The organism is Verticiella sediminum, from assembly GCF_007558815.1.
GTDB classification, from domain to species: Bacteria; Pseudomonadota; Gammaproteobacteria; order Burkholderiales; family Burkholderiaceae_B; genus Verticiella; species Verticiella sediminum.
Genome location: NZ_VLTJ01000042.1, coordinates 389,457 through 446,320, shown reverse-complemented (window position 1 = coordinate 446,320; position 56,864 = coordinate 389,457). Strand labels below are relative to the sequence as shown.

Below are 56,864 nucleotides of genomic sequence, written 5' to 3'. Positions count from 1 at the left end.
CTTGGGAGTGGGGGTGTCTTTCGCCATGCCCGGGATTTTAAGATGCGTGAAAAAGGGGGTAGCCGGCGGGGTAGGGCATTTTGTAACCAAAACCCGGCGTGTGGCTTTTTGGGCACAGGCGCGCGCGAGTGGGATAATGCGACAACCTACAGTCGACTTTCATCATGGTGAACACGCTTTCGGAGGCGGCCGCCAGTGCCGATCCACCCGAGGAAGAGGGCCGCGACGCGCCGCTTTCCATCTTTCTGGTCGGCATGCCGGGCGCCGGCAAGACGACCATCGGCCGCCATCTGGCAAGGTTGCTGTCGAACGAGTTCGTGGACCTGGATCACGAACTGGAGCGCCGTTGCGGCGTGCGTGTGCCCGTGATCTTCGACCTGGAGGGAGAGGCGGGGTTCCGCCAGCGCGAATCTTCCGTGCTGGAAGAGTGTACTCGCCGCCGCGGCATCGTGCTCGCCACCGGCGGCGGCGCGGTGTTGTCGCCGGACAACCGCCGGCTGCTGCACGAGCGCGGGCTGGTGGTCTATCTGCGCGCCCGCGTCGCCGATCTGTATGCGCGCACGCGGCACGACCGCAACCGTCCCCTGCTGCAGACGGCCGACCCGATGGCCGCCCTGCAGGGGCTGCACGCCGTGCGCGACCCGCTGTATCGCGAGGTGGCCCATCTCACGGTCGATACCGGCCGGGTGTCGGTGCCGCACCTCGTCAACCGTATCGTCCCGATGCTGCGCACCTATGCGCGCGAACCGGAGTTGCTATGCAGGAAGTAGCCGTACAGACCCCGGGCGGGTCCTATCCCATCCATATCGGCCCCGGCCGGCTCGACGCGCTCACCGCCTCGGTGCCCGCCGACGTCACTGCCATCGCCCTGGTCACCAACCCGGTGGTCGGCGGCTTGTACGGCGAGCGCGTGGCGCGGGCGCTGGCCGCCAGCGGCAAGCGCGTGCTGCGCATCGAACTGCCCGACGGCGAGGCGCACAAGGACTGGTCCACGCTGAACCTCATCTTCGATGCCCTGCTCGAGAACCGCCTCGACCGGCGTTGCCTCTTGGTGGCGCTCGGCGGCGGGGTGATCGGCGACATGGTGGGCTTTGCCGCGGCCGTCTACATGCGAGGGGTGCGCTTTCTGCAGGTGCCGACCACGCTGCTCGCGCAGGTGGATTCCTCGGTGGGCGGCAAGACCGCGGTCAACCATCCGCTCGGCAAGAACATGGTCGGCGCCTTCTACCAGCCGGTGGGCGTGGAAATCGATACCGACGTGCTGCGCACGCTGCCCAGGCGCGAGGTGGCTGCCGGGCTGGCCGAAGTGATCAAGTACGGCATGATCCTGGACGCCGACTTCTTCGCCTGGTGCGAGGCCCATGCCGACGCGCTGGGCGCGCTGGAGCCGGCCGCCATCGCCCACGCCATCGCGCGCTCGTGCCAGCTCAAGGCGGAAGTCGTGGGCCGCGATGAGCGCGAGTCGGGCGAGCGGGCGCTGCTCAACTTCGGCCACACGTTCGGCCACGCCATCGAGGCCGGGCTGGGCTATGGCGCCTGGCTGCATGGCGAGGCGGTCGGCTGCGGCATGATCCAGGCGGCCGAGCTGTCGGCCCGGGTCGCGGGGCTGCCGCGCGCGGACGTCGAGCGCGTGCGCGCCCTGGTGCGCGCGATCGGCTGCCCGGAGCTGGCGCCCGACCTGGGCGCCGAGCGCTGGCTTTCGCTGATGCAGGTGGACAAGAAAACCGAAGGGGGCCAGATCCGCTTCGTATTGCTCTCGGCCATCGGCAAGTCGCATACGGGGCCCGCGCCCGAGGCCGCGGTGCGCGAGGTGCTGGCCGCCACCTGCGGCAAGGTCGATCTGGCCGAGGCGGTCGCCGCGCATGGCTAGAGTGAAGGCTCCTCCCTACGCGCTGGCGCGCGTCCCCCAGGGGGCGGCACTGGCGGGCCGGCAAAGCCGGACCCGCTGTGCCCCGGATGGGGTTGCGTGCTTTCAAGCGTCGTGGATGGCGGCAACGCCATGGGAGAACTGAGATGCTGGCGCCGTATGCCGCACGCGAGAGCCGGCCGGCGACGCGGTGCTACGCCGAACCGCCGCCGGCGGGGCGTTCGGAGTTCCAGCGCGACCGCGACCGCATCGTCCACGCCAACGCGTTCCGGCGGCTCGAATACAAGACCCAGGTCTTCGTCAACCACGAGGGCGATCTCTTTCGCACGCGCCTGACGCACAGCCTGGAGGTCGCGCAGATCTCCCGTTCGATCGCACGCAGTCTGCGCCTGAACGAGGACCTGATCGAGGCGATCTCGCTCGCGCACGACCTGGGTCACACGCCGTTCGGGCACGCCGGCCAGGACGCGCTCAACGCCTGCCTGCGCGAACACGCGCCGCAAAGCGGCGGCTTCGAGCACAACCTGCAGAGCCTGCGCGTGGTCGACGAGCTCGAAGAGCGCTACGCCGAGTTCGATGGCCTGAACCTGTGCTTCGAGACGCGCGAAGGCATCCTCAAGCATTGCTCGCGCGAGCGCGCGGCCGGCCTGGGCGAGATCGGCCGCCGCTTCCTGCAGGGCACCCAGCCGACGCTGGAGGCGCAGGTGACGAACCTCGCCGACGAGATCGCCTACAACAACCACGACATCGACGATGGCCTGCGCTCCGGCCTCATCACCCTGGCCCAGCTCGAGGAGGTCGCGATCTTCGCCCGGCACCGCGCCGCCGTGGCGCAGGCGTATCCCGCGCTGGCCGAGCGGCGCGTCGTCACGGAGACTGTGCGGCGCATGATCAACACGCTGATCGTCGACTTGACCACGACCACCGCCGCCAACATCGCGGCCGCGCAGCCGGATTCGCCCGACGCCGTGCGCCGCGCGCCCCGGCTGGCGGCCTTCAGCGACCCGATGCGGCGCGAGGCCGATCAACTCAAGGCCTTCCTGCGCGACAACCTCTACCGCCACTACCAGGTGATGCGCATGAGCGCCAAGGCGCGCCGCATCATCTCCGAGCTGTTCACGGCCTTTCTGGACGAGCCGCGGCTGCTGCCGCCGCAGTTCCAGCGCCGTGCCGCCCAGGCCGGCCGCACGGCCCAGGCGCGCGCGATCGCCGACTACATCGCCGGCATGACCGACCGCTACGCGATCCGCGAACATGCCCGGCTCTTCGACATGCGCACGCAGCATACGGACTGAATCCCGTGGGCATCGGAATTGCAGGGTGACTGGCACGGGCCCCACAAGGCCGTGCGGTATGCTGCTTCATTTACCTCTTTGAATGGACCCAGGAGTCATGGCGATACAGGTACTTTCCCGGCAAGAGCACAAGAATCTGCGGCTCAAGGCGCCCGACCAGCCGTATGCCTTCGCGGCCAAGCGCATGCTGGCCGGCCTGGTCGTACCCGAGCTTGCCGAAGTTGCGAAATACATGCCGATCGCCTTCACCCACAACAAGGAACAGGACCAGACCCATATGGTCTGCCTGCTCGGCCTGGGCGAGGACAACCTGTTCGTCGATCCCGACGGCAAGTGGATCGGCGGCTATGTGCCGGCGGTGCTGCGCGCCTGGCCGTTCTCGCTGATCCGGCAGGGCGACAAGCGCGTGATCGGTGTCGAGCGCGAGAGCCCGGCGCTGCTCGAGGGCGATGTCGGCACCCCGTTGTTCCTCGAGAGCGGCGAGCCCAGCCCGCGCCTGGAGAAGACCATCCAGTTCCTGCAGGCCTTCAGCGACCAGGAGCAGGTCGTGGCGCGTGCCCTGGCCGCGCTGCAGAAGGCCGAGGTGCTGGTGCCCTGGGATCTGACCGTCAAGCGTCCGGAGGGCAGCCTGCAGATCAACGGTCTGCTGCAGATCGACAAGGCGGCGTACGCTGCCTTGTCGGACGCGGCCTTCCTGGAGCTGCGCCGGGCCGGCGCCTTGCCCCTCGTCTACGCGCACGATTTCTCGCTGCGCAATGTCGCCACCCTGGAGACGCTGGCCCAGCGGCGCGCGCAGATCGAACAGCGCGAGGCGCCCGTCAATCTCGACGCGCTGCCCGAGAATCTGTTCGAGAGCGACGATTACCTGAAGTTTTGAGTGCGGGGTCGAGGCCGCCTGATGCTTGGCGGCCTCGGCCTCGGCCTTGCAGCGGTGGGCCAGAGGCTGCCCGCGGCTAAGACGCGTCGAGCGCCTGGCGCGAGCCCTGGGCATGCGTCGCGGAGTCCTCGTATTCCGCGCCGCCCTTGCCCGGCTCCTCCTGCGGCTTGGCCGAGCGCCGCGGATTGCGCTGGACGCGCAGTTGCATCTCGCCGCGTGCGAGGCGCGCCAAGGCCACCGGGTTGCGCACGATCAGCCGCCGGTTGTCCTTCTCGACGATCTTGTTGGCAAAAAGGGCCTGCATGGCGCGCGACACCGTCTCCCGGCTGACGTTGGCGGTGATCGCGATGGCCTGCTGGCTGGGCAGGTTCTCGATGGTGACCAGGCCCTGCTCGTTCCAGGTGCGCGCCGCGCTGTGCAGCACCGCATAGATGCGCGAGAAGGCGCGGGCCATGCCGAGCACGGAGCGGATGTGCGAGGATTGGCGGATCGTGTTGCACAAGCGCAACAGGATACGCTCGGCGACGACGGGCTGGCGGGTGAACAGCCGCCGCGCGACGTGGCCGGGCAACTGGGCGACGAGCGAGGCGGTGGTGGCCACGACCGAGGCCGAGCGCGGGCCGCCGTCGATCACGGCGATCTCGCCGAGATAGTCGCCGGGCTCGACGAAATGCAGGCCGACCTCGCGGCCGTCCTCGGCCGGGGCGATCACCTGCAGGCGGCCGGATATCAGCATGACGAGCGTGTCGCCCTGCGAACCTTTGTGGATGACGTACGACCGCTTGTCGAACTGCTCGAAATGCGTAAGCCCGACCAGTTCCTGCAGTGTTGCAGAATCCAGGCCTGCAAACAGCTTCTGTTGCCGCAGTGCTTCAAGAGGTGAAAAATCCACGATGGCGCCGCCCGTCCTTTGCTTGCTGTGTCCGGCGATGAACTCGCAATGAGCGCTCCCGGTGGGTCATTCTATCGAAGATCCTTTGCAATTCGTGACCGCCGTCACGAGTTGCATCAACAACCTGTGACTTTGGTCACATGTTCAATGATAATATCTCGCGGACCCGGGGCTGGCCCGGGACGCAGTCCAGGGTGATTCGATGGCTGGAAAGTTGAAGGCGCCACGCGACGAGATCGTGCAGGCGCTGCTGGGTTTCAAACAGGCGTTTCGCAGCGTGGGTGTGTTCAGCGCCATCATCAATCTGCTGATGCTGTCGCCGGCCATGTACATGCTGCAGCTCTACGACCGGGTGATCAGCAGCCGAAATGTTTACACCCTGCTGATGCTCACGCTCATCCTGCTGGGGGCGTACCTGGTGCTGGCGGCACTGGAGTACATCCGCAGCCAGGTGGTCATCCGCGTCGGCGCCAAACTGGATTTGCATCTCAACCGTCGGGTCTACACCGCGGCCTTCGAGCAGAACCTGAAGGCGGGCGACGGCAACGCCAGCCAGGCGCTGAACGACCTCACTAACATCCGGCAGTTCTTCACCGGCAACACGCTGTTCGCGTTTTTCGACGCGCCGTGGGCGCCGATCTATATCATCGTCATTTTCCTGTTCAACGTCTGGCTTGGCGTGTTCGCGCTGGTGGGTACACTGTTGCTCGTGGTGCTCGCGGTGATCAACCAGTCGATCACCAAGAAGCCGCTGGCCGAGGCCAACTCGATGGCGGTGGCGGCATCGGCCTACGCCGGCAACACCCTGCGCAACGCCGAAGTGATCGAGGCCATGGGCATGCTGCCCAACCTGCAGCAGCGCTGGTACCGCATGCACGAGAAGTTCCTCGCGCTGCAGGGCGAAGCGAGCGAGAAGGCGGCCAAGATCAACGCCGTCACACGTTTTCTGCGTCTGTCGCTGCAGTCGGGCGCGCTTGGCTTCGGTGCGTTCCTTGTCATCGAGGGCCAGATGACGCCCGGCATGATGATCGCGGGATCGATCCTGATGGGGCGTGCTCTGGCGCCGGTGGAAGGCCTCATCAACGGTCGGAAGACTTGGAGCGGCGTACGCAGCTCCCACGCCCGTCTGGTCAAGCTGCTGGAGAACAACGCGCCGCGCGGTAGCAGCATGTCACTGCCGCCGCCCACCGGCGCCCTCAGCATCGAAGGCGTCACCGCGGGCCCTCCGGGCGTGCGCGTGCCGGTGCTGCGCAATGTCAACTTCAATCTGGAACCCGGCGACGTGCTGGGCCTGATCGGGCCCAGCGGCTCGGGCAAGTCCACCCTGGCGCGCCTGCTGGTCGGCATCTGGCCATCGTTCGGCGGCAAGGTGCGCTTGGACGGCGCCGACGTCTACCAGTGGAACAAGGACGAGCTCGGGCCGCACCTGGGCTACCTGCCGCAGGACATCGAGCTCTTCGCCGGCTCCATCAGCGAGAACATCTCGCGTTTTGGCAACCTGGACCCGGAACGCGTGGTCGAGGCTGCGCGCATGGCCGGCGTGCATGACATGATCCTTCAATTCGCCAAGGGCTACGACACGCAGATCGGCGAGGGCGGGGCCAACCTCTCGGGCGGCCAGCGCCAGCGCATCGCCCTCGCGCGGGCCTTGTACGGCCGGCCGGCCCTGGTGGTGCTCGACGAGCCCAACTCCAACCTCGACGAAACGGGCGAGGAGGCGCTGCGCAACGCCGTCGGGCGCATGAAGGAATCAGGCCAGACGGTGATCCTCATCACCCACCGCACCAGCATCATCGCCACCACCACCAAGCTGCTGCTGCTGCGCGACGGCACGGTCAACATGTTCGGCCCGACCCCCCAGGTGCTTGCCGCGATTGCCCAGGGCAACCAGCAGCGCAAGGGCGGCGGCCCCGCCGCGATCGGCGGGCCGAAACCGGCCTGATCCCTCCGGCCTTTCCCCAAGTCACTCTTCTTCAGCGATATGGCAAACGACAAGGCCCCGGCCAAGCACAAAGGCGGCGAGATCGAGGTGGTCGGCAGGGACGTGCTGGATCCGCCCGTCTCGACCGCGAACATCGACGACCGCAAGTACCGCAGGGCAGGCTGGTTCATCATCCTCTTCGGCGTGTGCGGCTTTCTTCTGTGGGCGGCGTTCGCGCCGCTCGATCGCGGCGTGCCCGCGCCGGGCATGGTCATGGTCTCGGGCAACCGCCAGGCCGTGCAGAACCTGGTGGGCGGCGTGGTCGACGAGATCCTGGTGCGCGACGGCAGCCGGGTCAAGGCCGGCGACGTGCTGATCCGCATGAACGTCACGCAGTCGCGCTCGGAGGCCGAGACGCTGCGCAGCCAGTACTACTCGCAGATGGCCGTCGAGGGCCGCCTGGTCGCCGAGCGCGACGGCGCCGAGACCATCACCTTCCCCGAATCGCTGCTCAAGGACCAGGCCGATGCGCGCGTGCAGCAGGCCATCGCCCTGCAGCAGCAGCTCTTCGATTCGCGTCGGCTGGCCCTGGAAAGCGAGCTGAGCGCCGCCGATGAAGCCATCGCCGCGCTCAAGGCGCAGATCACCGGCCTGCAGTCGGTGGTGTCCTCGCGCAAGGAGCAGTCCGGCTTCCTCAGGGAGCAACTGGGCGGGATGCGCGATCTGGCCAAGGAAGGCTACGTGCCGCGCAACCGCCTGCTCGAGCTCGAGCGTAACTGGAGCCAGCTCAGCGGCGACATCGCCGAGGCCAGCTCCAGCATCGTGCAGGCGCAGCGCCAGATCGCCGAACTGCAGCAGCGCAAGCTGCTGCGCCGCCAGGAATACCAGCGCGAAGTGCGCACCGAGCTCACCGACACCCAGCGCGAGGTGCTCTCGCTGCGCAGCCGCATCGAGTATGCCGATTTCGCCGTGCGCCACACCGAGGTGCGCGCACCGGCCAGCGGCGTGGTGGTCGGCTTGTCGATCTTCACCAACGGCGGCGTGGTGTCGGCCGGCACCCACATGATGGACATCGTGCCGGCCGACGAGCCGCTGATGGTCGAAGTGAAGGTGCCCGTGCACCTGATCGACAAGGTCTATCCCGGCCTGCCGGTGGAGATGATGTTCACGGCCTTCAACCAGCGCACCACGCCGCACATCCCGGGCGAGGTCACGGTGGTCTCGGCCGACCGGCTCACCGAAGAGAAGACGGGCGACGCCTACTACCGGATCGAGGCGCAGGTCACGCCCGAGGGCGAGGACATGCTCACCACGCACGATGTGCGCCCCGGCATGCCGGTCGAAGTCCTGATCAAGACGGGTGAGCGCTCCTTCCTGAACTACCTCTTGCGTCCCATCATCGACCGCGCGGGCACCGCACTGGTCCAGGAGTAGGCATGGCATTTCGCGTTCGAGTTCTTGGCCTGGCCATCGCTCTGCCGTTCGCTTTCGCGGCCGGCCCGGCGCAGGCCTTCGGGTTGATGGACGCGTTCATGGCCGCGCGCGAATACGATCCCGAATATCGCGCGGCCTGGCAGGCGCGCGAGGCCGGGCTGCAGGAGGAGCGCATCGCGCGCTCGCAACTGCTGCCGCAGGCCAGCGCCACCTACGGCTACAACCGCAACTGGCTGGACCAGACGGTGGACAACCCGAACACCGGCGAGAGCCAGCATGCGTCCAACTCGAACTACCCCAGCTACGTGGGCCGCCTCGAGGTGCGCCAGCCCGTCGTCAACTTCCAGGGCTGGGCCGGGCTGCGGCAGGGTCAGGCCGTGTCGCAGCAGGCCGAGGCCGAGTTCGACGGCAAGCACCAGGAGTTGATGCTGCGCCTGTACGAGACCTACGCGAACACGCTGCTGGCGCGCGACCAGGTGCGCATCGCCCAGGCCCAGTACACCGCGCTCGAAGAGCAGATGAAGTCCAACGACCGGATGTTCAATTCGGGCGAGGGCACGCGCACCGACATGATCGAGACGCGCTCGCGCTACGACATCGCGGCCGCCCAGGTGATTGAGGCCGAGGATGCGCTGGGTTCGGCTCTGCGCGAACTGATGGCCATGATCGGCCCCGGGCGCCTGAACGGCGTCGACGAGCTGGATCAACTGGTGCCCAAGTTCTCGCCGTCGCCGGCGCAGTTGGACGGGGTGGAGCAGTGGGCGCAACTCGCGCGCACCAGCAACGCGCAGATCATCGCCGGCCGCTACGGCGTGCAGGCCGCCGATGCGGCTGTCTCGCGCAATCGCGCTGGCCACTACCCGACGCTCGACCTGATCGCCGCGCACGAGCGTTCCGAAGCCGATTCGGTGTCGACGATCAACCAGCGCAACCGGACAAGCATGGTGGGGGTGCAGGTGCGCATCCCGCTGTACGCGGGCGGCGGGATCAACGCGCGCACGACGCAGGCCGTGGCCAACTACCAGCGCGCCCAGGCCGAGCTCGACGCCACGCGCAATGGCGTCGAGGTCGAGCTGCGCCGCCAGTATGCGCTGGTGGAGAGCGGTGCGACCAAGATCCGCGCGTTGGAGAGCGCGGTCGAGTCGGCCACGCTGCTGGTCGAGGCCACCCGCAAGAGCGTGGCCGGCGGCATGCGGGTGAACCTGGACGTGCTGAACGCCGAAGAGCGCTTGTTCCAGGCGCGCGGCGATCTCGCCCAGGCGCGCTACGACTACCTGAACGCCTACATGCGGCTGCGCTACTACGCCGGCGTGCTCACTGTGTACGACCTCGAGACCGTGGCCAAGTATTTCGCGCCGCCGGGCTCGGTGCGGCCGGATTCGGCCTACACGGCGCAGGCCGCCGCGGGCGGTACGAAGGGTACGAGCGGTAAGGGCAACACCCGGCGCTGAGCCGCCGGCGCTTGCCCTCTCGGCGAACAACGCCCCCAGCGCTCCGCGCAAATGTATGAATCTGCGGCGATGCCATCCAGGGCACAGCGGATCCGGCCTTGCCGGTCCGCCAGTGCCGCCCCCTTGAGGGGGCGCGCGTCAGCGCGCAGGGGGTGGGCTTCATTCAAGCGGCGCGGTTGATCGGGATCACTCGCATGTCGAAGGCGCCGAGCAGTTCCGCCCGGCGCTGCTGGGCACGTTCCAGGTTGGCCTCCTTGATGTGCCCATAGCCGCGGATGTCCTCGGGCAGGCGGGCCAGGGCGAGCGCGGTATCGTGGTTGGCCGGCTCCAGGCGTTCGAGCACGTGCTCCATGGTGCCCCGGTACTCCTCGATCAGCGCGCGTTCGGCCTTGCGCTCCGCGGTGTGCCCGAACGGATCGAACATCGTCCCGCGCAGAAAGCGCAGCGGCGCGAGCAGGCCGAAGGCCTTCAGCATCCAGGGGCCGTAGGCCCGCTTGACGAGATGGCCCTGGGCGTCGCGCCTGGCGAAGGCCGGCGGTGCCAGGTGCAGGTGGATCCGGTAGTCGCCTTCGAATTGCCGCTCGACCCGGCGCAGGAACTCGCCGTCGGTGTAGAGCCGCGCCACCTCGTACTCGTCCTTGTACGCCATGAGCTTGAAGAGGTTGCGCGCGATGGCGAGCGCGAGCTCGCTGCCGCCTGTGCGCTCGTGTTCGCGGGCGGCGGCGGCTTCGACGAAGGCGCGGTAGCGTTCGGCATACGACGCATTCTGGTACTGCGCGAGATACGCCGTGCGCCGTTCGACGACGTGCGCGAGGTTGCCGTCGTCGCGCGTGCCCGCGGTGCCGACGGCCTGTTCGTCCGCCCGCTTGAGCTCGACCACGTTGGCCGGCGCCAGTAGCTGGCCGGCCAGCGCCGGGTCGTGGGCCAGGGCTCGGCCCCATTCGAATGCGGCCAGGTTGTTGGCAACCGCCGTTGCGTTCAGTTCGATCGCACGGCGCAGGGCGGTGATGCCCAGAGGCAGCCAGCCGCGCTGCACGGCGTAGCCGAGCATCAGCGGATTGGCGTAGATGGCGTCGCCCAGCAGGGCCGCCGCCAGACGGGATGCGTCCAGGTGCGCGACGCGCTGCGAGCCGCCCACCGCGTTCGCCAGGTCTTGCTCCAGGTTGCTGCCGGGCAGCGTCCAGTCGGGGTCGTGGATGAACGCCGAGGTGGGCGCCACGTCGCTGTTGACCAGGGCGTGGGTGCGGCCGGCCTGCGCGCGCGCCAGCGTCTCCTGGCCGGTGCCGACGATGAGGTCGCCGGCCAGGATGAGGTCGGCTGCGCCCATGGCCACGCGGGTGCTGTGGATGCGCTCGGGCGCGGCGGCCAGCACGACGTGCGAATGCACCGCGCCGCCCTTTTGCGCCAGGCCGGCCATGTCGAGCACCGAACAGCCCTTGCCTTCGAGGTGGGCGGCCATGCCGATCAACTGCCCGATCGTGACCACGCCGGTGCCGCCCACGCCGGCGACCACGATGCCATAGGGCTGCGCCAGCGACGGCAGCGCAGGCTCGGGCAGCCCGCTCGGCGCCTCGCTCTGCTGCGTGCCGGTGGCGGCCTTGCGCATCTTGCCGCCCTCCACGGTGACGAAGCTCGGGCAGAAGCCGTTCAGACAGGAGTAGTCCTTGTTGCAGCTGGACTGGTTGATCTCGCGCTTGCGTCCGAGTTCGGTCTCCAGCGGCTCGACCGACAGGCAGTTGGATTTGTCGGAGCAATCGCCGCAGCCTTCGCACACGCGCTCGTTGATGACGACGCGGCGCGCCGGGTCGGGATAGGCGTTGCGCTTGCGGCGGCGCCGCTTCTCCGTGGCGCAGGTCTGGTCGTAGATCAGCACCGAGACGCCGTGGTACTCGCGCAGTTCGCGCTGCACGGCGTCGAGTTCGTCGCGATGGTGCACCGTGACGCCGGCGGCGAGATCCTTCGCGTTGCGGTACTTCGCGGGCTCGTCGGTGACGATGACGATGCGCTGCACGCCCTCGGCGGCGACCTGGCGGGTGATGACGGGCACCGTCAGGGCGCCGTCCAGGGGTTGGCCGCCGGTCATGGCCACGGCGTCGTTGAAGAGGATCTTGTAGGTGATCGGCACGCCCGCGGTGAGCGCGGCGCGGATCGCCAGGGAGCCCGAGTGCAGATAGGTGCCGTCGCCCAGGTTGGCGAAGATGTGGCCCTCCTCGGTGAACGGGGCCTGGCCGATCCAGGGCACGCCTTCGCCGCCCATCTGGGTGAAGGTGGACGTGCTGCGGTCCATCCACGTGACCATGTAGTGGCAGCCGATGCCGGCCACCGCTCGCGAGCCCTCGGGTACCCGGGTGGAGGTGTTGTGCGGGCAGCCCGAACAGAACCAGGGCTTGCGCTCGGTGACCACGCGCGGGCGCGCAAGCTCGCGCTCCTTGGCCTCGATCACGGCCAGGCGCGCCTGGATGCCGGCGCGCACGTCGTCGGGCAGGGCGTAGCGCAAGAGGCGCGCGCCGATGGCCTTGGCGACCAGGGCGGGGTCGAGCTCGTAGTGCGCCGGCAGGATCCAGTTGCCCTGGGGCACGGCCCATTCGCCGCCGTCCTTCTCGTCGAACTTGCCGATCACGCGCGGGATCTTCTTGCCGCTGCCGATCCAGCTGAAGAGTTCTTCCTTGATCTGGTATTCGATGACCTGGCGCTTTTCCTCGACCACCAGGATCTCGTCCAGGCCGTCGGCGAACTGGCGGATGCCCTGCGCCTCCAGCGGCCAGACCATGCCGACCTTGTACAGGCGCAGGCCGACGCGCCGGCAGGAAAGCTCGTCCAGGCCGAGATCCTCCAGCGCCTGCCGGGTGTCGAGATAGGCCTTGCCCGAGGCGGCGATGCCGAAGCGCGCGTCGGGTGCATCGAAGACGGTGCGGTTCAACCGGTTGGCGCGCGCGTAGGCCAGCGCGGCGTACAGCTTGTAGTCGAGCAGCCGGGCTTCCTGCTGCAGCGGCGTGTCGGGCCAGCGGATGTTCAGGCCGCCCTCGGGCATGGTGAAATCCTCGGGCAGCACGATGCGCGCGCGGTCGGGGTCGATCTCGACGGAGGCCGAGGCCTCGACGATGTCGGTCAGGCATTTCATGCCGACCCAGACGCCGGCATAGCGGCTCATGGCCCAGCCGTGCAGGCCGTAGTCCAGGTACTCCTGCACGCTGGCCGGAAAGAGCACGGGCAGCATGGCCGCCTTCAGGATGTGGTCGCTCTGGTGGGGCAGGGTGGAGGACTTGGCGGGGTGGTCGTCGCCCGCCAGCACCAGCACGCCGCCGTGGGGCGATGTGCCGGCGGCGTTGGCGTGCTTGAAGACGTCGCCGCAGCGGTCCACGCCCGGGCCCTTGCCGTACCACATGCTGTACACGCCGTCGTACTTGGCGCCCGGGTAGAGGTTGACCTGCTGCGTGCCCCAGACGGCGGTGGCGGCCAGCTCCTCGTTCAGGCCCGGCGTGAAGCGGATGTGGTGTTCGGCCAGATGGGCCTTGGCCTTCCAGAGATTCTGGTCCAGCCCGCCCAGCGGCGAGCCGCGATAGCCGGATACGAAACCGGCGGTGTTGAGCCCGGCGGCCAGGTCGCGCTCGCGCTGCAGCATGGGCAGGCGCACCAGCGCGTGGATGCCGCTCATCCAGGCCCGGCCGTGTTCCAGCGTGTACTTGTCGTCCAGTGTGACGTTTTGCAGCGCGGCTTGCTGCCCCGCCGTAAGGGGTGCGTTCATGATGTCTCCGTGAGGATGGCGGAAGCCCGTGCGAGACCCCGGACGGGCCTCTTGTGGAAGCTGCCGGAGCACGCGCGGGCGCGGTGCATCGTTTCTCGTGTGTCGTGTCGGTTGTAGCGCGACCGTGGGGCGCGCGCAATCGGGATCGACCTTAGTCGGCGCGCGCAGCAGACGGTGTACCCGGCCGTTTCGCGACGCATCCTGATACGCGGTGGTGGCCGCTGCGCGCAGGCCTCTCCGGTACAATCGCCGCCACCATGAGAAGCTTGCACACGATGCTGGTCGGGACCTGGAAGTTCCGCGGCATGATCAGGGCCATTTCCGAGCGCGACCTGCGCGCGCGCTATACGGGCTCGGTCCTGGGCCCGCTCTGGCTGATCCTGCAGCCGCTGTCCATGATCCTGATATACACCCTGGTGTTTTCTCAGGTCATGCACGCCCGCCTGCCCGGGGCGCAAACCTCGCCGTTCGCCTACAGCCAGTTCATCTGCGCCGGCCTCATCACCTGGTCGCTGTTCGTCGAAGTCACCACCCGGACCAAGGGGGTGTTCCTCGAGCACGCCAACCTCATCAAGAAAGTGCAGTTCCCCAAGCTGGTGCTGCTCGTGCCCGTGGTGGTGGTGGCAGGCTTCAACTTCCTGGTGCTCACCGCGCTCTTCTTCGTGTTCCTGCTGCTGGTCGACGCCTGGCCGGGATGGGTGGTGCTGTGGGCGATTCCCAGCCTGGTGGCGCTGGTGCTGCTGGGCCTGGCCGTGGGCCTGCTCGCCGGCGTGCTGCACGTTTTTGCTCGCGACGTCGGCCAGACGCTGGACATCGGGCTGCAGATGCTCTTCTGGGCCACGCCCATCGTGTACCCGATCACGATTCTTTCGGACTGGATGCGCGAGCTGGTGTATTGGAACCCGATCGTGCGGCCGATCACCAACCTGCAGCAGATCTTCCTGACCGGCACCTATCCCACCCTCGATTCGCTGTATTACACGGCCGGCATCGCCGCGGTGATCGCGCTCGCGGCCGTGTTCGCGTACAAGCGCCTGTACGCCGAACTCCTCGATTACCTGTAGGCTCAAGCACGTCGCCATGTCCGCTCCCGTCCTCTCCATTCAGAACGTCGGCAAGGCGTATGCCAGCGCCTATGGCAAGAAGGATCTGCTGCGCCGCCTGGTGAGCGGCAGGCCCGATCCGGCGCGCCTGCGCTGGGTGCTGCGCAACGTCTCGTTCGACGTCATGCCGGGCCAGGCGCTCGGCCTGATCGGCGTCAACGGCGCCGGCAAGAGCACCCTGCTCAAGATGATCGCAGGTACGACCGCGCCCACCGAGGGCGCGATCCGCAAGGGCGGCACGATCTCGGCGCTGCTCGAGCTCGGCCTGGGCTTCCATCCGGATTTCACCGGCCGCGAGAACGCCTACATGTCGGGCCAGATGACCGGCCGCACGCGCGCCGAGATGGACGCGGTGATGGCGCAGATCGAGGCCTTCGCCGAAGTCGGCGACTACTTCGACATGCCGGTGCGCACCTATTCCAGCGGGATGCAGGTGCGCGTGGCGTTCGCCGTGGCCACCGCCTTCAAGCCGGACGTGCTGATCGTCGACGAGGCGCTGTCGGTGGGCGACGCCTACTTCCAGCACAAGTCGTTCGCGCGCATCCGCCAGTTCCGCGAGGAAGGCGCGACGCTGCTCTTCGTGTCGCACGATCCCGGCGCGATCAAGGCGCTGTGCGACCGTGCGCTGTTGCTGGGCGAAGGCGGCGTGCTGCGCGACGGCGATCCCAACGACGTGCTCGACTACTACTACGCGCTGATCTCGGCGCGCGAGGACGCCAGGGACCCGGAGAAGGAACTGGGTCAGCTCGGCCGCCGCTCCGGCAACGGCCGCGCGCGCATGCTGTCCTGCCGCATCCTCGGCGCCGACGACGTGAACGCGGTGGAGCAGCCGATGTTCCGCGTCGGCGAGCCGGCCCGGCTGTGCATCGACGTGCTGGCCAACGAGCCCTTGCCCGGCCTGACGCTGGGCATGACGATCCGCGATCGCACCGGCTACGACGTGTACGGCATGAACACGCGCCGCCAGGGCTGGACCGATCTGGGCCTGCAGCCCGGCGTGCCCCAGCGCGTGGAGTTCAACATTCCAGCCTTGAACCTGGGCGTGGGCCACTATCACATCAGCATGGCCCTGCATGACGACGACGCGCACGTCGCGGGCAACTACGACCGCTGGGATCAGGCGGTGGTGTTCGAGGTCACCCATGGCAGCGGCGTGCCTTTCGTCGGCGTGGCCGCCCTGCCGGTAAGCGTCTGCGTGGCGCCCGCGGACGAAGGCAGCTCCCGGGCCGCCTGATCGTGTTCGCCGGCCGCTGCCCGGCAGACCGCGGCCGCTGACTCGCTATCGCCCCGACAGGCGGGGCTGGCCGGGCTTGCGCTGTGGCCGGCTCAGCCCCGGCCCGGCACAAGCTCGCGATACACGGCCGCGGTTGCCGCGGCCGTACGCTGCCAGGTGTACGACTGCGCGCGGCGATGGCCGGCGGCGCTCAGCCGCTCGCGCAGCGCGGCATCCTCGGCCAGGCGCAGCATGGCGCCGGCGATCTCGTCCACCCGTGTCGGATCGACCAGCAGTGCGGCATCGCCGGCCACTTCCGGCAGCGAAGCGACGCGCGAGGTGAGCACTGGCAGCCGCGAGGCGAAGGCCTCCAGCACCGGGATGCCGAAACCTTCGTACAGCGTCGGAAAGGCGAGGGCGAGTGCGCCGGCATAGGCGGCGCGCAAGGCGGCGCGTTCGCGCAGGCCCTGCAGCCAGACGACCTCGCCGCCCGCCCCCAGCGCTTGCAGCCGCGCCTGCGTGTGTTCGCAGCGCCAGCCGGGCCTGCCGATCACCACCAGCGGATGGCGGCGTCGAACTTCCGCAGGCAGCGCCGCGTGCGCGTCCAGGATGCGGTCCACGTTCTTGCGCGGCTGCAGCGTGCCGACGAAGAGAAAGTAGCCGTCGGCCGGCAGGCCGCTGTCGCGCCGCAGCGCGGCGGCATCGGCGGGCATGGGCTGCAGCCATTCCGACTCGATGCCGTTGGGCACGACCCGGATGCGGTCCGCCGGCAGGCCGAAGGCCTCGCGCAGTTCGTCCACGGCATAGTGCGACACCGCGATGAACAGATCGGCCTGGCGCACCATGCGACGCATGGCGTAGTTCTTGAGGCGGCGCAGGCGCGGCGAGACCCACTGCGGGTAGCGCAGCGGGATGGCGTCGTGCACGGTCGCCACGCTGGGCGTGGCGCAGGCCGCGACGCGGTGGTCGGTGAAGTGCATGAGCCCGGCCGCCGGACGCACGCGCGGGCGCAGGCCGGCCAGTTCGCCGCCGACATACCAGCCGTAGGCGTGCGGCCAGCGCCGGCTGTAGCGCAGGGCCGCGTCGGCGGGGCCTTCGGCATAGACCTGGCCCTGCACCTCGATGCCCTCCGCGGGCAGGTGGGCGAGCAGCGCCTGCGTATAGATCCCGATGCCGTCGATGCCACCCGTCAGGGCGGGCTCGATGGCGCGGGTGGATAGGCCGACGCGCATGGCTCAGAGGCGCGCGAGCAGCGCGTCCACGTTGTCGGCGAAGGTCTCGTTGCTGAAGCGGCGCGCGTTGACGAGGCCGGCTTCGCGCAGCGAGGCGCGGTAGGCGCCGTCTTCCAGCAGACGCTTCATGACCACGGCGATCTCCTCCACGTTGAAGGGGTCCTGCACCAGGGCCGCGCTGTCGCCCACGACTTCGGGCAGCGACGAGACGTTGGTGGTGAGGACGGGGCAGCCGAGCGTCTGCGCTTCGAGCACCGGGATGCCGAAACCTTCGTTGAGGGTGGGAAAGGCGAAGAAGCGCGCGTTGCGCAGCAGGCAGAGCTTCTCGACTTCGGTGATGTAGCCGATATAGCGGGCCTTCTGCAGCTTCTTCGACTGGCGCGCGCCGCCGTCGTCCTTGCCGCCGCCGTAGGCGCCGTCGGGATCTTCATAGGCCTTGGCGAAGACCTTGGACAGGTTCTGCGCGCCAGCGTATTCCTTGTCCACGTAGCCGGCCAGCACCAGCGGGAATTCGTCGTTCTTGGTGACGATGGAGTGTGCCGAGATCAGGCGGTGGATATTCTTGCGGCCCTCGATGGCGCCCACGTAGAAGCAGTACTCGCCCGCCTTGAGGTTGAACTTCTCGAGCACGGCGGCCTGCACCAGCGGCTGCTCGCTCAGGCGCAGGGCATGCGCGTCGGCCGGTAGCGGCTGGTAGACCACGTGCATCTTCGAGGCCGCCTGCGGGAATATTTCGAGAAAGCGGCTGCGCGTGTATTCCGAGACCGCGAGCAGCAGGTCGGCGCGTTCGGCGCAGGCCTTCAGGCGCCGGTAGAACACGTCGGTGCGTTCGTAGTGCGTGGTCACTTCGAGCGGAATCAGATCGTGCACCGTCTGGACCACCTTCACCCGCGGGTTCGCGGCGGCCACCTGCAAGGGGGAGGTGGTGAACAGCGTGTCGTAGCCGTAGTCGCCGCAGAAGCCCAGATCCAGCGGGCGCTCGAAGCCCAGGCGGTTGACGATGCTCGCCGTGTCGTACACGTAGGGCACATTGAGGAACTCGTCCACGTCGCGCAGGAACCAGAGGTTCTCCTCGGTGGTCATGCTGGCATTGTTGGCCACTTTGGCGGCGTGATGGCGCTTGAGCCAGCGCAGCGTGCCATAGCGATACAGCATGCGCCGAGGCGATACGCGGATGCGGTTCGGATCGTTCAGCGAATGGTAGATGTTGCTCAGCAGCGGCCGCGCGTCGTCGCTGGCACGGGTTTCCGTCAGAATGGCGTTGCGGTGGCCGCGCCGTTTGGTCGCCGAGATCAGCGACTTCGTATAGAGGTAGATGCCGCGCTGCAGTTTCTGCTGGAACTCGAAACCGGCGAAAAGAATGTTGCGACGAATTGCGGATGACATGCGTTCCCGGGGCGTAGGATGCGCCGCGATCGGTGGCGCGAAGAGCGCTTGCGAGCGTGTGCGCGAGCAAGGCAAAGCGTTGGATTTTAGGGGAAAAGTCCTGGTTGCGATGTGTCCTTTAGAATCTGGCTTCGAATCGACAACCTTGGGATTTCAGTGGCGCGTTCGGATTGGAAAGGGCGCATCGGCCGTTTGCCGGTGCTGGGCAACGTATTCACCGGCCTGCGTGGCGTCTGGTCGCTGAGCGCATGGCGTGCGCAGCTCAGGCAGCAGATCGATGCGCTGTCCGAGCGCAGTCAGACGCTCGAAATGCGTCTGGCGCAAGCGCAGGCCGGCACGGAGCGCGCCGAGATGGCGAGCCAGGCGCTCGAAGCCCGGCTGGTGCAGCTCGAACAGGCCGTCGCACTGCTGGAGCCCGGCCTGCAGCGCGAACGCGCGGCCGACGCCGCCCGGCTGGAGGAACGGTTGGCCCGCGTGGCCGACCTGCAGGCGCGCTACGCGCAAACCCTCTACGCCCATGAACGGCGCCTGCGCGCCACGTCGGCCGAGCTGCGCCAGGGGCTGACGCAGATGCGCCGCGTCGCGGCGCGCCAGGCGTTTGCACAAGCCGACCTGCCGGCGCCGGTGCCAGCACCCGCCCTCGCACCGGCATGCCGGCTCGCCGCGCAAGCGCTGGACGCGTTCCTGGGGCCCGAGGCGGAGCCGCAGCTCGCGCCTTTCCAGCATCTGCTCGCGGCGCAGGCCGGCGTGGGCGAGCCGCGCGGCGTGCTGCTGCCGGCCGGCTTCGCCAGCGACTGGGCGCAGGGCCTGGGGGCGTTCACCGCGGGCAGCCTGGCCGCCGTCGTGGCGCCTGCCGGGGCAGGCGCGCTCCAGCGGGCGGAACTCGATGCGCTGCTGGATGCGGCGGCCCAGGCGCTGCGCCCCGACGGGCTGCTGGTGCTGGCCTACGCCAATCCCGAGAATGCCGTGGTGGCCGGGCGGCTGGTGGTCGAGGCCGCCGGTGCGCCGATCTGGACGCCGCCGCTCATGGAGCGCTGCGTGCGCGACGCCGGCTATGGCGAAGTGAGCGTGCTGCGCTACGCCGCGGACGCGGACGACGGCCTGCCGGCCGAGGCCGGCGCGGGTTTCGAGCGGCTCGAGCGCTGGCTCTTCGGGCCGCGCCGCTTTGCCGTGCATGGCCGCCGGGCCGGCGGGGGCTGAGATGCGCCTCGTCATCGATGCCCAGGCCCTGCAGTCGGCGACGCTGACGCTGCCCGCCGGCGCCTGGTGCGTGGCGTTGCTGCGCGAGCTGCTGCCGCGGCTCGGCGTCGAGCACGAGGTGTCGTTGCTGCTGCACCGCGGGTTGGGCGCGGCGTCCGAGCCGCAGATGCTGACGCTGGCCGGCGGACATGCACGCCTGGCCTGGTTCGATGCGCCGGTGCCCAGCGCCGCGCGCGACGCGGATGCCACCTGGCGCCGGCAGGCCGCCCGGCTTGCGCGCGAGAGCCGGCTGCAGGCGCTCGCGCCCGACGCGGTGCTGCTGCTCAACGCGGCCGAAGGCTATGACGACGATGGCGTCGTCTCGATCCGCCAGCTCTTCGACGTTCCCACGCTGGCCTTGCTGCCGGCCGGGCTGCCGCAATCGACGCGCGCCGAGTTCCGTTCCTGGCGCCGCGAAGTGCTGGTGGAACTCAGGCGCGCCGACGCGGTGTATACCGTGCCGGGCTGCGTCATCGAGGCGGACGACGAGTTCGCCGCGCATGAGTTGCCGGCGGCCGTGGCGCAGGCCGCCGAGACGCTCGGCCAGGCCCTGCTGCGCCATGCGGCAGCGCCACGCGCCCCCGCGGCGGCGCCCGCGCGCCCGCGCCTGGCGTACGTGTCGCCCCTGCCGCCCGCCGCCAGCGGCATCGCCGACTACAGTGCCGAGCTGCTGCCTGCCCTGGCCGAGTTCTACGAAATCGACCTCGTGCCCACGGGGCCCGCGCCCGAACCTTCCCATGCCGTCCAGCACGCCGTGCGCGATCCTGCCTGGCTCCTGGAACACGCCGACCGCTACGACCGGGTGCTCTACCACGTCGGCAACTCGCCCTTTCATGGCGAGATGGTCGGCCTGCTGCGGCTGGTGCCCGGGGTCGTGGTGCTGCACGACTTCTACCTGGGCCATCTCTACGGCTACGCGCAGCACAGCGGGCTGGTGCCGATGGCGCTCTGGCGCGCGCTGCTGCGCTCGCACGGCTATGCCGCCCTGCGCGAGTATCGGGCGCAAGGCGAGGCCGCGGTGCTGGCGCGCTATCCGGCCAATCTCGAAGTGTTCGGCCAGGCCCAGGGCGTGATCGTGCATTCGGCGCATGCGCGCGCACTGGCCGAGCGCTGGTACGGCCCGGCGCTGCCCTGCGCGCTCGATGTCGTGCCGCTGGCGCACCAGAGCCCGGCGCGGCTGGATGCGCGTGCGGCCGCGCGGCGCCGCCTCGGCCTTGCCGAGGACGCGCTGCTGGTATGTTCCTTCGGCTATGCCGGCGCGGCCAAGCTGAGCCGGGAGCTGGTCGAGGCCTGGCTCGGCAGCGGCGTACGCCGCGGTGTGCTCGCCCTGGTGGGCGGACATCAGTTCGATGGCCCGTACAGCCAGGCGCTCGAGGCGCGCGTACGCGCCGCGGCGAGCGTGCGCATGACGGGGTTCGCCACGCCGCAGGTCTATCGCGACTACCTCGCCGCGGCGGACATTGCCGTGCAACTGCGCACCGGCTCGCGTGGCGAGACGTCGCGCGCGGTGCTGGATGCGATGGCCCACGGCGCCGCCCTCATCGTGAATGCGCATGGCTCGGCAGCGGAGCTGCCGCCCGATACCGTGCTGCGTCTGGACGAGGATTGCGCCATCGCGCAGATCGGCGCGGCGATCCGCCGGCTTGCCGATGATCCCGCGCAGCGTGCCGAGCTGGCCCGGCGCGCGCGCGACCATGTGCTGGCCGAGCACGCGCCGCAGCGCGTGGCGGGCTTGTATCGCGACGCCATCGAGGCCGCCTATCGAAGCGCATGCGGCTCCGCCGCCGGCCGCGCACGGGCGGTGCGCGCCGCGCTCGCGCGCCAGCCGCGGCCCGGCGTGGCGCCGAGCCGCGCGGAGCTGGCGCGCTACGCCGCGCTGCTGCTGCGCAACCATCCGCAGCCCCAGGCGCGCCAGATCCCCGTCGACTTCGTCGTCGCGGCGCCGCAGGTGGATGGGCCGCTGCGCGGTCTGTCCCTGCGCGCCCACCCGCCGCGCGAGCCGCGTTCCGGGGCCGAGGAGCGCGCGCGGCGCATGCTGGAAGTTGCCCGCGACGCGCAGATCGCAATCGATACCCTGCACCTGAGCGTCGCCCTGGACGGCGCAGCGGGCGGTGACGAGACCGACTGGCGCCTGGACCTGCCGGGCGTCGTCCACGCCTCCTGGCCGCGCCGCCTGCGCGAAGGCCTGCCGGTGGCCCAGGCAGCGCAGCGCGCGGATATCGCGCTGCGGCTGGCCGAGCGGCTGCAGGCGCAGAGCTACGACTTCGTCCTGCTCGAGGATGTCTATGCCTGGCCTTTGCTGCGCCAGGCCCTGGCCGGCATCGACGAGGCCCAGGCCCGGCCCGCCATCGTCCACTCGGCGGCGCATCTCGAACGCGCCAGCCTGCCGCCCGCCGTCCCGCCGGCAGTGGCCGAGGAGGTGGCCGGACATGAGCGCGAGCTGCTGCAGCAGGCCGATCTCGTGCTGTGCACGGATGCCGACGCCCGCAGCCGCTTGGTGGCGGCCGGCGCGTCGGCCGACCGCGTCGCGGTCATCGGCTCGGGCGGCGGCCTGCCCGAGGTGGACGAGACGCGCCTGCCCCTGATTCGCCGCGACCACCTGCCCGACGGCCCCTACGCGCTGATGCTGAGCGGCGACGACGCCGGCGCGCGTGCGGGATTCCTGGCCTTCCTCGGCCCCTCGCTCGCCTTCATGCCGCCCGATGCCACGCTGGTGGTGGCGGGCGCGCTCGCCGATGCCCTGCGTGCCGAACCGGAGTTCCTCCGCTGGCGGGGCGTGAACGAGGCGCGCATGCGCCTGCTCGGCGAGGTCGACGTGCTGATGCAGGCCGCACTGCTGCGCTACGCCCACGTGATCGTGCTGCCGCGCCTGCCCGACGTGCAGGACAGCGGCGTGGCCGAGAAGTCGCTTGAGGCGCTGGCCACGGACGCCTGGGTGCTCGCCACCCGCAGCGCCATGCATCGCCTGGACGCCTGGACCGACAGCGAGCGCGTCGTGATCGAGGACGACTGGGCGGGCTTTCGGCGGCGTCTGGTCGAGCTGCTCGGCCGCGCGCGTCCGCCACGCCCCAGGGACCTGCCCGGGCCGCAGCATTGGCGCTGGGAAATGACCGAGCTGCCGTTCCGCCTGCGCCAGGCGGTGGCTCGACGACAGCGCCGTGCGGCGGGAGGATAGCGGGATGAGCGCAGGGCTGTGGATCGACGTCACCGCGTCCTTCAACTGGCGGCGCGCGCCCTCGGGCATCACCCGCGTGGAGCAGGAATGCTGCCGCTGGGTGCTCGAGCACGCGCCCGAGGCCGTGCGCTTCTGTGTCTACGACACCGAGGCGCACGTCTGGCACGCCATGCCGCACGACGAGGCGCGGGCGGTGCTCGCACGGCGCTATTCGCCGCTGGGCGAGGCCATCGAGCAGACCGTGTCGGCCTGGCGGCCGGGCGGCGCGCCGATCCGCTTCGGACCGGGCGAGCGCTATCTCTGCCTGAGCGCGGACCAGACGCCCGAGCGCTGGGCCGCACTGTATGCCGCCAAGCGCGATCAGGGCCTGCGCGTCTTCGGCATTCTCTACGACCTCATCCCGATCCTGTTTCCGCACTTCTACTGGAAGCACATCGAGCAGGGCACGGCACGCTACATGACCGATCTGGCCTGGGTGGCCGAGCACGTCGTGTGCATCTCGGAGCGCACGCGTCGCGACGCGCTCGAGTTCTATCGCGACATCGGCATGGCCGCGCCGGCGATGTCCCTGGTGCGCCTGGGCGACGAGCTGCCGGGCGCCAGCCAGGTCGAGCCGGCGCCGCAGGTGCAGGCGCTGGCGCGCGAGCGCTACATACTGACGGTGGGCACGCTGGAGATCCGCAAGAACCACGAGACCTTGTATCGGGCGCTGCTCGACCTGCGCGCGCGCGGCCGGCACGACCTGCCGCTGCTGGTGTTCGCCGGCATGCGCGGCTGGCGCGTCGACGATCTGCTGACCTCGCTCGAGCAGGACCCGCAGGTACGCGGGCGCATCATGATCCTGCCGCATGCCTCGGACGCGGATATCGCACATTTGTACCAGCATTGCCTCTTCACGGTTTTCCCGTCGATCTACGAGGGCTGGGGGCTGCCGGTGGCCGAGAGCCTGGCCTACGGCAAGCTGTGCCTGGCTTCCTCGGCCGGGTCGGTGCCGGAGATCGCCCCCGGGCTCACCGAGGACATCGACCCCTACGACGTGCGCGCCTGGGCCGACCGCATGCTGGCCTACAGCCGGGACGAGGCCCTGCTGCGCGCGCGCGAAGCGCGCGTGGCCGCCGAGTACCGGATCACGCGCTGGCGCGAGACCGCGCACCGGATCATGGCGCGCGCGCTGGCCGATGCGGCGCCGCCGCCGGGCCAGGGCTAAAATCGGCGGGTGCCGGCGCGTCCCGGCTTTCACTGTCTTGCCATGTTTCGACCGAACAATCCCGACATCGATTTCCCCGGCCTGCAGGCCGCGGTGCTGCGCGCGGCAGGTACGCGTCGCAATACCGACGTGCCGCCCCTGGTGGATACGCCGGCAGCCCTCGAGGCCGAGGCCGACACGCCGTCGGCGTCCGGATGGCGCGCGCGCCTGCGCGCCGTTCCCGTGCTCGGCGGCGTGCTGGCGTACACGCGGCGCGGCCTGCTCGCCGCGACGGCGCCCGGGATTTCGCCGCGCGCACGCGTCAGGGCGCTGCCGTTCCTGGGCGGCGCCCTGGGCTGGCTGCACGCCTGGGCCACGCTGCCGCGCTGGCGGCGGCAACTGCGCGACGAGGTGCAGGTATTGCGCGAACAGCGGCATGCCATGCAGCGCGAACTCGACGAGCTGCGCCGCGCCCAGGGCGATCTGCTGCGCGACATGGGCCGGCTGCGCGTCACGCTGGCCGAACGCCAGCGCGGCGAGCCGGCTCGCCGCTCCTTCTGACGCTGCCGCGTCGCGACCCCTTTTCTTCTTCCATGCCATCACCCGTTCGCGCCATTCACCAGTTCCACCCGAGCTGCTCGGTGGGTGATGGTGTCACCAAGAGCCTGTTCTACACCCGTCGCCTGCTGCGAGAGCTGGGCTACGAATCCGAGATCTTCTGCATCGAGCCGCCGCCGCCTTCGTTGAGCGAGGAAGTGCACCTGCTCGCGCAGCTACCCGCCGGCGCGGACTACGTGTTGCTGCAGCACCACAGCCTGGGGTTCGACGACGACGCCTGGCTCGAGAGCCTGGCCGCGCCGCGCATCCTGATCTATCACAACATCACGCCGCCGCACCTGCTGCACGGCGAGGACCTGCAGCGCCTGGCGTGCCTGGGCCGCGAGCAGTTGCGGCGCTGGGCGCCGCAGTGCGTGGGCGCGATCGGCGATTCGGACTACAACAGCGAGGAACTGCGTGAGGCGGGCTACGCCAACGTCGTCACGCTGGCGCTGCTGGTCGACCTGGACGCCACGCGCGGTCTGCCCTGGGATGCCGAACTCGCCGGGCGACTGCACCAGACGCTGAATATCCTCTTCGTCGGCCGGATCAACGAGAACAAGCATCAGCACGAGCTGATCGAGGTGTTCGACGAGTTCCTGCACTACACCGACCAGCCGGCCCGGCTGATCCTGGCCGGGGGCACCACCAGCGAGGCATACGAGCGTCGCCTGCGCGACATGGCGCAGGCGCGCGGCGGCGAGTCGCGCGTCTGGATCACCGGCAAGGTGGACGAGGCCGGCCTGCAGGCGCTGTACCGGTCGGCTTCGCTGTTCGTGTGCCTGAGCGAGCACGAAGGCTTCTGCATGCCGGTCATCGAGGCCATGCAGCACGACGTGCCGGTGATCGCGCGCGATGCGGGGGCGCTCGCCGCGACCATGGGCGAAGGCGGGCTCGTGCTCGAGCACGCGACGCGCGAGCCGCGCGACATCGCCGCGCTGATGCACACGGTGCTCACCCAGCCCGGCCTGCGCCGGCGCATTCTGCGCGGCCAGCGGCGCAACCTCGCACGCTACGAGACGCACAACCTGCGCGAGGGGCTGGCCACCTACCTCGGCGGCCTGCAGATCCATGCACCGATTGCGCCGCCCATGCCGGCCGAGGGTCCGGACGGCGAGTACTGGCAGGTCGAAGGCCCCGTCGACTCGTTCTACAGCCTGGCGATCGTGAATCGCAACATGGCGCTGGCGCTGGCTGCGCAGGATGTGGACGTCGGCCTGGACGGCCAGGGCGCGCAGGGCGGCAGCCAGGAGCCCGACTGGCTGGAGCGCCATGCGCCCGAGGCTGCGCTGCTCGCGCAGCGCGCGCGGACGCAGCGCCAGTTCGGCGCGCCACCGCGCGTATCGCTGCGTTTCCAGTATCCGCCGTGGGTGGACGGCATGCGCGGCGAGCTGCGCGTCATGCACGCCTATTGCTGGGAGGAGTCGGTGTTTCCGGCGGCCTATGTGGCCGCGTTCAATCGCGGCCTGGACCTGGTCACCACGGCAGCGACCTCCTCGGCGCGCATCCTGCGCCAGAGCGGGATACGCACGCCCATCGTGACCACGGGCATCGGCGTGGATCACGTGCTGGCGCGTACGCCGCAGCCGTTCGCCCTGCCCGCCGAGGCAGAGGCCGGCTTTCGCTTTCTGCACGTGTCCTCGTGCTTTGCGCGCAAGGGCGTGGACGTGCTGCTCGAAGCCTGGGGCAAGGCGTTCCGGCGTGCCGACGACGTGGTCCTCGTCATCAAGACCTTTCCGAACCCGCACAACGATGTGTTCGAGCAGTTGGCCCGCTGGCAGGCACGCGACCACGACTATCCCCGGGTCGCCATCATCAACGAAGACATCCCGGACGAGCAGTTGCTCTGGCTCTACCAGGCCTGCCAGGCCCTGGTGGCGCCGAGCCGGGGCGAGGGCTTCGGCATGCCCATGGCCGAGGCGATGCTGTTCGATCTGCCGGTGATCGTCACCGCCTGGGGCGGCCACCGCGATTTCTGCACGCCCGAGACGGCCTGGTTGTGCGATTTCGATTTCGCCTTCGCGCGCAGCCATCTCGGCGTGCCGCATTCGGTCTGGGCCGATCCCAAGGCCAGCCATCTGGCCGAGCTGATGCGCGAAGTGCACGGCCTGTCGCCCGCCGGCCGGGCCCGGCGCACCGAGGCGGCGCGCGCGCTCGTTCTCAACGAGTACACCTGGGCACGGGTGGCCGAGCGCGCCCGCGCGGCCATCGCGGCGGTCGAGGCGGCGCCCGGCTGGCGCCGCGAGCCGCGCGTGGCCTGGGTGTCCTCCTGGAACACGCGCTGCGGCATCGCGACGTATTCGGCTTTTCTCGCCCAGGCCATTCCGCGCGACCGCCTGCTCATGCTCGCCGCGCACGCCCACGCCCAGCTCGGCGAGGACGAGGATTTCGTGCGGCGCTGCTGGCGGGAGGACATCGACAACGACGTGCTGGCGGACGTCGAAGCCCAGCTCGAGTCGGCGGACGTCGACGCGGTGGTGATCCAGTACAACTTCGGCTTCTTCTCCGTGCGCGCGCTGGGCCGGCTCGTGCGCCGCCTGCGCGAGCGCGGCGTGCGCAGCTACGTCTTCCTGCACTCGAGCGCGGACGTCGTGCGCAAGGAGCAGGGCGATCGCATCTCGCTGTCCGTGGTCAACGTCGATCTCTCGCAGGCCCACCAGATCGTGGTGCACAGCGTGGAAGACATGAACCGGCTGAAGTCGTTCGGGCTGGTCGAGAACGTGATGCTGTTGCCGCACGGCGTGCCTGTGCTGGCGCCGGTCGATGCCGAGGCCGAGCGCCGCGCGCGCGGTCTGGCGGGCAAGCGGATCGTCGCGATGTATGGCTTTCTGCTGCCGCACAAGGGCGCGCAGACGCTGCTGCGTGCGTTCGCGCGCCTCGCGCGTCTGGATGCGAGCCTGCATCTGCTGTTCGTCACCGCGCTCTATCCGGCGCCCGTGTCCGAGCAGGAAAAGCGCGATTGCGAAGCGCTCGTCGAGCGCCTGGGGCTGCACGGCCGGGTGACGATGATCACCGACTTCCTGCCGGACGCCGAGAGCCAGGCGTGGCTGCAGACCGCAGAGCTCATCGTCTATCCCTACCAGGAGACCCAGGAGTCCGCGAGCGGCGCGGTCCGCGGCGGGCTGGCCACCGGCAAGCCCGTGGTGGTGACGCCGCTCGGCATCTTCGACGAGGTTGCCGACGCCGTGCACCGCCTGCACGGCATGGACGACGCTGCCGTCGCCGAAGGGCTGTGGATGCTGATGAACGACGAGGCCGAGCTGGCGGCGCTCGCCGAGCGGGGACGGCGCTGGTGCGACGCGCGGCGCTGGCCGGATATCTCGCGCCGGCTGCTCGCCATGCTCGAGGGCGACGCCAACGATGTGGCGCCGCCCGCGCGGCTGCCGTACGGGCAGGGCCAGTGACGTAGCGTGTCCCGAACCGCGCAACGCGGCTGCACTGGGATTTGTCCACTTGCAAGCAGGCATGTAGCAAGGTATCTGCTTACGCTTGCCCGCTGAAGACGCGGAAAGCCGGAAAGCACAACGCCGCCCCTGAGGGCGGCGTTGGCGACGCGCTGCGCGACCCGCGAACCGATCTAGCTGCGCCCGTAGACGTCCTCGAAGCGCACGATGTCGTCTTCGCCCAGGTATTCGCCGCTCTGCACCTCGATGAGCACCAGCGGCAGCTTGCCGGGGTTGGCCAGGCGGTGCTGGCAGCCGGCGGGGATGTAGGTGGACTGGTTGGGCCCCAGGCTGATGGTGTTCTCGCCGTTGACGATGGTGGCCATGCCGCTCACCACGACCCAGTGCTCGCTGCGGTGGTGGTGCATCTGCAGCGACAGGCTGTGGCCGGGGGTGACGACGATGCGCTTGATCTTGAAGCGTTCGCCTTCCTCGAGCGTGGTGTAGGTGCCCCAGGGGCGGTGCACGGTGCGATGCAGGCGGTGGGCATCGTGATCGTCGGCGCGCAGGCGCTCGACGATGTGCTTGACCTCCTGCACGCGGTGGCGGTCGGCCACGAGCACGGCGTCGGGCGTGTCGACGATGACCAGGTCCTGCACACCCACGGCGGCGACCAGGCGGTCATGGCTGCGCACGTAGCAGTTGTGCGCTTCGTGCAGCATGGCGTTGCCGTCGACGCGGTTGCCCGAGGCGTCGGGCTCGACCAGTTCGCCGATGGCGTTCCACGAGCCGACGTCGCTCCAGCCGATGGCGCACGAGACGACCGCGGCCTTGTGCGTCTTCTCCATGAGCGCATAGTCGATCGAGATGTCCGGCGCCTTGGCGAACTCGGCCGCGGCGAGATCGATCTGGTAGCGGCCGTCGCCGGCGATGGTGTTCGATGCGGCGAGCGTGGCGCGCACGGCCGCCAGCACCTCGGGCGCGTGCGCCTCGAGCTCCTGCAGGGCGGTGCGCACGGTCAGGCAGAACATGCCCGAGTTCCAGAGGAAGCGGCCGCTCTGCAGGTATTCGCGGGCCGTTTGCAGGTCGGGCTTCTCGACGAAGCGCAGCACGTCGTGGCCGTCGGCCTCGATGTAGCCGTAGCCCGTCTCCGGGCTCTCGGGCTTGATGCCGAAGGTGACCACGCGGCCCTGCCCGGCGAGGCCAGCGGCCTGCTCGACCGCCTTGCCAAAGGCGTCCAGGTCGGCGATCAGGTGGTCCGCCGTGAGCACGAGCAGCACGGTGTCCTCGCCATGCCGCTCGCCCACGGTGAGCGCGGCGGCGGCGATGGCCGGGGCGGTGTTGCGGCCCTCGGTCTCCAGGATGAACCCCAGGTCGGTACGCCGCCGGTTGACTTCGTTGTATTCGTCCGCGGTCTTGAAGTACAGATCGCGGTTGGTGACGGTGAGAACCTCCGAGACGCCGGGCAGGTTCGCCGCGCGCAGGAAAGCTTTTTGAAGCAGGCTGGCGCCATCGGCAAGCCGGATGAAGGGCTTGGGGTGCAGCTCGCGGGAAACCGGCCACAGGCGCGCGCCGCGCCCGCCGGAAAGAATGACTGGGACCGTGCTCATAGGCGGCGAGTATAGCGGTTACAAAGCCCGGCGCAGCATGGAGTGGTAACGGCCTGTGAATACTGTCGAGCACCCGTACGGGCCCTTGTTGCCGAGGGGAAAAAAGGCAGGCTGTCGACTTGCCCTGGATGCGATATTAATTAATAATTATTCCTGTTCGCGTTATCTATCGTCTTCGTGGGCAGCATGGCGGAGGCGGGCTTCACGGCTGACATCGCTCTATGTACATCTGCATCTGTAATGGCATCACCGAGGCCGAACTGCGCGAGAGCGTGGCCGCCGGGGCGCGCAGCTTCGAGGAGCTGCAGCTCGAAACCGGCGTCGCAAGCTGCTGCGGCACCTGCGCCGGCGCGGCCGCTGCGCTGCTGCCGGGCGGCTGCCCCGGGCCTGCCGCATGCCATTCCAGCGCGCACGCCGCGCAGCGCCAGTTGGCACGCACGCCGGCGCCGGCCCGCATGCCCATGGCCCCCGCCCTGAGCGCGCCGGTGCGCTGGATTTCGCGCGTGCCGCGCACGGCCCCGTCGCTGGCCGAAGCGGCCTGATTCCTACTGATTTCCATTGTCGTTTGCATACCCGCTCACGATCGTGAGCGGAGGCCTCCGAACGTGCGCATTCCCCTGTTAAGGTACGCGTCTGTAGCGAAACCGTCTTTGCCAGGAGAAGCACGTGAAAGGCGATCCCATTGTCATCCAATACCTGAACGCTCAGCTCACCAACGAGCTGACCGCGATCAACCAATACTTCCTGCACGCGCGCATGCTGCGTCACTGGGGCCTGGAAAAGCTCGGCAAGCACGAGTACGAAGAATCCATCGGCGAAATGAAGCATGCCGATCGGCTGATCCAGCGCATCTTCATGCTCGATGCCCTGCCCAACCTGCAGGATCTGCACAAGCTGCAGATCGGCGAGAACGTGCCCGAACTGCTGCAGTGCGACCTCAATCTCGAGACCGCCGCTCAAGTGACGGTCAAGGACGGCATCGCCCACTGTGAGTCGGTGCGCGATTATGTCTCGCGCGATCTGCTGCAGGACATCCTCGACGATACCGAAGAGCACATCGACTACCTCGAAACCCAGATCGGCCTGATCGAACAGGTCGGGCTGCAGAACTATCTGCAGTCTCAGATGTCGCCCGAGTCGGACTGAGGCCGGGGTTGCATGGACGAAAAAAAAGCGCCTGGTGGCGCTTTTTTTTGCCGTCCGTCAGCGCCAAGCCGAAAAGCGCCTCCTCGGGGGCAGCGCCACGGTGGAGCCGGGCCGGCCGCCGTCAGCGCAAGCTGGCGTTGCGCGTGCCGGCGGGGCATTCGGGCACCCGGCCCCAGCCGCCGTTGGGTTCACAGTACTGCATGCGCAGGCGCTGCTCGCACTCGGCGGGGCTGAAGAAGCGCTGGCTGGCGCAGCGGCCCAGGCTGGCCGACAGCGACTCCTGCCAGGCTGGGCGTGCGGGCTCGTCGGCCGGGCGGGCGACGGCGAACGCCAGCTCCGGCGGCAGTTCGGCGCGCTGGCCGCCGGCGTCCGCCGCTCCCGTTTCCACCGGCGCGACATTGAACTGGCCGGGGCCTTGCCGTTGGCCTTCCAGGTTGGCCACGAAAGCGCCGATGTCGGGCGCCGGCTGGGAGCCCGAGACCGCAATGCCACGGTTCTCCTGTTCGAGCACCGAGACCAGCGGCACCGTCTGGCCGGACGTCAGGGCGCCGCGCGAGGGCACGCCCAGCGTGCCGTCGACACGAGGCTGAGGGGGTTCGGGCACCTGGGCCTGGCCGTCCGTGCCCACGCGCGAAATCTGTGTGGTGGTGTCGCCGGGGCCGGGCGTGGCCGGGCCGAATGGCGCGCCCTGCACCAGCAACTGGCCGAGCCACGCCCCTGCTGCGGCGGCCAAGAGCAGTGCTGCCAGCAAGGACAGGGAAATGCGGGCCCACATGATGGGACTTCCTCCGTAAAAAGGATCGGGGCGCGCCGCTGCGCGCCCGGCGGACTATCCGGTGAACACCTGGCTACCGTGTTCTCTCAACGCATGGAACTGTACTTTCGGGTAAAGCTCCTGGGCAACGCGAAGCTGCGCCGAAGATGTTGCCAAAAATGCCACGGCGTCCACGACGTCGTAGGCGATGTTGGCCAGATTGCCGTCGATGAACCGTTTGAGCTCCTTCGGGTCCTCGGCCGACAGCCAGCGCGCCATCGTGTAGCGACTGTGCAAGAGGCGTGCCTCGACCCCGTACTCGGTCTTCAGGCGATGGGCCACGACTTCGAACTGCAGTTGCCCGACGGCGCCCAGCAGCAGCGTGCTGCCCACGGCCGGGCGGAACACCTGGATCGCGCCTTCCTCGCCGAGCTGGGTGAGGCCGGTGCGCAACTGCTTGGTGCGCAGCGGATCGGCCACTTCCACGGCCTGGAACAGCTCCGGCGCGAAGAAGGGCAGCCCCGTGAACTGCAATTTCTCGCCCTCGGTGAGAACGTCGCCTAAATGCAACACTCCGTGGTTGGGAATGCCGATGACATCGCCCGCGTAGGCGTCGTCGAGCAGGTCGCGGCGCTGCGACAGGAACGACACCACGTTGTTGGGGCGGATCTCCTTGCCGGTGCGGCTGACCGTCAGCCGCATGCCGCGCTGGAAGTGGCCGCTGCTCACGCGCACGAAGGCCACGCGGTCGCGGTGGGCCGGGTCCATGTTCGCCTGCACTTTGAAGACCACGCCGGTGAACTTCGGTTCCTCGGGGCGCACTTCGCGCTCCTGCGCCTGGCGCGGCCCGGGCGTGGGCGCGCGCTCGACCAGCGTATCGAGCACTTCCTGCACGCCGAAGTTGTTTACCGCCGAGCCAAAGAACACCGGCGTCTGCCGGGCGTCCAGGAAAGCCTGCTGGTCGAAGGGCACCGCCGCTTCGCTCAGGAGCTCGATCTCGTCGTGCGCCTTGGCGAATTCGCTGTCGAAGCGTTCCGTGAGGACGGGGTTGTCCAAGCCCTGGACGAACTCGTCGTCATCCGTGCCCAGGCGGTCCTGGCCGGGGCGGAACACGCGCATGCGGTCGTTGCGGATGTCGAACACGCCGCGGAAGGTGCGCCCCATGCCCACCGGCCAGGAAAAGGGCACCGCGTCCATGCCGATGTGCTGTTCGATCTCCGCCAGCAGATCGAGCGGTTCGCGCACCTCGCGGTCGAACTTGTTGACGAAGGTGATGATGGGCGTGTTGCGCGCACGGCACACCTGCAGCAGGCGGATCGTCTGCGGCTCCACGCCGTTGGCCGCGTCGATCACCATCAGCGCCGCGTCGACCGCGGTCAAGACCCGATAGGTATCCTCCGAGAAGTCCTGGTGCCCGGGAGTGTCGAGCAGGTTGATGACACAGTCGCGGTATTCCATCTGCATCACGGAGGATGCGACGGAAATGCCGCGCTGCTTTTCGATCTCCATCCAGTCCGAGGACGCGTGGCGCGAGGCCTTGCGGGACTTCACGCTGCCGGCGATCTGGATCGCGCCTGCGAACAGCAGGAGCTTCTCCGTGAGCGTGGTCTTGCCCGCGTCCGGGTGGGAGATGATGGCGAATGTGCGCCGACGGGCGACTTCCTGGGGAATATTCATGGGGCACGCATTTTAACCGGTCGTCCGGGAACACCCGGGCCTCGGCTATGATCGAAGACTGGACCTGACCTCTGTTTTTCGTACGCGCGCGTGCGTCCGCGCCTGCGCGCACCCCACCCGCGGCGTACCCCGTACCCCCCTTGGTGCCATGAACCCTCACGATTCCTCCTTCCTCAGCCACCTGGACGATGCCGGCCAGATCCGCATGGTCGATGTCGGCGACAAGGCGAGCACGCAGCGGGTGGCGGTCTGCCGGGCCCGCGTGCGCATGAGCGCGCACGCCTTCGGCCTGCTCACGCGCCAGGATCGCGGCAAGGGCGAGGTGCTCAACACGGCCCGGGTGGCCGGGGTGCTGGCCGCCAAGCGCTGCGCCGAGCTGATCCCGTTGTGCCATACGCTGCCGCTCAGCTTCGTGGGCATCGATTTCTCGCTGGACGAGCCGAACGGCGTGGTCCGGATCACCGCCACCTGCCGCAGCGACTACAAGACCGGCGTCGAAATGGAAGCCATGACGGCCTGCAGCATTGCCGGGCTCACCATCTACGACATGTGCAAGGCCGCAGACAAGGGCATCGTGCTCGAGGAGGTGCGTCTGCTCTACAAGGCCGGCGGCAAGAGCGGCGAATGGCGCGCGCCCGGCGTGCAAGGCGTGGAGTCCGTGGCGAGCGCCGATCCGGCGCGGGCCGGCGATCCTGGCGAGGCCGGGGCCGTTGTTCCGGTGGCCGACCCGGCCCCGCAAGCCGGGCCGCGCGGGCAGGCGCAGTCGATCGCGCTGGTGTATTTCGCGCGCATCGCCGAGATCACCGGGCGGCGCGGCGAGGCGCTCGACTGCCCGCAGCCGCTGACCGGCGCCGAGCTGCTGCGCCAACTGGCCGGCCGCTATCCGGAGATGGGTGCGCTCGCGCGGCTGGAGCTGGCGGTGAACCAGGAGCACGCCGGGCTCGACGCCACGATCCACCCCGGCGACGAAGTGGCGGTATTCGAACCCGTGACGGGAGGCTGAATGATCCTCGTGCAGCAAGCCGATTTCGATGCGGGCGCACTGCAGGCACGGCTGCGCGCGGCGAGCGCGGGCGCGGCCGGCGCCCTGGTCACGTTCACGGGCTACGTGCGCGATTTCGCGCCCGACGAGCCGACCGAAACGCTGTACCTGGAGCATTACCCCGGCATGTGCGAGCGCGTGCTGCGCGAACTCGGCGAGTCCGCGCGCGAGCGCTGGGGGCTGTCGGCCTACGCCATCGTGCATCGCGTGGGGGCGCTTGCGCGCGCCGACCAGATCGTCTTCGTCGGCGCGGCCTGCCCGCACCGCGGCAACGCCTTTCGCGCCTGCGAGTTCATGATCGACGCGCTCAAGACCCGAGCGCCGTTCTGGAAGCGCGAGGAACTGGCCAGCGGCCGGCAGTTCTGGGTGGAACAGAAGGACGCCGACCGCGAGCGGACGGCCGGATGGCAATCGAGCGAGTGACGCTGAACAAGGACAAGGAGCATCGCAATGAGCAAGTCGCTAAAGTGCGCGGTATTGACGGTCAGTGATACCCGCGACGCGGGCACCGACACCTCGGGCAACTATCTCGCCGAGACGCTGGCGCGCGCGGGCCATGAAGTGGTCGCGCGGCAGATCGTGAAGGACGACATCTACCGGATCCGCAAAGTGCTGAGCGACTGGATCGCCGACGACTGCGTGCAGGTGATCATCACCACCGGCGGGACCGGCTTCTCGCACCGCGATTCCACGCCCGAGGCGGTGCTGCCCTTGCTCGACAAGGAGATCACGGGCTTCGGCGAGCTGTTCCGCTACATCTCCTTCAAGGAGATCGGCAGCGCCACCTTGCAGTCGCGCGCCGTGGCCGGGCAGGTCAACCGCAAGCTCGTGTTCTGCCTGCCGGGCTCCACCCATGCCTGCGAGACTGCCTGGGAGGGCATCCTGAAGCACCAGTTCGACGAAACCACCAAACCCTGCAACTTCGCCACCCAGTTCGACGATGCTTGAGTTCGACGCGGCCCAGCAGCAACTGCTCGACGCGGCGCCGGCCCCGACGACGCAGCCGCAGGCCTGCGCGCTGCGCGCGGCGCTGGGCCGGGTGCTGGCACAGGACGTACATGCCGAGGTGGCGCTGCCGCCGGCGGACAACAGCGCCATGGACGGCTACGCCGTGCGCCTGGCCGACCTGGCTGCCGGTGCCGGGCTGCCGGTGCAACAGCGCTGCTACGCCGGCGAGATGCCCGAGCCGCTGCGCGCCGGCCATGCCATCCGCCTCTTCACCGGCAGCCTCATCCCGGCGGGGGCGGACACCGTGGTCATGCAGGAAGACTGCGACGAGCGCGACGGCCACGTACAGGTGCGCGAAGCGCCGACGCTGGGCCAGCACATCCGCCGCGCTGGCGAAGACATCGCTCCGGGGACGTGCATCGCCGCCGCCGGCACCCGCCTGACGGCCGCGCACGTCGCCCTGCTGGCCACGCAGGGCCATGCCGAGCTGGTCGTCTGGCCGCGCCTGCGCGTGGGCATCCTCAGCACCGGCGACGAACTGGTGCAGCCGGGCCACGCGCGCGCCCTCCATCAGCTCTATGACAGCAACGCGCCGATGCTGGCCGCCCTGGTCGAGGGGCTGGGCGCCGAGGTCGGCGCTACGCGCCATGCGCGCGACGACGAGACCGCGCTCGGCGAGGCGATCCTGGCCCTGGCGCGCGACTGCGACATCGTGCTGACTGCGGGTGGTGTGTCGGTGGGCGAGAAGGATCTCGTCAAGCCGGTCCTGGAATCGCTGGGCGGCCGGCTCGCCCTCTGGAAAGTGCGCATGAAGCCCGGCAAGCCCGTCGCCCTGGGGGCCGTGCGCGGCACGCCGGTCGTCTGCCTGCCGGGCAACCCGGTGTCGGCCTTCGCCGTTTTCACCGTACTGGTCTCGCCGATGCTGCGGCGCATGCAGGGCCGCACCGGGGTGCGCCCGCCGGTGCAGCATGGCGTGCTGCGCACTGCCACGCCGAGCTCGGACAGCCGCGAGAACTTCCTGCGCGTGCGCGCGGCCGCCGACGAGGCGGGCCGCCTCGTCCTGACGCCGCATCGCGGCCAGACCTCCGGCATCATGAGCGCCTTGCCCTGGGCCGACGGGCTGGCGCGGATTCCGGCCGACGCCACGCGCGGCGACGGCGATGTCGTTGCGTATTACCCGCTGGCGTCCTGGTTGAGCTGACCGGCGCCGCGCGGGCCGGGCCTGTCCGGCAGCGTCGCCGCCGGCTAGCGTGGAGCCCGCGGCACCGACACCTCGGCAGCCAGCGCCAGCACCTGCGGCAGCAGGATGCGCTGGGCGCCGGCCCGGTCGTAGCGCGTGCGCAGGGTGGAAAGGTTGATGACCGCGGTGGTGCGGCCGGAGACATCGCGCACGGGCGCCGAGATGGAGATGCTGTTCTGCACCTTGTTGGTGGTGATGGCGTAGCCGTCCTTGGCGGGTCGCTGTATGAGCGCCAGGATGTCCGGGTCGCTGCGGGCGCCGAACACACTGCGCTCGTGCGGCGGCATGGCGCGGATCTTCTCCAGCAATTCGGCCGGTGGCAGATTGCACAGCAGCACCCTGCCGGACGACGAGCTGAGGGCGGGGAAGCGGCTGCCGACCGGCAGGTTGACGTGGGTGATGTGGGTGCTGGGATAGTTGGCCAGTACCACGATCTCGTCGCCGTCGAGTTCGATCCAGGAGACGGTCTCCCGGGTGGTTCGCGCCAGTTCCGCCAGGCGCGGCGCATCTCGCTCGATGAGGCTGCGCATGCCGCTCAGCGAGCGCATGAGGTTGAACACGCGCAGGGTGGGCGAGAAGCAGCGCGTGGCGTCGTCGCGCCTGAGGTAGCCCAGCCACTGCAAGGTGTAGACATAGCGCTGCGTGGCGCTGCGGCCCAGCCCGCAGCGGGCGTCGATGTCTCCGATCGTGAGCGCGGGCGTGCGTTCGTCGAAGCACTCGAGGATGCGCAGGCCTTTTTCCACACCCGCGACGAACAGTCGGGCATCGGGCGCCGGGCCGTACGCCGGCGTCGTGTCCGCATCGGCGGGGCCGGTGGGTTCGCTTTTTTCGTTCATGGTGCGGCGTCGTTCAGCGGCCGCGCCACTGCGGTGTGTCATGGGCGATGAAGGCGCGCACACCTTCGCGGAAATCTTCGCTGGCGTACACGCGCTCGACGATGTCATCGTCCTGCGGCACGAATGTCCCGCGCGCACGGGCGATTGCCTGCTTGGCCGCGCCCACCGTCAAAGGCGCATGCGAGAGCAGGGTGTCGCACAGGCCTTGCACGTGGGCGTCCAGGCTTTCCGGCGCCACGATGTCCAGGTACAGGGCTGGCAGGGATTCGGCCGGCAGCAACTGGCCGAACATGAGAATACGGGCCGCGGCCGTCTCGCCCAGGGACCGGGCCAGCCTTTGCACATTGACCGCGGAGAGGCAGTTGCCCACCGTCCGGGCGATGGGCGCGCCGAAGCGGCTGCCCGTGGTAGCGACGCGATGATCGCAGGCGTTCGCCAGCGCCAGGCCGGCGCCCACGGCATATCCCTCCACGACGGCAATGGTGGGCATGGGCAGGGTCTCGACCGCGGTGATGATGGCATCGACCTTGCGTTCGTAGTCCACGCCGTCCTGGCCGCTGCGAAAGTCGACGAATTGCCCGATGTCGGTGCCCGCCACGAAAGCGCGGCCACCCGCGCCGCGGAACACGGCCGCGCGGATGTCGGGTGCCGATCTCAGGGTGCCGCAGATGGCGGCCAGTTCCTCGTACATCGACCATGTCACGGCGTTGCGCGCATGCGGCCGATCGAAGCAGATGCGGGCCACGGGGCCGTCGATCGTCAGCCGGGTCGCGCCGTCCGGCGCAGTCTGGGTGTCTGTCGTCATCGTCTGGTTCCGTTTGCGGGATCGCGAGGGCAGTGTAACGGCTCAGTCGCTCGTGCCGCCGGCGCTGCGCGTCTTGAAGCGCTTGGCGCCGGCGCTGTAGGCGCCGCTGGCGAAGTTCTCGGCGTGGGCGCTGCGCGCGGTGGCGGCCATGCGCTCGAAGAGATCGTCGTCCATGCTCTCCCACCAGGCCTTGGTCAACGCCACGGTCGTGGGTTCCCAGCGCTTGATGCGTGCCGTGATCTCGGCAATCCGGGTATCGAGGGCTGCGTCCGGCACCACTTCATGGACGATGTTCAGGGCCAGCGCCTCGCCCGCCGACACGATCTCCGAGAGCAGGATCAGGCGCTTGGTGGCGGCCTGCCCCGCGATCTCCCAGAGCAGGGCGCTGCCGGTGATCGGCGTGGAGCCGACGTTCAGCTCGGTCATGCCGATCCGGGCCGACTCGGCCGCGATGCGCAGGTCCGCGAGCAGCGCGATCTGCAGGCCGGAGCCTGCCGCCACCCCGTTCAGCCGGGCGATGATGGGTTTGCGCAGCCCGCGGATCTCGCGATAGAGCGCCATGAATTCGTCGATCCGGTCGGCGGACGCGGCGGCATCCATCGCGGCGCTTTCGTTCTGGTCCTGGCCGGCGCAGAACGCCTTGCCCTGGCCGGTGATCACCAGCACCCGGACGCTGTCGTCCTGTGCCACCTCGCGCAGGGCCTGGACCATCTCCACCCGCTGGGTGCGGTTGAAGGCATTGAGGACTTCGGGCCGCTGCAGCGTGAGGGTTGCAACGCCCTGCTGTATGGCCAGGCCGCATGTCTCGTTGTTGTTCTGGTTAAGGCTTGCCATGGTGTCGAAGTTCCTTGCGAGAGTCGTACGAGCGCCCGCGGCGGGCGCTCTGTGTTGCTATTCGGCGGAAATGCCGGTCCGGTCGATGGCCTGGTTCCAGGCGTCCGCTTCGCGGCGCATGCGTTCGGCGGACTCGGGCAGGCTCGAAGGCGTGGCCGTCACGCCCAGATCGGCCAGTCTCTTGACCACCTCGGGCTTGCGCAGGACTGCGGTGACGGCCTCGTTGAGCGTCTGGAGGCGAGCAGCGTCGACGCCTTTGGGAGCCAGGAGGGCGAACAGCGAGGCGACGGTGAAGTCGTCGACCCCCTGCTCGGAGAATGTAGGTACTTCCTGCAGGAACGCCGAACGTTCCGCCGATGTGATGCCCAGCGCGCTCACCCGGCCCGAGGGCAGGTTGGCCAGCGCGGTAGGGGCGGTTGCGAACGCGAGGTCGATCTGGCCGCCCAGGAGATCGGTCATCGTAGGGCTGGAGCCTTTGTAGGGAACATGGGTCAGCTTCTGTCCGGTCTTCTCGCGCAACAGCTCCATCGCGACGTGCTCGATCGAGCCGACGCCGGATGAGCCGTAGGTCATCGGTGTGCCGTCATTGGCCTTGTCGCGGGCTGCGAGGTCCTGCAGGCTGTGTGCGTCGAGCGGGGCCTTGGCCAGCAGCACCAGCGGGATCTCGCCCACGCTGCTGACGGCGTCGAAGTCCCGCAGCAGGTCGTAGCCTACCGCATCGGCGCCCATCAGCTTCTGCGAGAGTACATAGGTGGTCGCCGGCGTCATCAGGAGCGTATGGCCGTCGGCCGGCGCGCGGCTCGCCTGCTGGGCGGCCAGGTTGCCGGAGAACCCTGCCTTGTTCTCGACCACGACGGGCGTCTTCAACGCCTCGCCCAGGTGCTGCGCCAGCAGGCGCCCCACCACGTCCACGCCACCGCCCGGAGAAAAGCCGACAAACAGGGTGATGGGCCGATCCGGATACCCGGCTGCCGACGCCGGGACTGTGCCGGCCGCCAGGAGCAGGGCTCCAACCATGGACTTCCATACCGCCATGCGCATTGTCATCACGTTCCCCAGGGAAGTAGGTGGTACTGCGGCGCCAGGACGCAGCGGGCCGAGCCGGCAGCTTCGCGCGGCCGATGTCACAAGCGTTTTGCCGTCAATCCTTCGCGTTCCCGATCCCAGACTGCATCGGTGGATCGGGAAAGCTCCTTCTTCTGGATGCGCTGTGTCGGCGTCTTCGGGAATTCATCGATGAACACCATATAGCGCGGCACCTGGAAGTAGGGCAGGTGCGCCAGGCTCCATTCCACGAGTTCCCGCTCGGAAACCCGATGGCCATCCTTGAGCCGCACGAACAGCTTGAGTTCGTCCTCGCCCAGCTCGCTGGGTACGCCGACCAGCGCGACCTCTTCGATCGCCTGGTGGCGGGCGAACACCGATTCGACTTCCCAGGCGGAGATGTTGATGCCGCGCCGGCGCAGCATGTCCTTCTTGCGTCCGGCGTAGAACAGATGGCCGTCGGCATCCTGGGTCGCCAGGTCGCCCGTGAGGAACCAGCCGTCGCGGTACGACGCGGCCTCGGCTTCGGGGTTGTCGAGGTAGCCCAGAAAGCCCAGTTCGGGAATCCGGGCCCGCACGGTGATTTCACCGATCTCGCCGTCGGCGACCGCACGGCCCGCATCGTCGGCCAGGCGGATGTCGTAGCACGACAGGGGGCGACCTATCGAGCCCACGCGGCCATCGGGGTTCAGGGTGACGAAGTTGAGGAGTTCGGACATGCCGTAGCCTTCGCGGATCTGTACGCCGAAGCGCTGTTCGAAGCGCTTCCAGATGGCGCTCGGACAGCCGCCGCCCCAGGCGATGCGGACCCGATGCTCGCGATCGTCCGGACGCTCGGGCTGCTTGAGCAGCATGGGCAGGACAGAGCCCAGGTAATGAATGTGCGTCGCGCCCGCCGCACGCGCCTGATCCCAGAAGCGCGAGGCGCTGAAGCTCTCCTGCATCGCCAGTTGGAAGCCGCCGATCAGGGCCGCGATCGATACGGTGACGCCGGCGCCGTGATGAAGCTGCTCCCAGAACAGGAATACATCGCCGGGCTGGGCGTCCGTCATGCGCAGCACGGTTGCCGGGCCCGCGCGCATATGGCGATCGGATTTCCTGACGCCCTTGGGCAGGCCGGTGGTCCCCGAACTCGGCGTGAGCACGATGATGTCGTCGGGAGCGACGTCAAAGGGCGGCTCGCTGTCCGGCTGTGTACGCCAGGCGTCGAATTCCCCATGCCCGTCGTCTCGCCACAGCACCCGTTGGGGCGGGGAATCCAGCGCCTGCAGCTTCTGGCGATGGCCTGCGTCGGCGATCACCAGGTCGGGCCGCATGTGCCGCAGGATGTGGGCGAGCGGTTCGCCGACGAGGTGCACGTTCACCGGGACGCGCACCAGGCCGAGCTTGGCGAGCGCGAAGATGGCGTAGAGGTGTTCCGGATGCGACGGCAGCATGAGCCCCACCCGGTCGCCTTTCTTCAGGCCGTTCGCGAGCAGCAGGTGGGCGATCTGGTTCGCCCGGGCGTTGAGCTGGGCGCAGGTGATCGTCTCGCCAAGGAAGGTGCAATACACCCGATCGGGCGCCTCGCGGGCGGTGCGCTGCAGAATCCGACCGATGGTTTCCTCGGTCGGCATCGCCATTTCGATATGCCGGGAATCGTGGGCCAGGGCCGTAGGCTCGGACATGCGCACCCCTCGCTGAAGGCGGAGTAATTGAATATCAATTACGACGATTGTTTGTCGATTTAATGGTAGCGAGAACCGCGCGACGACGCCAGCGCTTTTTTCAGGTGATCCTGAGCGTTCGTAAAATGATGGGACAAATAGTGCCGCACCGTCGGACGAGGTGGCGAACGAGGCGCTACGCATTCGCGCTGGTGCCCGTGGCCGCGCCCATGGCCGGCCGCAAGGGGCGGGACCACGCACTTCAGGCCGGCCGCGCGGTGTCCTGCCGGCGCAGGTCGTCGGGCGTATTGACGTTGGCGAACGTGTGCTCGTCCGGGAAGGCGACGCGTGCCGCGCCGATCTTCTGCAGCCAGGCCTGGACCCGGCGTTCGCCGCCGGCCAGCCAGGCCTGCAGGCCGGGGCCGAGCGTGGCGGGTACCAGCATGCAGACCGGATGCAGGCGGCCGGCGGCCTCGGCCACCGCGGCCGGCGCGCCGGCGCCGACGGTGTCGGCGAGCCGGGCGACGAGATCCTCGGGCAGATGCGGCATGTCGCAGGCGACGCTGGCGAGCCAGGGGGTGTCCACCGCAGCCAGGGCGGCGGCGATGCCGCCCAGGGGGCCGCAGTCGGCGAGTCCGGGAAGGTCCGGCACGACGCGTTCGGCCCAGGCGGCGTACAGCCCCTGGTTCCGATTGGCGCTGATCCACACCGAATGCACCTGGGGCGCGAAGCGGGCATGCACGTGCGCCACCAGCGGGCGGCCCTGCAGTTCGAGCAGCCCCTTGTCGACGCCCCCCATGCGGCGGCCCTGGCCGCCGGCCAGGATCAGCCCGGTGATGCCGGTCCGGCCCGGGCCACGCATCTCAGCCACCGATGTAGCTCATCTCGATACGCGGCGAGCTCGGGTCGGCACCGCGGGCCGCCCGCTGCTCCGAATACGCATCCGTACGGGCGCTCCAGATCGTGTCCAGGGTGGCGGCGATGGCGGCGTCGCTGGCGCCGCTGCGCAGCAGGGCGCGCAGGTCGTGCCCCTGGCTGGCGAACAGACAGAGATAGAGCCCGCCCTCCGGGGACAGCCGGGCGCGGTTGCAGTCGCCGCAGAAGGTCTGGCTGATGCTGGTGATGACGCCGATCTCGCCGCCGCCATCGACGTAGCGCCAGCGGCGCGCCACCTCGCCCGGCGCATTGCCGGGCAGCGGCTCGATCGGGAACGCCTCGCCGATGCGCGCGAGGATCTGCGCGCCGGAGACGACTTCCTCGGGCCGCCAGCCGTTGGTGTTGCCCACGTCCATGTACTCGATGAAGCGCACGATGTGGCTGCTGCCCCGGAAGTGGCGGGCGATGGGCAGGATCTGGTCGTCGTTGACGCCCCTGCGCACAACGACGTTGACCTTGATCGGGGCCAGCCCGGCCGCGCTTGCGGCGTCGATGCCGCGCAGCACCTCGTGCACGCTCACCTTGCTGTCGCTCAGTTCGGCAAAGAGCGCGGGTTCGAGCGCATCGAGGCTCACGGTGACCCGGCGCAGGCCGGCATCGGCCAGCGCCGCGGCCTTGCGCGTGAGCAGACTGCCGTTGGTGGTCAGGGCGATGTCGATCGGGCGCCCGTCCATCGTGCGCAGGGGCGACAACTGCGCAATCAGCGCCTCGATGTTCCGCCGCAGTAGCGGCTCGCCGCCCGTCAGGCGCAGCTTGGTGACGCCGCGCTGCACGAAGATGCGCGCCAGCCTGGCGATCTCCTCGAAGCTGAGCAGGTCGCCGTGGGGCAGGAAGGGATGGTCCGGGCCGAAGGCCTCGCGCGGCATACAGTACGAACAGCGGAAGTTGCAGCGGTCGGTGACGGAGATGCGCAGGTCGCGCAGCACGCGCGCGCGCGTGTCGGCCACCGGCCCCGCCGAGGCGGGGCGCCATGCGAAAGGCGGTGGCTGCAGCGCGGGCGTACCGGCCTGCGCGAGCATGACCACGCGCCGGAGCGGCCGTGCGGGTGCGATGGGAGGTGCGCCCTCCTGCCGCTGCGCGGCATCCTCCCCGCGGGAGGAGTCGCGCCCCCTTCGGAGCGGCCGTGCGGGTGCGATGGGGGGTGAGCCCTCCTGCCGCTGCGCGGCATCCTCCCCACGGGAGGAATCGCGCCCCCTTCGGAGCGGCCGTGCGGGTGCGCTCATGCGAACGCCTCGTCAAAAGTCTGAGCCCGGCCGGCGTGGGTGGCGTCGTAGCCCGGCAGTTCGGCCAAGGCCTGGCGCAGCGTCGGGCCGCGCAGGATTTCCAGCAATGCTTGCATGGACCCAGTGTGCAGCATTGCGCGCCGGACTGCAAAGAAGTAGCGCTCGTCGGCGATCGGGACGAAATCCAGGCCGAAGCGCGCGGCTGCGGTGCGCACGCCCAGACCGGTGTCGGCCATGCCGCTGGCGATGTGGGCGGCGACCGCCATGTGCGTGAACTCGGCGGTTTCGAAGCCGTTGACGCGCTCGGCGGGGACGCCCGCGCGCTCGAGCAGCAGATGCGCGAGCAGGCGGGTGCTGGACCCGATCTGGCGGTTGACGAAGCGCACGTCCGCGCGCGCGAGGTCGGACATGCCGTGGATGCGCTTGGGGTTGCCGGGCCTGACGAACAGGCCGGTCTGGCGCCGGGCCAGTTCGACGAGCACGTGATCGTTCGGGCGCAGCCAGCGTCCGTATTGTTCGAGCATGGGCGCCTCGAACTCGCCCATGGGCACCTGGAAGCCGGCAAGGTCGCATTCGCCGCCGTCCAGCGCGGCCAGGGCTTCGATGGCCGTGCGGTAGCGCAACTCCACCGCCGGTGGCCGCTCGGCCAGGAGCTGCATCAGGGCTTCCACCGCGAAGCCGTGGCTGACGTGCAGCCGCAGGTGCGGCTCGCTCTGCGGCAGCAGGCTTTCCAGCTCTTCCTGCAGTTCCGACGCCAGGCTCTCCAGCGTGGGCGTGAGACGGGCCTCGATACGGCGGTTGGCCCACAGCAGGCGCTCGCCGAACGGCGACAGGTGCGTGCCGCGGCGCCGCTGCGTCACCAACAGGGGTGCGCCGAACAGCACCTCGAAGCGGCGCAGCAGCCCCCAGGCGTGGCGGTACGACACGCCGCACTGCCGACAGGCGGCGGTGATGTTGCCGGTGGCGTCGATGGCGGCCAGCAGCTCCAGCACGCCGTGCAGGGCGATGCTCTCGCCGCCGGGCTGGGTGAGCAGCCAGCCCGAACGCAGGCCGATGCGGAATTTATATGTCATGGAAAGCAGAAAAGCAGCACGCTGCGTGCCGGCGAGGGGGAGGGCGGGCCAGAGAAGCGCCTCGGTTGATGAGCCCGTTTCATGCTGTCCCGAACATGATAATCGAGCGATTCGCCGGCGAACAAGCCTGGCCGGGTCCGGCCGCCTGCGCCGGCCCTCGGGTGTTTCGCCGATGCATTGGCATGACGGATTCGGGTCTCTTAAATTATGTTTTTTTATGCCTATTAATTAGGCTTGGTGCGTCTGCCTCACGGTGATAAATTCCCAAGGAAAGCGCATGATTCGCGTTATTTATGTTCGATAAAACATAAATTGGTGGTGTGATGAGTTCCGAGAAGATCCGTTTCTACTCCCGGCCGGCAGGCGGCTGGGGGGCCTTGAAGAGCGTGGCGTCGCAACTGCTGCACCAGGACATCCCCTGGAAGGGCGCGCGCACGCTGCTGTCGGCCAACCAGCCGGACGGCTTCGATTGCCCGGGCTGTGCGTGGCCGGACAAGGATCACGCCTCCACCTTCGAGTTCTGCGAGAACGGCGTGAAGGCGGTCGCGGCCGAGGCCACGGCGCGGCGCGTGGGGCCGGAATTCTTCGCGCGGCATACCGTCACCGAGCTGCTCGAGGAATCCGATTTCTTTCTCGAGGACCAGGGCCGGCTGACCGAGCCGATGGTCTACGACGCGCTGACCGACCGCTACCGGCCGATCGCGTGGGACGATGCGTTCGCGCTCGTCGCGCGCCACCTGAACGCGCTCGCCTCGCCCGACCAAGCCATTTTCTACACCTCGGGGCGCACCAGCAACGAGGCGGCTTTCCTGTACCAGCTCTTCGTGCGCGAGTTCGGCACCAACAACTTCCCCGATTGTTCCAACATGTGCCACGAGCCCAGCGGGGTCGGGCTCAAGCAGAGCATCGGCGTGGGCAAGGGCACGGTCACGCTGGATGATTTCGAGCTTGCCGATGCGATCTTCATCTTCGGCCAGAATCCCGGCACCAACCATCCGCGCATGCTCGGCGAGCTGCGCCGCGCGGCCAAGCGGGGTGCCGCCATCGTGTCCTTCAATCCGCTGCGCGAGCGCGGCCTGGAGAAGTTCGCCGACCCGCAGGACCCGCTGGAGATGCTCACCGGCGGCGGCACGCGCATCAGTTCGGACTACTTCACCGTGCGCATCGGCGGCGATCTGGCCGCGGTCATGGGCATGATCAAGCATGTGCTCGAACTCGATGCGGCGGCGCGCGCCGCGGGCCGGCCGGCCGTGCTGGACGACGCCTTCATCGCCGAGCACACCCAGGGCTGCGCCGAGTTCGTCGATGACATCCGGGCGCAATCCTGGACGGCGCTCGAACGCGCCAGCGGGCTGTCCGAGGCGCAGTTGCGCAAGGCGGGCCAGGCCTACGCCGATGCCGGCAAGGTGATCGTGTGCTGGGGCATGGGCATCACCCAGCACCGGCACTCGGTGGCGACCATCCACATGCTGGTCAACCTGCTGCTGTTGCGCGGCAACCTGGGCCGCCCTGGCGCGGGCGTCTGCCCGGTCCGGGGGCACAGCAACGTGCAGGGCGACCGCACCATGGGCATCTACGAGAAACCTGCGCCGGCCTTCCTCGACCGGCTGCGCGAGGTGTTCGGTTTCGAGCCGCCGCGCGAGCCGGGCTACGACACCATCGGCGCCATCGAGGCCATGCGCGACGGCAAGGCCAGGGTGTTCTTCGGCATGGGCGGCAACTTCGCCATGGCCACGCCGGACAGCGCTGTGACCTGGGCCGCCCTGCAGCGCTGCGAACTGACCGTGCACGTCTCGACCAAGCTCAATCGCAGCCATCTGCTGCACGGGCGCGAGGCGCTCATCCTGCCCTGCCTGGGCCGCACCGAGATCGACGTGCAGGCCGCCGGGCCGCAGGGCGTCACGGTGGAGGATTCCATGAGCATGGTGCACCTGTCCTCGGGCATCAATCCGCCCGCCTCGACCCACCTGCTTTCCGAGCCGGCCATCGTGGCCCGGCTGGCGGCGGCCACCCTGGCGCACAGCCGCGTGTCCTGGCTCTGGCTGATCGAGGACTACGCGCGTATCCGTACCCTCATCGAGCGCGTGTTCGACGACTTCGAAGGTTTTGCCGAACGCGTCGCCGTGCCCGGCGGCTTTCGCCTGCGCAACCCGGCGAGCGAGCGCGAATGGTGCACGGCCTCGGGCAAGGCCGAGTTCCGGCGTGCCGCGCTGCCGGCCGCGTTCGAGCCTGCGCAGGGGGCCGAGCCGGTCTATCTGCTCGCCACGGTGCGTTCGCACGATCAGTACAACACCACGGTATACGGCATGAACGACCGCTACCGCGGCGTGTACGGCCAGCGCAGGGTAGTCTTCATCCATCCCGAGGATCTGGCCGCGCGCGGCTGGCGCGACGGCGATCGGGTGGACCTCGTCACCGCTGCGGACGACGGCAGTACGAGGCGCGCCGAGGACTTTCGCCTGGTCGCCTACGATATTCCGCGTGGCTGCCTGGCAAGCTACTATCCGGAGACCAACGGGCTGGTGCCGCTGTCGAGCTACGCCGACGAGGCGCGCACCCCCGCTTCCAAGTCCGTGCCCGTCAAGCTGGTCCTCGCCAGGGCCGGCGCGGCCACCGTGCAGCCCCGTCATGCAGCCCACGCCTGAGTCCGTCCTCGCCGTGCTGGCCGACTTCCCCGAGGGGGTGTCGCTGCCGCGGCTCGCCAAGCGCCTGGGCGTGCGGGCAAGCACGCTGCTGCGTGCGCTGGCCCCGCTGGGCGAGGCCGGCGCCGGCTGGCTCAGCGTGCAGGTGCAGGACGACGAATGGCGCATCCGGCTCACTGAGGCGGGCCGTGCGCGGGGGGGGCGCATGCTGACGCCCGATCTGCCGCCGCTGCCGCAGACGCAGCAGCGCGTCGCCGTCCGTCGGGTGCGCCAGGGGCACGTGCAGCCGGCCAGCGACGACCTGCTCGCCGAAGAGGTGCCGGTGGCGCTGGAATACAACGGCATCAGCCACGCCACCTTGCTCGCCACGCCGGCCGACCTGGAGGATTTCGCGCGGGGCTTTTCCTACACGGAAGGCATCATCGATGGGCCGGCCGACATCCGCGGCATCGACGTGCAGAGCACCGCCGAAGGCCTGGTCGTGCAGCTCGAGATCGCGACCGCCCGCGAAGTGCGTTTGAAGGAACGTCGGCGCGCGCTCGCCGGCCGTACCGGCTGCGGCCTGTGCGGCGTCGAGTCGCTGGAGGATGTGCAGCGCGTGCTCGCGCCGCTCGCCGTGCATGCACCGCTGTCGCTGGGCGTCCTGAGCGAAGCGCTCGCGGGCATGCGGGCCGGCCAGGCCCTGCACGAAGCCACCGGCGCCACCCATGCGGCGGCCTGGTTCGACAGCCGGGGCCGGCTGCTCTGCCTGCGCGAGGATGTCGGCCGCCACAACGCCCTGGACAAGATGATCGGCGCCACGCTGCGGGCCGAGCGCGTCGACGGGTTCGCCGTGGTGTCCAGCCGTGCGAGCTTCGAGATGGTGCAGAAGAGCGTGGCGGCCGGTATTCACACGCTGGTCGCGGTCTCGGCGCCCACCGCGCTCGCCGCCCGCCTTGCGCACGACATGGGTTTGCTCCTGCTCGGCTTCAGTCGCGGCCAGTCGGCTACCGTCTATACCTATCCGGAGCGCGTGCAGCCCTGATCAGCCGGCCGCTGCGCCTGTGCTCAAGAACCGCGCATGCCCTGGCGTTCCTGCGCCGGGCTGCTCGAGCACTGCGTATGGGTGTCCTGCGCCGCCGCGCCCGTGGGTGCGGCGCCGCCGGCCGCGATGCTGGCGGCGATCAGGTCGGCAGCCTGGCCGATCGCGCGGCGCTGCGCGGCCACGGCGGCGGCCACGTCGCTGCCTTGCGGGGCGACGCGCAAGCGGCTTGCGCAAAGCAGCGCGGGCTGCGCCGGCAGCTCGCGTATCCGCCAGGTGAGGTCCAGCGCCACCGGCGCGTCCAGCGGGAGGTCGAAGCGCTGCACGTCCACCTGTACCCGCCAGACCGGCATGCCGCCGGCGCCGATCTGCGTGACGTTCGGCGCGCCCAGGCGCTGCGTGAGGCGCTCGCCGAGCGCACTCTGGATTTCGTCGCCGAGCGGGGCGCTCCAGCGCTCGCCGTACAGCGGCCGGATCTGTCCGTCGGCGCCGCGCAGCATGACCTGCGGCTGATCCGCCTGCGATGGAATGCTCACGGGCGCCACCTCCAGCGCGTAGGCCGCGGGCGGCTGCGCGGGCAGCGACGCGTCGTCGAGCAGCGTGTGATAGGCGGGGGGCGGCGTGCTCGAACACGCCGCCGCCAGCAGGCTGGCGGCAAGAGCGGGCAGGGCGCAGCGGCGCGGCATGGTCGGGCTCCTCATCGGGTGGGGGGCAGCGTGTCCGGGGAGCGTCCGCGCAGCAGGGCTTCCGGGTTGGTCTGCAGATAGTCGGTGAGCACGCGCAGCGAGCGTGCCGCCCGGGCCAGTTCCTGCATGGCGCGGTCCAGGTTGAGCGGCAGCGCGGCGTCGCTCGCCACCAGCGAGCGCACGTCGTTCAAGGTGCGCGTGGCCTCGCGCAGCATCGACTGCGTCTCGGGCACGACCTGCCGATCCACGCGCGACACCAGGCGCGCCGAGTTGCCCAGCGTGTCGCGCAGGTTGCCCGCGATCTCGTCCAGCGGCAGGCGCTCGATCTTGCTGACGATGCTGGCGATCTGCTGCTGCAGTTGGTCGAATTCGCCGGACACCGTCGGGATGGTGATGGGGTCGGTGTGCTGGTACGTGACCTTGGGCGCCTTCGGGAAGTCGTCCAGTGCGATGTACAACTGGCCGGTCAGCAGGTTGGCGGTGCGCAGTTGCGCGCGCAGCCCGCGCTCGATCATGGGGCCGAGCACCACCGTCTCGTCGTTCCCTGCGCCGACGTAGTCGCGCATGCGCTCGTACAGCGGGCCCATGCGCATGGGGTAGAGATTCGCGTCCACCAGGACGTGGAAGTCGCGCTTTTGCATGTCGTAGTCCATGGTCAGCGCCGTCACGCTGCCCAGCGTCATGCCCTTGAAGTCGATCGGCGCGCCCACCGCGAGCCCGCGCACCGACTGGTCAAAGCGCATGCGGATCGGCAACGGTTCGCCGTCGGGCGGCGCGAGCGCGGCCTGGCGGTTCGGAAAGAGCTGAAAGGCGGTGTTGTCGCTGGCCGGTTCCGCCGCAGGCAGATCGGACGGCTCGAACGCGATGCCGCCCAGCACCAGCGACACCAGCGATTCCGCATGCAGCCGCACGCCGTCGGCGCTCACCTGCATGTCGATGCCGCTGGCGTTCCAGAAGCGGGTTCCTTCGGTGACCAGGCGGTCGTTGGGCGCATCGATGAAGACTTCCACGCGCACGTCGCGGCTCTGGCTGTCCAGCTCGTAGTCGGTGACGCGGCCCACGGCGATGCGCCGGAAGTACACCGGCGAACCCACCTCCAGCGAGCCGAGATCGGCCGTGCGCAGCAGGAAGCGGCTGCCGGGCGCGTCGTGGCGGATCTCGGGCGGTTCTTCCAGCCCCTCGAAGCTACGCTGGCTCGGCCGGTCCACGTCGGGCCCGCCGCCGGGCGTGTCCGCCTCGATGTAGGCGCCCGAGAGCAGGGTGCCCAGGCCGGATACGCCGCTCAGGGCCAGGCGCGGGCGCACCACCCAGAAGCGCGTGCCCTCGCGCGCCAGGTCGGCGGCGTCGCGGCGGATGTCCGCCGTCACCATCACCTTGCTCCAGTCCTCGCTCAGCGTGATCGTACGCACCACGCCCACGGTCACGTCCTTGAAGCGCAGCTCGGTCTGGCCGGCCTGCAGGCCGGACGCCGTGGCGAAGGTGATGGTGACTTCCGGCCCGCTGGAGGCCCAGGTCCGGTAGATCAGCACTGCGCCGGCGATGGCGGCGACGATGGGCACCAGCCAGATCAGCGAGATGCGGTTCTTCTTGCGTACCACCGTGGGCACGTCGGCGGGAGGGCGGGGATCGTCGGGAGCGGCAGAATCGGTCATGGGAGATGCGCAGGTTGGGCCGAGGGTGCGCCTGCGCCGGCGCGGTCCCAGGTGCGGCGCGGATCGAAGCTCATCGCGGCCAGCATGGTCAATACGACGACCAGGCCGAAGGCGGTGGCGCCCGGCCCGGCGGAAATCTGCATCAGCCCCTGGAAACGGGCCAGGGCGCCGAGCAGCACGACGACATAGATGTCGAGCATGGACCACTGGCCGATCAGCTCCACCAGGCGATAGAGCCGGGTGCGCTGGGGCAGGCTGCCGCGCGCCGCGCGCTGCACACTGATGAGCAGCACGGCGAGCGAGAGCAGTTTGGTGATCGGCACGGCGACGCTGGCGATGAAGACGATCACGGCGAGATCCCAGGAGCCGGTGCGCCAGAGATCGATCACGCCGCCGAGGATGGTGTGGTTGCTGGTGCCGAACAGGGTGGTGATCTGCATCACCGGGAGCACGTTGGCCGGGATGTACAGCAGCCCCGCGGTGAGCACCAGCGCCCAGGTGCGGCTCATGGTGTCGGGCTTGCGCAGGTGTACGTGCGCATCGCAGCGCACGCAGCGGTGCAGCGCCTCCGGATCGTGCAGCGGCAGCGCCTGCACCTGGCCGCACACGTGGCACGGGCCGAGCGCCGTGCCGGGCGCGGGCACCGGATCGTGCACCGGTATCACGCCCGCGCGCTCGGCCATGCGCCAGAGCTGGTGCGGGCTCAGCCGGCTCAGCAGGGTGGAGAAGACAGTGAGGCCGGCAAAGCCGAGCAGCCCGGCGCCGGGCTCCAGCCGGGCGAGGGCGACCAGCTTGACCACGGCGACCAGCACCCCGAGCAGGAAGACGGGCACCATGCACCAAGGGCGCAGCAGGCCGAGCAGCCGCATCACGGCCGGAAAGCCGGGCGCGAGACGGCCGGCCGCGAGCGGGCCGAGCACCCAGAGCAGGGCGAGGATCTGCAGCAGCGGCAAGGCCAGCGCGGTGAGTCCGGCCATGACGGCGACCGTGGGATAGCCGTGCTGCCAGGTGATCGCGATCGCATCGGCCAGCGTGGCCTGGCGGGTCACCCCCTGCACGGCCAGGCTGGCGATCGGAAAGGCGTTGGCGATGCCGTAGACCAGCAGGCCCGCCACGGTGAGGGCGAGCCAGGCATGCGCGTCCAGCCTGGAATAACGCCACAGCACGGTGTCGCAGCGCCGGCACAGCGCCTTCTCGCCATGGGCCAGCGCGTGGCGTCGGTAGATCGCGCCGCACATCTCGCAGGCGATCAGCGGGCGGTGTTCGTGCAACGTGGCGGCCTGCGTGTGCGGCATGGGCTCAGGCGTGGTGCCGGAAGGTGGCGAGCCAGGCGCCGGCCGCGATGAACAGGCCGCCGAAGCCGCGGTTGAGCCAGCGGATGTGTCTGCGCGAACGCAGCAGCCGCAGCACGCGCGCGGCGAGGGCTGTATAGATCGCCATGGCGACCAGGTCGGTGAACGCCAGGGTGGCCGCGATCGCGGCGTATTGCGGCAGCAGCGGCTGGCCGCCGGCGATGAACTGCGGCACGACGGCGAGCAGGAACACCGTGCCCTTGGGGTTGCTCGCGTTCACCAGGAAGCCGCGCAGCACCAGCGTCGAGATGCGCCCGTCAGTGGCCGGCGCGTCGGGGTCGACGGGGGAGGTGTCGGCGCGCATCTGCTTGATGCCCAGGTAGATGAGGTAGGCCACGCCCAGCCATTTCACGATGGCGAACGCGATCTCCGAGGTTGCGAGCAGGGCGCCCAGGCCCACGCCCACCACCAGGATCTGCAGCAGGATGCCGGCGATCAGGCCGACCGTATTCCAGTAGCCGCGGCGAAAGCCGTAGCGCAGCCCGGCCGACATGGCCGAAACGGCGCCCGAGCCCGGCGAGAAGGAGATCGCCCAGGAAGCGGCGAAGAAGGCGAGCCAGGTGGAAAGACTCATGGCGACGACCAAGCGTGTGATGCCGGACCGACCCGCCGGCTGGGTGCGGGGTGTGAAAGGTCGAGTTTACCTGCCCGCGAGCGCGTCGCAGCCCGGCTCGGCGCGCCAGCCCGGCCGCGCGCGGCTCTCGCGCGGCGATCCGCGCAAGGCCGCGGGCAGGCGCAGGCTCACTTGCCGAGCAGCGCCGCGCGACGCGGGCCACCCGGGGCAGTCGCGCGCCGGCCGTCGCTGCGCGGCTTGCCGCCCGGGGCGGCCGCGTCGGAGCGCGCCTGCGGCGCAGCCGCGCGTTGCGGATTCTGGGCCTGTCGACCCGCGCCCGGGCGCTGTCCGCCGGGGCTGCGTTCCTGGCGGGGAGCATTCGCACGGGCGCCCGCCGGCGCGCCGCGACGCTGGCCCTGCGGCCGCGGCGGGCGCTCGTCCGACTCGGTCGCGGCCGCGCTCAGCGCGAACGCGGGCATGGGCAGGCGCGGGATCTGCCGCTTGATGAGCTTCTCGATGCCGGTGAGCAGCTTGAGCTCCTCGTTGTCCACCAGGGACACCGCGGCGCCCGTGCTGCCCGCCCGGCCGGTGCGGCCGATGCGGTGGACGTAGTCTTCGGCAACGTTGGGCAGCTCGAAGTTGACGACGTGCGGCAACTGATCGATGTCCAGCCCGCGCGCGGCGATGTCGGTGGCGACCAGCACCGAGACGCTGCCGTCCTTGAAGCCCGCGAGGGCCTTGGTGCGCGCCGACTGGCTCTTGTTGCCGTGGATCGCGGCCGCGCCGATACCGTCCTTCACGAGCTTTTCGGCCAGGCGGTTGGCGCCGTGCTTGGTGCGTGTGAAGACCAGCACCTGCTGCCAGTCGTTGGCGCGGATCAGGTGCGAGAGCGCGTCGCGCTTGTGGCTTTGCGGCACCAGGTGCACGCTCTGCTCGACCAGCTCCGAGGCCGTGTTGCGGCGCGCCACCGACACTTCCTCCGGGTTGCGCAGAATGCCGTGCGCGAGCTTGCGGATGTCGTCGGAGAAGGTGGCCGAGAACAGCAGCGTCTGGCGCTCCTTGGGCAGCAGGGCGAGCACCCTGCGGATGTCGTGGATGAAGCCCATGTCGAGCATGCGGTCGGCTTCGTCCAGCACCAGGATCTCGACGCCGGCGAGATCGACGGTGCGCTGGCCGGCGTGATCGAGCAGGCGGCCCGGCGTGCAGACCAGAATGTCCAGCGGCTTCTTGAGCGCGGCGATCTGAGGATTGATGTTCACGCCGCCGAACATGACCATGGAGGACAGCGGCACGTACTTGCCGTAGGTCTGCACGGATTCCTGGATCTGGGCGGCCAGCTCGCGCGTGGGGGTCAGCACCAGGCAGCGCGGCCGCCCAGGCTTGCGCTGCGCCAGCGGATTGGCCGAGAGCCGTTGCAGGATGGGCAGGGTGAAGCCGGCGGTCTTGCCCGTGCCGGTCTGTGCGGCGGCGAGCAGGTCGCCGCCCTTGAGTACCAGGGGGATGGCCTGGGCCTGGATCGGCGTCGGGCGGTCATAGCCGGTTTCCTCGACGGCGCGCAACAGGGCGGGGGCCAGTGCAAGGCTGGCAAACGTGATATCGGTAGTCATCAGCAACTCCAGCGGCAGCCTGTCGCTCGGGTTGAGTGACTCCAATCAAAGGCGGGCGGGAAAGAAAAACAGGAGGGGGGCGCGAGATTGGACCGTGCGCCAAACGCCTATTCTACACGGGCCGGCGCTCGCGTCGCGGTAAGCCCGCCAGTGCCGGCGCGGCGGCTCGGCCGCAAGCGTCCCGGTCAAGGCCGCGAGCCGCGGCCGATCGCCGAAATCGAGATCTGGGTCTCGCCGCTGGCGGTGCGCCGTGCGGCCGCCCGCCAGGCGTGTCCGTAGGCCACTTCGATCGACAGATGGATCAGCCCGTCGGCGGCGCGGCGCGCGTCGAGCGCCTCGACGAGGCGCCGGCGAAAGCCACGTCCGGCCAGGCCGGGATGGCGGCCGCGGGTCGGGTTGCCGCCCAGCGCGCGCACGTCGGCGAGCAGCTTGTCGCCGCTGGTGTAGGTCAGGGTGAGGGTTTCCTGGTCCATGACCGGGTCGGCAAAGCCGCTTTCCACGAGCAGGTCGCCGAAGTCGTGCATGTCGACGAAGGGCAGGGTGGCCGTGCGCAGCCCGGCGTCGGCCACCGCGTCGCGCAGCTCGCGCAGCGTGCCCGGGCCCAGACAGGAGAACATGGCCAGCCCGTCCGGGCGCAGCACCCGCCACCATTCGGCGAGCACGTCGTGCGGCGCCGGATGCCAGTGCAGGGCGAGGTTGGACCACACCATGTCGACCGAGCCCGGGGCCAGGCCCGAGGCCGCCAGGTCGCCTTCCAGGAACTGCGGGGCCGTGGCGCCCGCCCGCTCCTTGCCGCGCAGGCGGGCGATCCACTGGTTCAGGCGCGCCGCGCCGCCCGGGCTGGCACCGTGCCGCTCGCGTGCGATCGCGAGCAGCGGGGCGCACAGGTCCAGACCGACATACGCGGCATCCGCAAAGCGCTCGGCCAGCCCGGCGCGGGCCGTGCCCGTGCCGCAGCCCGCGTCGAGCAGGGCGGCGGGCGCCAGCCGGATGTACGCCAGGCGTTCGAGCATGCGCGCGCCGATCTCGTCGTACAGAAAGGCCGCCTCGGCCAGATCGCCGCGCCGGGCGAACTGGCGGGCGACATGATGCGGATCGATGGGTAGGGTGGGGTGCGTGGATTCCGACATGGTGCTTGTGCTTCGCGCTCGACTGCGCGCTAAGGTGCAATGGTACGCCGTGCGCATCTGCGACGCCGGCACGGAGGAAACATGCTGCAGGCAGGATGGCGCGGATGGCAGGCCGGCGTGCGCAGGTGGGCGCATGCCATTCCCATGCCTTGCCTCCTGTGCGGCGGCGCCGCGCGCGGCGCCCGCCTGTGCGCACCCTGCCGCGAAGACCTGCTCGGCGATGCGCCGCCGCGCTGCCGCTGGTGCGCGCTGCGGCTGGCCTCGCCGGACGACGGCTGTCTTGCCTGCACGCTGCGCACTCCGGCCTATGACTACGCCATTGCCGCCATCGACTACGCGCCGCCCGGCCAGGCGCTGGTCTGGCGCGCCAAGCAGAGCTGGCAGGGCGCGGCCGCCCGCGCCGTGGCCGACCTGCTCGCCGAGGCGGTGGCGCGCGACGCGCGCGGGCTGCCGCCCGGCTGCCTGGCGCTGGCGGTGCCGGCCAGCCACCGCGCCTTGCGCCGGCGCGGCTACAACCCCGCGGCGCGCCTGGGCCGCATCTGCGCGGCGCACCTCGGCCTGGCCTGGTCATCCACGCTGCTGCGCGCCGGCGCCGACGACGGGCTGCGCCAGCATCGCCTGGGCCGCGCGCAGCGGCTCGAGCGCGGCGGCGCACGCTATGTCGCGATGGGCGTCGCGCCCGGCCAGCCGATCGCCCTCATCGACGATGTCATGACCACCGGCAGCACCGTGGAGGCCTGCGCCCGCGCGCTCAAGGCGGCTGGCGCGGGCCCGGTCGTCGTGCTGGCGGTGGCGCGCACGCCGGCGCCGGGCGCCGGTGTGCCCGATCCGTCATAATGGCGGCTTCGTGCATTGCTTCCCCAGCAAGAAAAGGTAGCCGAATGAGCATCAAAAGTGATCGCTGGATCCGGACGGCGGCCGAGGCCGGCATGATCGAGCCCTTCGCGCCGGATCAGGTGCGCGAGGTCGACGGCCGGCGCATCGTGAGCTATGGCACCAGCAGCTACGGCTACGACGTGCGCTGTGCCGACGAATTCAAGATCTTCACCAACATCAATTCCACCATCGTCGATCCCAAGGCTTTCGACGAGAAGTCGTTCGTCGACTTCAAGGGCGATGTCTGCATCATCCCGCCCAACTCGTTCGCGCTCGCGCGCACGGTGGAATACTTCCGCATCCCGCGCGAGGTGCTCACCATCTGCCTGGGCAAGAGCACCTACGCGCGCTGCGGCATCATCGTGAACGTCACCCCGCTCGAGCCCGAGTGGGAAGGCCATGTCACGCTGGAGTTCTCCAACACCACGCCGCTGCCGGCCAAGATCTACGCCGGCGAAGGCTGCGCGCAGATGCTGTTCCTCGGCGGCGACGAGGTCTGCGAAACCTCGTACCGCGACCGTGGCGGCAAGTACCA

Annotated in this window: 46 protein-coding genes and 1 pseudogene (2 of these 47 cut by a window edge); 25 read left to right on the top strand and 22 right to left on the bottom strand. The window is 69.6% G+C overall.

All coding sequences use genetic code 11. The features are described from left to right. A protein-coding gene (locus tag FOZ76_RS26305; protein ID WP_143951239.1) for a penicillin-binding protein 1A crosses the window boundary here: on the bottom strand, positions 1-27 show its start. 2,508 nt of this gene lie to the left of the window's left edge; only the first 27 of its 2,535 coding nucleotides appear in the window; its start codon is at positions 25-27; the stop codon falls past the left edge of the window. Between the two features lie 137 nt (positions 28-164). Here FOZ76_RS26305 and FOZ76_RS26300 point away from each other — a divergent pair, with 137 nt between their 5' ends. The 4 genes from FOZ76_RS26300 (at position 165) to FOZ76_RS26285 (ending at position 4,039) form a co-directional block, all read left to right on the top strand. Continuing rightward, on the top strand, positions 165-770 hold the full coding sequence (locus FOZ76_RS26300) for a shikimate kinase (RefSeq protein WP_143951238.1): 606 nt from the start codon (positions 165-167) through the stop codon (positions 768-770). Further along, positions 758-1,870, top strand: coding sequence for a 3-dehydroquinate synthase (gene aroB / locus FOZ76_RS26295; protein WP_143951237.1), 1,113 nt, complete (start codon positions 758-760; stop codon positions 1,868-1,870). Before FOZ76_RS26300 ends, aroB begins: the two co-directional genes overlap by 13 nt. Before the next feature lie 86 nt (positions 1,871-1,956). After that, positions 1,957-3,162, top strand: a complete 1,206-nt coding sequence (locus FOZ76_RS26290; RefSeq protein WP_425473351.1) for a deoxyguanosinetriphosphate triphosphohydrolase — start codon at positions 1,957-1,959, stop codon at positions 3,160-3,162. A gap of 97 nt (positions 3,163-3,259) precedes the next feature. Beyond that, positions 3,260-4,039: a SapC family protein gene (locus FOZ76_RS26285; protein ID WP_170235641.1), complete on the top strand. Its 780-nt coding sequence runs from the start codon at positions 3,260-3,262 to the stop codon at positions 4,037-4,039. Positions 4,040-4,115: 76 nt separating this feature from the next. On the opposite strand, the gene FOZ76_RS26280 is transcribed toward FOZ76_RS26285, so the two are convergent. Beyond that, complete coding sequence (locus FOZ76_RS26280) at positions 4,116-4,931, bottom strand: Crp/Fnr family transcriptional regulator (protein ID WP_143951234.1); 816 nt, start codon at positions 4,929-4,931, stop codon at positions 4,116-4,118. A gap of 202 nt (positions 4,932-5,133) precedes the next feature. Here FOZ76_RS26280 and FOZ76_RS26275 point away from each other — a divergent pair, with 202 nt between their 5' ends. Genes FOZ76_RS26275 through FOZ76_RS26265 form a run of 3 tightly spaced genes read left to right on the top strand, consistent with a single transcriptional unit; the run spans position 5,134 to position 9,737 of the window. Beyond that, complete coding sequence (locus tag FOZ76_RS26275) at positions 5,134-6,873, top strand: type I secretion system permease/ATPase (RefSeq protein WP_143951233.1); 1,740 nt, start codon at positions 5,134-5,136, stop codon at positions 6,871-6,873. A 39-nt stretch (positions 6,874-6,912) separates the two neighbouring features. Further along, complete coding sequence (locus tag FOZ76_RS26270; RefSeq protein ID WP_143951232.1) at positions 6,913-8,286, top strand: HlyD family type I secretion periplasmic adaptor subunit; 1,374 nt, start codon at positions 6,913-6,915, stop codon at positions 8,284-8,286. A gap of 2 nt (positions 8,287-8,288) precedes the next feature. Then, positions 8,289-9,737, top strand: coding sequence for a TolC family outer membrane protein (locus tag FOZ76_RS26265; protein WP_143951231.1), 1,449 nt, complete (start codon positions 8,289-8,291; stop codon positions 9,735-9,737). Positions 9,738-9,900: 163 nt separating this feature from the next. On the opposite strand, the gene FOZ76_RS26260 is transcribed toward FOZ76_RS26265, so the two are convergent. Beyond that, entirely contained in the window at positions 9,901-13,482 is a 3,582-nt protein-coding gene (locus FOZ76_RS26260) for an indolepyruvate ferredoxin oxidoreductase family protein (RefSeq protein ID WP_143951230.1), read from the bottom strand. A 257-nt stretch (positions 13,483-13,739) separates the two neighbouring features. Between FOZ76_RS26260 and FOZ76_RS26255 the strand changes: the two genes are divergently transcribed. Together FOZ76_RS26255 and FOZ76_RS28250 are read left to right on the top strand one after the other, a co-directional pair. Beyond that, entirely contained in the window at positions 13,740-14,546 is an 807-nt protein-coding gene (locus FOZ76_RS26255; protein WP_143951229.1) for an ABC transporter permease, read from the top strand. Between the two features lie 16 nt (positions 14,547-14,562). Next, positions 14,563-15,819: an ABC transporter ATP-binding protein gene (locus FOZ76_RS28250; protein ID WP_143951228.1), complete on the top strand. Its 1,257-nt coding sequence runs from the start codon at positions 14,563-14,565 to the stop codon at positions 15,817-15,819. 92 nt (positions 15,820-15,911) lie between these two features. Here the strand turns inward: FOZ76_RS28250 and FOZ76_RS26245 are convergent, their stop codons facing one another. After that, positions 15,912-17,030, bottom strand: coding sequence for a glycosyltransferase family 4 protein (locus FOZ76_RS26245; protein WP_143951227.1), 1,119 nt, complete (start codon positions 17,028-17,030; stop codon positions 15,912-15,914). Positions 17,031-17,033: 3 nt separating this feature from the next. Then, positions 17,034-18,416: a glycosyltransferase family 4 protein gene (locus tag FOZ76_RS26240; protein WP_143951226.1), complete on the bottom strand. Its 1,383-nt coding sequence runs from the start codon at positions 18,414-18,416 to the stop codon at positions 17,034-17,036. 156 nt (positions 18,417-18,572) lie between these two features. Here FOZ76_RS26240 and FOZ76_RS26235 point away from each other — a divergent pair, with 156 nt between their 5' ends. From FOZ76_RS26235 to FOZ76_RS26215, 5 genes are read left to right on the top strand one after another with little or no spacing between them, the layout of a single operon-like run. Next, the gene (locus FOZ76_RS26235; RefSeq protein ID WP_143951225.1) at positions 18,573-19,616 is read left to right on the top strand and encodes a hypothetical protein; all 1,044 of its coding nucleotides are present in this window, start codon (positions 18,573-18,575) and stop codon (positions 19,614-19,616) included. 1 nt (position 19,617) lies between these two features. Continuing rightward, a complete protein-coding gene (locus tag FOZ76_RS26230; protein WP_143951224.1) occupies positions 19,618-22,830 on the top strand; it encodes a glycosyltransferase family 4 protein in 3,213 nt (1,070 codons plus the stop codon). A 4-nt stretch (positions 22,831-22,834) separates the two neighbouring features. Then, positions 22,835-24,037, top strand: coding sequence for a glycosyltransferase family 4 protein (locus FOZ76_RS26225; RefSeq protein ID WP_143951223.1), 1,203 nt, complete (start codon positions 22,835-22,837; stop codon positions 24,035-24,037). A 42-nt stretch (positions 24,038-24,079) separates the two neighbouring features. Continuing rightward, positions 24,080-24,577: a hypothetical protein gene (locus FOZ76_RS26220; protein ID WP_143951222.1), complete on the top strand. Its 498-nt coding sequence runs from the start codon at positions 24,080-24,082 to the stop codon at positions 24,575-24,577. 32 nt (positions 24,578-24,609) lie between these two features. Next, positions 24,610-28,017 (top strand): glycosyltransferase, encoded by a 3,408-nt coding sequence (locus FOZ76_RS26215; protein ID WP_143951221.1) that lies wholly within the window; start codon positions 24,610-24,612, stop codon positions 28,015-28,017. 173 nt (positions 28,018-28,190) lie between these two features. Here FOZ76_RS26215 and FOZ76_RS26210 read toward each other — a convergent pair whose 3' ends face one another. Further along, complete coding sequence (locus FOZ76_RS26210; RefSeq protein ID WP_143951220.1) at positions 28,191-29,606, bottom strand: mannose-1-phosphate guanylyltransferase/mannose-6-phosphate isomerase; 1,416 nt, start codon at positions 29,604-29,606, stop codon at positions 28,191-28,193. A 221-nt stretch (positions 29,607-29,827) separates the two neighbouring features. Here FOZ76_RS26210 and FOZ76_RS26205 point away from each other — a divergent pair, with 221 nt between their 5' ends. Next, on the top strand, positions 29,828-30,148 hold the full coding sequence (locus FOZ76_RS26205; protein ID WP_143951219.1) for a (2Fe-2S)-binding protein: 321 nt from the start codon (positions 29,828-29,830) through the stop codon (positions 30,146-30,148). Between the two features lie 124 nt (positions 30,149-30,272). After that, positions 30,273-30,752 carry a bacterioferritin gene (bfr, locus tag FOZ76_RS26200; RefSeq protein WP_143951218.1) on the top strand — a complete coding sequence of 160 codons (480 nt, stop codon included), beginning with the start codon at positions 30,273-30,275 and terminating at the stop codon, positions 30,750-30,752. A gap of 121 nt (positions 30,753-30,873) precedes the next feature. Here bfr and FOZ76_RS26195 read toward each other — a convergent pair whose 3' ends face one another. Continuing rightward, entirely contained in the window at positions 30,874-31,527 is a 654-nt protein-coding gene (locus FOZ76_RS26195; RefSeq protein ID WP_143951217.1) for a hypothetical protein, read from the bottom strand. 54 nt (positions 31,528-31,581) lie between these two features. Continuing rightward, positions 31,582-33,183, bottom strand: a complete 1,602-nt coding sequence (locus tag FOZ76_RS26190) for a peptide chain release factor 3 (protein WP_143951216.1) — start codon at positions 33,181-33,183, stop codon at positions 31,582-31,584. 148 nt (positions 33,184-33,331) lie between these two features. Here FOZ76_RS26190 and moaC point away from each other — a divergent pair. The 5 genes and pseudogenes from moaC to FOZ76_RS26170 form a co-directional block, all read left to right on the top strand. Continuing rightward, a pseudogene (gene moaC / locus FOZ76_RS28090) lies at positions 33,332-33,814 on the top strand (cyclic pyranopterin monophosphate synthase MoaC); the annotation flags it as partial. Positions 33,815-33,823: 9 nt separating this feature from the next. After that, on the top strand, positions 33,824-34,186 hold the full coding sequence (locus FOZ76_RS28085) for a MoaD/ThiS family protein (protein WP_246129786.1): 363 nt from the start codon (positions 33,824-33,826) through the stop codon (positions 34,184-34,186). Next, entirely contained in the window at positions 34,187-34,648 is a 462-nt protein-coding gene (locus tag FOZ76_RS26180) for a molybdenum cofactor biosynthesis protein MoaE (protein WP_143951214.1), read from the top strand. It abuts the gene before it with no gap. 27 nt (positions 34,649-34,675) lie between these two features. Next, on the top strand, positions 34,676-35,173 hold the full coding sequence (gene moaB / locus FOZ76_RS26175; RefSeq protein WP_143951213.1) for a molybdenum cofactor biosynthesis protein B: 498 nt from the start codon (positions 34,676-34,678) through the stop codon (positions 35,171-35,173). Continuing rightward, positions 35,166-36,374, top strand: a complete 1,209-nt coding sequence (locus tag FOZ76_RS26170; RefSeq protein WP_143951212.1) for a molybdopterin molybdotransferase MoeA — start codon at positions 35,166-35,168, stop codon at positions 36,372-36,374. The genes moaB and FOZ76_RS26170 overlap by 8 nt, the downstream gene beginning before the upstream one ends. 44 nt (positions 36,375-36,418) lie before the next feature. Here the strand turns inward: FOZ76_RS26170 and FOZ76_RS26165 are convergent, their stop codons facing one another. The 8 genes from FOZ76_RS26165 to FOZ76_RS26130 form a co-directional block, all read right to left on the bottom strand. Beyond that, the gene (locus tag FOZ76_RS26165) at positions 36,419-37,249 is read right to left on the bottom strand and encodes an IclR family transcriptional regulator (RefSeq protein ID WP_170235640.1); all 831 of its coding nucleotides are present in this window, start codon (positions 37,247-37,249) and stop codon (positions 36,419-36,421) included. 13 nt (positions 37,250-37,262) lie between these two features. Further along, entirely contained in the window at positions 37,263-38,054 is a 792-nt protein-coding gene (locus tag FOZ76_RS26160) for an enoyl-CoA hydratase (protein WP_143951210.1), read from the bottom strand. 42 nt (positions 38,055-38,096) lie between these two features. Then, positions 38,097-38,888, bottom strand: a complete 792-nt coding sequence (locus tag FOZ76_RS26155; protein ID WP_143951209.1) for an enoyl-CoA hydratase/isomerase family protein — start codon at positions 38,886-38,888, stop codon at positions 38,097-38,099. A 57-nt stretch (positions 38,889-38,945) separates the two neighbouring features. Beyond that, positions 38,946-39,935 (bottom strand): Bug family tripartite tricarboxylate transporter substrate binding protein, encoded by a 990-nt coding sequence (locus FOZ76_RS26150; protein ID WP_143951208.1) that lies wholly within the window; start codon positions 39,933-39,935, stop codon positions 38,946-38,948. Positions 39,936-40,012: 77 nt separating this feature from the next. After that, positions 40,013-41,599, bottom strand: coding sequence for an AMP-binding protein (locus FOZ76_RS26145; protein WP_246129778.1), 1,587 nt, complete (start codon positions 41,597-41,599; stop codon positions 40,013-40,015). Positions 41,600-41,840: 241 nt separating this feature from the next. Continuing rightward, positions 41,841-42,440: a molybdenum cofactor guanylyltransferase MobA gene (mobA, locus tag FOZ76_RS26140; RefSeq protein ID WP_143951291.1), complete on the bottom strand. Its 600-nt coding sequence runs from the start codon at positions 42,438-42,440 to the stop codon at positions 41,841-41,843. 1 nt (position 42,441) lies between these two features. Then, entirely contained in the window at positions 42,442-43,533 is a 1,092-nt protein-coding gene (gene moaA, locus FOZ76_RS26135; RefSeq protein WP_143951207.1) for a GTP 3',8-cyclase MoaA, read from the bottom strand. A 200-nt stretch (positions 43,534-43,733) separates the two neighbouring features. Next, on the bottom strand, positions 43,734-44,810 hold the full coding sequence (locus FOZ76_RS26130) for a substrate-binding domain-containing protein (RefSeq protein ID WP_143951206.1): 1,077 nt from the start codon (positions 44,808-44,810) through the stop codon (positions 43,734-43,736). A 323-nt stretch (positions 44,811-45,133) separates the two neighbouring features. Here FOZ76_RS26130 and FOZ76_RS26125 point away from each other — a divergent pair, with 323 nt between their 5' ends. Next, positions 45,134-47,455: an FdhF/YdeP family oxidoreductase gene (locus FOZ76_RS26125; protein ID WP_143951205.1), complete on the top strand. Its 2,322-nt coding sequence runs from the start codon at positions 45,134-45,136 to the stop codon at positions 47,453-47,455. A 202-nt stretch (positions 47,456-47,657) separates the two neighbouring features. Beyond that, positions 47,658-48,476 (top strand): formate dehydrogenase accessory sulfurtransferase FdhD, encoded by an 819-nt coding sequence (gene fdhD, locus FOZ76_RS26120; RefSeq protein ID WP_143951290.1) that lies wholly within the window; start codon positions 47,658-47,660, stop codon positions 48,474-48,476. Positions 48,477-48,499: 23 nt separating this feature from the next. On the opposite strand, the gene FOZ76_RS26115 is transcribed toward fdhD, so the two are convergent. The 6 genes from FOZ76_RS26115 to FOZ76_RS26090 all read right to left on the bottom strand — a co-directional run bounded on the left by FOZ76_RS26115 (position 48,500) and on the right by FOZ76_RS26090 (position 55,453). Next, the gene (locus tag FOZ76_RS26115) at positions 48,500-49,159 is read right to left on the bottom strand and encodes a PqiC family protein (protein ID WP_170235639.1); all 660 of its coding nucleotides are present in this window, start codon (positions 49,157-49,159) and stop codon (positions 48,500-48,502) included. A gap of 11 nt (positions 49,160-49,170) precedes the next feature. Then, positions 49,171-50,811: a PqiB family protein gene (locus tag FOZ76_RS26110; RefSeq protein WP_143951203.1), complete on the bottom strand. Its 1,641-nt coding sequence runs from the start codon at positions 50,809-50,811 to the stop codon at positions 49,171-49,173. Continuing rightward, on the bottom strand, positions 50,808-52,106 hold the full coding sequence (locus tag FOZ76_RS26105) for a paraquat-inducible protein A (protein WP_143951202.1): 1,299 nt from the start codon (positions 52,104-52,106) through the stop codon (positions 50,808-50,810). Before FOZ76_RS26105 ends, FOZ76_RS26110 begins: the two co-directional genes overlap by 4 nt. Before the next feature lie 4 nt (positions 52,107-52,110). Next, positions 52,111-52,737, bottom strand: a complete 627-nt coding sequence (locus tag FOZ76_RS26100; RefSeq protein ID WP_143951201.1) for a LysE family transporter — start codon at positions 52,735-52,737, stop codon at positions 52,111-52,113. 167 nt (positions 52,738-52,904) lie between these two features. Then, positions 52,905-54,323, bottom strand: coding sequence for a DEAD/DEAH box helicase (locus FOZ76_RS26095; RefSeq protein WP_143951200.1), 1,419 nt, complete (start codon positions 54,321-54,323; stop codon positions 52,905-52,907). A 185-nt stretch (positions 54,324-54,508) separates the two neighbouring features. Further along, entirely contained in the window at positions 54,509-55,453 is a 945-nt protein-coding gene (locus tag FOZ76_RS26090; RefSeq protein ID WP_143951199.1) for a methyltransferase domain-containing protein, read from the bottom strand. 81 nt (positions 55,454-55,534) lie between these two features. Here FOZ76_RS26090 and FOZ76_RS26085 point away from each other — a divergent pair, with 81 nt between their 5' ends. Continuing rightward, complete coding sequence (locus FOZ76_RS26085) at positions 55,535-56,290, top strand: ComF family protein (protein ID WP_143951198.1); 756 nt, start codon at positions 55,535-55,537, stop codon at positions 56,288-56,290. Positions 56,291-56,334: 44 nt separating this feature from the next. Beyond that, on the top strand, positions 56,335-56,864 hold the 5' portion of the coding sequence (dcd, locus tag FOZ76_RS26080) for a dCTP deaminase (protein ID WP_143951197.1). Its footprint extends 34 nt past the window's final position; only the first 530 of its 564 coding nucleotides appear in the window; the start codon lies at positions 56,335-56,337; its stop codon lies off the right edge, out of view.

Excerpts from the sequence above, each read along its gene's own strand:
- FOZ76_RS26275 (WP_143951233.1), top strand. The coding sequence starts at position 5,134 with ATGGCTGGAAAGTTGAAGGCGCCACGCGACGAGATCGTGCAGGCGCTG.
- FOZ76_RS26095 (WP_143951200.1), bottom strand. The coding sequence starts at position 54,323 with ATGACTACCGATATCACGTTTGCCAGCCTTGCACTGGCCCCCGCCCTG.
- FOZ76_RS26245 (WP_143951227.1), bottom strand. The coding sequence starts at position 17,030 with ATGCGCGTCGGCCTATCCACCCGCGCCATCGAGCCCGCCCTGACGGGT.
- FOZ76_RS26205 (WP_143951219.1), top strand. The coding sequence starts at position 29,828 with ATGTACATCTGCATCTGTAATGGCATCACCGAGGCCGAACTGCGCGAG.
- FOZ76_RS26090 (WP_143951199.1), bottom strand. The coding sequence starts at position 55,453 with ATGTCGGAATCCACGCACCCCACCCTACCCATCGATCCGCATCATGTC.
- FOZ76_RS26240 (WP_143951226.1), bottom strand. The coding sequence starts at position 18,416 with ATGTCATCCGCAATTCGTCGCAACATTCTTTTCGCCGGTTTCGAGTTC.
- FOZ76_RS26255 (WP_143951229.1), top strand. The coding sequence starts at position 13,740 with ATGAGAAGCTTGCACACGATGCTGGTCGGGACCTGGAAGTTCCGCGGC.
- FOZ76_RS26260 (WP_143951230.1), bottom strand. The coding sequence starts at position 13,482 with ATGAACGCACCCCTTACGGCGGGGCAGCAAGCCGCGCTGCAAAACGTC.
- FOZ76_RS26230 (WP_143951224.1), top strand. The coding sequence starts at position 19,618 with ATGCGCCTCGTCATCGATGCCCAGGCCCTGCAGTCGGCGACGCTGACG.
- FOZ76_RS26155 (WP_143951209.1), bottom strand. The coding sequence starts at position 38,888 with ATGGCAAGCCTTAACCAGAACAACAACGAGACATGCGGCCTGGCCATA.
- FOZ76_RS26270 (WP_143951232.1), top strand. The coding sequence starts at position 6,913 with ATGGCAAACGACAAGGCCCCGGCCAAGCACAAAGGCGGCGAGATCGAG.
- FOZ76_RS26220 (WP_143951222.1), top strand. The coding sequence starts at position 24,080 with ATGTTTCGACCGAACAATCCCGACATCGATTTCCCCGGCCTGCAGGCC.
- FOZ76_RS26210 (WP_143951220.1), bottom strand. The coding sequence starts at position 29,606 with ATGAGCACGGTCCCAGTCATTCTTTCCGGCGGGCGCGGCGCGCGCCTG.
- FOZ76_RS26225 (WP_143951223.1), top strand. The coding sequence starts at position 22,835 with ATGAGCGCAGGGCTGTGGATCGACGTCACCGCGTCCTTCAACTGGCGG.
- FOZ76_RS26125 (WP_143951205.1), top strand. The coding sequence starts at position 45,134 with ATGAGTTCCGAGAAGATCCGTTTCTACTCCCGGCCGGCAGGCGGCTGG.
- FOZ76_RS26085 (WP_143951198.1), top strand. The coding sequence starts at position 55,535 with ATGCTGCAGGCAGGATGGCGCGGATGGCAGGCCGGCGTGCGCAGGTGG.
- FOZ76_RS26195 (WP_143951217.1), bottom strand. The coding sequence starts at position 31,527 with ATGTGGGCCCGCATTTCCCTGTCCTTGCTGGCAGCACTGCTCTTGGCC.
- aroB (WP_143951237.1), top strand. The coding sequence starts at position 758 with ATGCAGGAAGTAGCCGTACAGACCCCGGGCGGGTCCTATCCCATCCAT.
- FOZ76_RS26290 (WP_425473351.1), top strand. The coding sequence starts at position 1,957 with ATGGGGTTGCGTGCTTTCAAGCGTCGTGGATGGCGGCAACGCCATGGG.
- FOZ76_RS26165 (WP_170235640.1), bottom strand. The coding sequence starts at position 37,249 with ATGAACGAAAAAAGCGAACCCACCGGCCCCGCCGATGCGGACACGACG.
- FOZ76_RS26190 (WP_143951216.1), bottom strand. The coding sequence starts at position 33,183 with ATGAATATTCCCCAGGAAGTCGCCCGTCGGCGCACATTCGCCATCATC.
- FOZ76_RS26265 (WP_143951231.1), top strand. The coding sequence starts at position 8,289 with ATGGCATTTCGCGTTCGAGTTCTTGGCCTGGCCATCGCTCTGCCGTTC.
- FOZ76_RS26105 (WP_143951202.1), bottom strand. The coding sequence starts at position 52,106 with ATGCCGCACACGCAGGCCGCCACGTTGCACGAACACCGCCCGCTGATC.
- FOZ76_RS26110 (WP_143951203.1), bottom strand. The coding sequence starts at position 50,811 with ATGACCGATTCTGCCGCTCCCGACGATCCCCGCCCTCCCGCCGACGTG.
- FOZ76_RS26130 (WP_143951206.1), bottom strand. The coding sequence starts at position 44,810 with ATGACATATAAATTCCGCATCGGCCTGCGTTCGGGCTGGCTGCTCACC.
- FOZ76_RS28250 (WP_143951228.1), top strand. The coding sequence starts at position 14,563 with ATGTCCGCTCCCGTCCTCTCCATTCAGAACGTCGGCAAGGCGTATGCC.
- FOZ76_RS26115 (WP_170235639.1), bottom strand. The coding sequence starts at position 49,159 with ATGCCGCGCCGCTGCGCCCTGCCCGCTCTTGCCGCCAGCCTGCTGGCG.
- FOZ76_RS26160 (WP_143951210.1), bottom strand. The coding sequence starts at position 38,054 with ATGACGACAGACACCCAGACTGCGCCGGACGGCGCGACCCGGCTGACG.
- FOZ76_RS26180 (WP_143951214.1), top strand. The coding sequence starts at position 34,187 with ATGATCCTCGTGCAGCAAGCCGATTTCGATGCGGGCGCACTGCAGGCA.
- FOZ76_RS26300 (WP_143951238.1), top strand. The coding sequence starts at position 165 with ATGGTGAACACGCTTTCGGAGGCGGCCGCCAGTGCCGATCCACCCGAG.
- fdhD (WP_143951290.1), top strand. The coding sequence starts at position 47,658 with ATGCTGACGCCCGATCTGCCGCCGCTGCCGCAGACGCAGCAGCGCGTC.
- FOZ76_RS26215 (WP_143951221.1), top strand. The coding sequence starts at position 24,610 with ATGCCATCACCCGTTCGCGCCATTCACCAGTTCCACCCGAGCTGCTCG.
- FOZ76_RS26150 (WP_143951208.1), bottom strand. The coding sequence starts at position 39,935 with ATGACAATGCGCATGGCGGTATGGAAGTCCATGGTTGGAGCCCTGCTC.
- moaA (WP_143951207.1), bottom strand. The coding sequence starts at position 43,533 with ATGCTCGCGCAGGCCGGTACGCCCGCGCTGCAGCCACCGCCTTTCGCA.
- FOZ76_RS26170 (WP_143951212.1), top strand. The coding sequence starts at position 35,166 with ATGCTTGAGTTCGACGCGGCCCAGCAGCAACTGCTCGACGCGGCGCCG.
- FOZ76_RS26100 (WP_143951201.1), bottom strand. The coding sequence starts at position 52,737 with ATGAGTCTTTCCACCTGGCTCGCCTTCTTCGCCGCTTCCTGGGCGATC.
- moaB (WP_143951213.1), top strand. The coding sequence starts at position 34,676 with ATGAGCAAGTCGCTAAAGTGCGCGGTATTGACGGTCAGTGATACCCGC.
- FOZ76_RS26145 (WP_246129778.1), bottom strand. The coding sequence starts at position 41,599 with ATGTCCGAGCCTACGGCCCTGGCCCACGATTCCCGGCATATCGAAATG.
- mobA (WP_143951291.1), bottom strand. The coding sequence starts at position 42,440 with ATGCGTGGCCCGGGCCGGACCGGCATCACCGGGCTGATCCTGGCCGGC.
- FOZ76_RS26285 (WP_170235641.1), top strand. The coding sequence starts at position 3,260 with ATGGCGATACAGGTACTTTCCCGGCAAGAGCACAAGAATCTGCGGCTC.